The sequence below is a fragment of the Janthinobacterium foliorum genome, from assembly GCF_978021625.1.
The window spans coordinates 1-56,621 of record NZ_CDXDQE010000017.1; the positions used below are offsets into that span (position 1 = coordinate 1).

General features: G+C 64.7%; 49 protein-coding genes and 1 rRNA gene. 14 read left to right on the top strand and 36 right to left on the bottom strand.

What is annotated here, in order from left to right; genetic code table 11:
• The first annotated feature begins 4 nt into the window (after window positions 1–4).
• A 5S ribosomal RNA gene (gene rrf, locus ACZ92H_RS26275) occupies window positions 5–117 on the top strand.
• A 122-nt stretch (window positions 118–239) separates the two neighbouring features.
• Window positions 240–1,538: a protein kinase gene (locus ACZ92H_RS26280; RefSeq protein ID WP_465051682.1), complete on the top strand. Its 1,299-nt coding sequence runs from the start codon at window positions 240–242 to the stop codon at window positions 1,536–1,538.
• A 54-nt stretch (window positions 1,539–1,592) separates the two neighbouring features.
• On the opposite strand, the gene ACZ92H_RS26285 is transcribed toward ACZ92H_RS26280, so the two are convergent.
• Window positions 1,593–2,858, bottom strand: a complete 1,266-nt coding sequence (locus ACZ92H_RS26285; RefSeq protein ID WP_131378972.1) for a nitronate monooxygenase — start codon at window positions 2,856–2,858, stop codon at window positions 1,593–1,595.
• Between the two features lie 193 nt (window positions 2,859–3,051).
• On the bottom strand, window positions 3,052–3,537 hold the full coding sequence (locus ACZ92H_RS26290; protein WP_131378971.1) for a YajQ family cyclic di-GMP-binding protein: 486 nt from the start codon (window positions 3,535–3,537) through the stop codon (window positions 3,052–3,054).
• A 182-nt stretch (window positions 3,538–3,719) separates the two neighbouring features.
• On the opposite strand from ACZ92H_RS26290, the gene murB reads away from it, so the two are divergent.
• Window positions 3,720–4,748, top strand: a complete 1,029-nt coding sequence (gene murB / locus ACZ92H_RS26295; protein ID WP_465051673.1) for a UDP-N-acetylmuramate dehydrogenase — start codon at window positions 3,720–3,722, stop codon at window positions 4,746–4,748.
• A 115-nt stretch (window positions 4,749–4,863) separates the two neighbouring features.
• Here murB and ppnP read toward each other — a convergent pair whose 3' ends face one another.
• The 15 genes from ppnP to ACZ92H_RS26370 form a co-directional block, all read right to left on the bottom strand.
• On the bottom strand, window positions 4,864–5,178 hold the full coding sequence (gene ppnP, locus ACZ92H_RS26300) for a pyrimidine/purine nucleoside phosphorylase (RefSeq protein WP_131378969.1): 315 nt from the start codon (window positions 5,176–5,178) through the stop codon (window positions 4,864–4,866).
• 25 nt (window positions 5,179–5,203) lie between these two features.
• Window positions 5,204–6,229 carry a diguanylate cyclase gene (locus ACZ92H_RS26305; protein ID WP_131378968.1) on the bottom strand — a complete coding sequence of 342 codons (1,026 nt, stop codon included), beginning with the start codon at window positions 6,227–6,229 and terminating at the stop codon, window positions 5,204–5,206.
• 10 nt (window positions 6,230–6,239) lie between these two features.
• A complete protein-coding gene (cheB, locus tag ACZ92H_RS26310) occupies window positions 6,240–7,292 on the bottom strand; it encodes a chemotaxis-specific protein-glutamate methyltransferase CheB (protein ID WP_131378967.1) in 1,053 nt (350 codons plus the stop codon).
• 10 nt (window positions 7,293–7,302) lie between these two features.
• Window positions 7,303–9,606: a hybrid sensor histidine kinase/response regulator gene (locus ACZ92H_RS26315; RefSeq protein ID WP_465051672.1), complete on the bottom strand. Its 2,304-nt coding sequence runs from the start codon at window positions 9,604–9,606 to the stop codon at window positions 7,303–7,305.
• The gene (locus ACZ92H_RS26320) at window positions 9,603–10,289 is read right to left on the bottom strand and encodes a chemotaxis protein CheW (protein WP_465051671.1); all 687 of its coding nucleotides are present in this window, start codon (window positions 10,287–10,289) and stop codon (window positions 9,603–9,605) included. The genes ACZ92H_RS26315 and ACZ92H_RS26320 overlap by 4 nt, the downstream gene beginning before the upstream one ends.
• A gap of 9 nt (window positions 10,290–10,298) precedes the next feature.
• Window positions 10,299–11,540: a CheR family methyltransferase gene (locus ACZ92H_RS26325; RefSeq protein WP_465051669.1), complete on the bottom strand. Its 1,242-nt coding sequence runs from the start codon at window positions 11,538–11,540 to the stop codon at window positions 10,299–10,301.
• Window positions 11,537–11,992, bottom strand: coding sequence for a chemotaxis protein CheW (locus ACZ92H_RS26330; protein ID WP_465051667.1), 456 nt, complete (start codon window positions 11,990–11,992; stop codon window positions 11,537–11,539). Before ACZ92H_RS26330 ends, ACZ92H_RS26325 begins: the two co-directional genes overlap by 4 nt.
• Window positions 11,993–11,995: 3 nt before the next feature.
• A complete protein-coding gene (locus ACZ92H_RS26335) occupies window positions 11,996–13,807 on the bottom strand; it encodes a methyl-accepting chemotaxis protein (RefSeq protein ID WP_131378962.1) in 1,812 nt (603 codons plus the stop codon).
• 186 nt (window positions 13,808–13,993) lie between these two features.
• Window positions 13,994–15,229 (bottom strand): argininosuccinate synthase, encoded by a 1,236-nt coding sequence (locus ACZ92H_RS26340; protein ID WP_465051666.1) that lies wholly within the window; start codon window positions 15,227–15,229, stop codon window positions 13,994–13,996.
• 71 nt (window positions 15,230–15,300) lie between these two features.
• Window positions 15,301–16,221, bottom strand: a complete 921-nt coding sequence (argF, locus tag ACZ92H_RS26345; RefSeq protein WP_465051664.1) for an ornithine carbamoyltransferase — start codon at window positions 16,219–16,221, stop codon at window positions 15,301–15,303.
• A 286-nt stretch (window positions 16,222–16,507) separates the two neighbouring features.
• A complete protein-coding gene (locus tag ACZ92H_RS26350) occupies window positions 16,508–19,351 on the bottom strand; it encodes an ATP-binding protein (RefSeq protein WP_465051663.1) in 2,844 nt (947 codons plus the stop codon).
• 159 nt (window positions 19,352–19,510) lie between these two features.
• Window positions 19,511–19,960, bottom strand: coding sequence for a hypothetical protein (locus ACZ92H_RS26355; RefSeq protein WP_131378960.1), 450 nt, complete (start codon window positions 19,958–19,960; stop codon window positions 19,511–19,513).
• A gap of 275 nt (window positions 19,961–20,235) precedes the next feature.
• On the bottom strand, window positions 20,236–21,141 hold the full coding sequence (gene rsgA, locus ACZ92H_RS26360) for a ribosome small subunit-dependent GTPase A (RefSeq protein WP_131378959.1): 906 nt from the start codon (window positions 21,139–21,141) through the stop codon (window positions 20,236–20,238).
• Window positions 21,138–21,503: a 4a-hydroxytetrahydrobiopterin dehydratase gene (locus ACZ92H_RS26365; protein ID WP_131378958.1), complete on the bottom strand. Its 366-nt coding sequence runs from the start codon at window positions 21,501–21,503 to the stop codon at window positions 21,138–21,140. The genes rsgA and ACZ92H_RS26365 overlap by 4 nt, the downstream gene beginning before the upstream one ends.
• Window positions 21,500–22,780, bottom strand: a complete 1,281-nt coding sequence (locus tag ACZ92H_RS26370; RefSeq protein ID WP_465051662.1) for a M48 family metallopeptidase — start codon at window positions 22,778–22,780, stop codon at window positions 21,500–21,502. Before ACZ92H_RS26370 ends, ACZ92H_RS26365 begins: the two co-directional genes overlap by 4 nt.
• A 56-nt stretch (window positions 22,781–22,836) precedes the next feature.
• Between ACZ92H_RS26370 and orn the strand changes: the two genes are divergently transcribed.
• On the top strand, window positions 22,837–23,433 hold the full coding sequence (gene orn / locus ACZ92H_RS26375) for an oligoribonuclease (RefSeq protein WP_465051661.1): 597 nt from the start codon (window positions 22,837–22,839) through the stop codon (window positions 23,431–23,433).
• A 77-nt stretch (window positions 23,434–23,510) separates the two neighbouring features.
• Here the strand turns inward: orn and ACZ92H_RS26380 are convergent, their stop codons facing one another.
• Together ACZ92H_RS26380 and gcvA are read right to left on the bottom strand one after the other, a co-directional pair.
• The gene (locus tag ACZ92H_RS26380; protein WP_465051660.1) at window positions 23,511–23,876 is read right to left on the bottom strand and encodes a hypothetical protein; all 366 of its coding nucleotides are present in this window, start codon (window positions 23,874–23,876) and stop codon (window positions 23,511–23,513) included.
• Window positions 23,873–24,817, bottom strand: a complete 945-nt coding sequence (gene gcvA, locus ACZ92H_RS26385; protein ID WP_465051658.1) for a transcriptional regulator GcvA — start codon at window positions 24,815–24,817, stop codon at window positions 23,873–23,875. The genes ACZ92H_RS26380 and gcvA overlap by 4 nt, the downstream gene beginning before the upstream one ends.
• Before the next feature lie 303 nt (window positions 24,818–25,120).
• Here gcvA and ACZ92H_RS26390 point away from each other — a divergent pair, with 303 nt between their 5' ends.
• The 5 genes from ACZ92H_RS26390 to ACZ92H_RS26410 all read left to right on the top strand — a co-directional run bounded on the left by ACZ92H_RS26390 (window position 25,121) and on the right by ACZ92H_RS26410 (window position 30,125).
• Window positions 25,121–26,032 (top strand): DMT family transporter, encoded by a 912-nt coding sequence (locus ACZ92H_RS26390; RefSeq protein WP_131378955.1) that lies wholly within the window; start codon window positions 25,121–25,123, stop codon window positions 26,030–26,032.
• Window positions 26,033–26,243: 211 nt separating this feature from the next.
• On the top strand, window positions 26,244–27,341 hold the full coding sequence (locus ACZ92H_RS26395; protein ID WP_465051681.1) for a hemin-degrading factor: 1,098 nt from the start codon (window positions 26,244–26,246) through the stop codon (window positions 27,339–27,341).
• Complete coding sequence (locus ACZ92H_RS26400; protein WP_131378954.1) at window positions 27,329–28,264, top strand: heme/hemin ABC transporter substrate-binding protein; 936 nt, start codon at window positions 27,329–27,331, stop codon at window positions 28,262–28,264. The genes ACZ92H_RS26395 and ACZ92H_RS26400 overlap by 13 nt, the downstream gene beginning before the upstream one ends.
• 35 nt (window positions 28,265–28,299) lie before the next feature.
• Complete coding sequence (locus ACZ92H_RS26405; protein WP_465051657.1) at window positions 28,300–29,325, top strand: FecCD family ABC transporter permease; 1,026 nt, start codon at window positions 28,300–28,302, stop codon at window positions 29,323–29,325.
• An 11-nt stretch (window positions 29,326–29,336) separates the two neighbouring features.
• Complete coding sequence (locus ACZ92H_RS26410) at window positions 29,337–30,125, top strand: ATP-binding cassette domain-containing protein (protein ID WP_465051656.1); 789 nt, start codon at window positions 29,337–29,339, stop codon at window positions 30,123–30,125.
• A gap of 21 nt (window positions 30,126–30,146) precedes the next feature.
• Here ACZ92H_RS26410 and ACZ92H_RS26415 read toward each other — a convergent pair whose 3' ends face one another.
• From ACZ92H_RS26415 to ACZ92H_RS26440, 6 genes are all read right to left on the bottom strand, one after another.
• Window positions 30,147–30,581: a hypothetical protein gene (locus ACZ92H_RS26415; RefSeq protein WP_465051655.1), complete on the bottom strand. Its 435-nt coding sequence runs from the start codon at window positions 30,579–30,581 to the stop codon at window positions 30,147–30,149.
• Window positions 30,578–32,017 (bottom strand): efflux transporter outer membrane subunit, encoded by a 1,440-nt coding sequence (locus tag ACZ92H_RS26420; RefSeq protein WP_465051654.1) that lies wholly within the window; start codon window positions 32,015–32,017, stop codon window positions 30,578–30,580. The genes ACZ92H_RS26415 and ACZ92H_RS26420 overlap by 4 nt, the downstream gene beginning before the upstream one ends.
• Window positions 32,014–33,084 (bottom strand): HlyD family secretion protein, encoded by a 1,071-nt coding sequence (locus ACZ92H_RS26425; protein WP_465051653.1) that lies wholly within the window; start codon window positions 33,082–33,084, stop codon window positions 32,014–32,016. Before ACZ92H_RS26425 ends, ACZ92H_RS26420 begins: the two co-directional genes overlap by 4 nt.
• A gap of 27 nt (window positions 33,085–33,111) precedes the next feature.
• Window positions 33,112–34,656 (bottom strand): MFS transporter, encoded by a 1,545-nt coding sequence (locus ACZ92H_RS26430; protein WP_465051652.1) that lies wholly within the window; start codon window positions 34,654–34,656, stop codon window positions 33,112–33,114.
• Between the two features lie 180 nt (window positions 34,657–34,836).
• Window positions 34,837–35,772: a LysR family transcriptional regulator gene (locus tag ACZ92H_RS26435; RefSeq protein WP_152283732.1), complete on the bottom strand. Its 936-nt coding sequence runs from the start codon at window positions 35,770–35,772 to the stop codon at window positions 34,837–34,839.
• 78 nt (window positions 35,773–35,850) lie between these two features.
• Window positions 35,851–36,549, bottom strand: coding sequence for a UPF0149 family protein (locus tag ACZ92H_RS26440; protein ID WP_102294997.1), 699 nt, complete (start codon window positions 36,547–36,549; stop codon window positions 35,851–35,853).
• A gap of 103 nt (window positions 36,550–36,652) precedes the next feature.
• Between ACZ92H_RS26440 and ACZ92H_RS26445 the strand changes: the two genes are divergently transcribed.
• Both ACZ92H_RS26445 and ACZ92H_RS26450 read left to right on the top strand, forming a co-directional pair.
• Window positions 36,653–37,666, top strand: coding sequence for a serine/threonine protein kinase (locus tag ACZ92H_RS26445; RefSeq protein ID WP_465051651.1), 1,014 nt, complete (start codon window positions 36,653–36,655; stop codon window positions 37,664–37,666).
• A gap of 232 nt (window positions 37,667–37,898) precedes the next feature.
• A complete protein-coding gene (locus tag ACZ92H_RS26450; RefSeq protein WP_465051650.1) occupies window positions 37,899–40,331 on the top strand; it encodes a coiled-coil domain-containing protein in 2,433 nt (810 codons plus the stop codon).
• Window positions 40,332–40,454: 123 nt separating this feature from the next.
• Here ACZ92H_RS26450 and ACZ92H_RS26455 read toward each other — a convergent pair whose 3' ends face one another.
• The 11 genes from ACZ92H_RS26455 to ACZ92H_RS26505 form a co-directional block, all read right to left on the bottom strand.
• Window positions 40,455–41,408: a hypothetical protein gene (locus ACZ92H_RS26455; RefSeq protein WP_131378945.1), complete on the bottom strand. Its 954-nt coding sequence runs from the start codon at window positions 41,406–41,408 to the stop codon at window positions 40,455–40,457.
• A gap of 258 nt (window positions 41,409–41,666) precedes the next feature.
• Window positions 41,667–42,041, bottom strand: a complete 375-nt coding sequence (locus ACZ92H_RS26460; RefSeq protein WP_092804187.1) for a DUF8785 domain-containing protein — start codon at window positions 42,039–42,041, stop codon at window positions 41,667–41,669.
• Between the two features lie 113 nt (window positions 42,042–42,154).
• A complete protein-coding gene (locus ACZ92H_RS26465) occupies window positions 42,155–43,393 on the bottom strand; it encodes a TerD family protein (protein ID WP_465051647.1) in 1,239 nt (412 codons plus the stop codon).
• A complete protein-coding gene (locus ACZ92H_RS26470; RefSeq protein ID WP_465051646.1) occupies window positions 43,390–44,388 on the bottom strand; it encodes an HpcH/HpaI aldolase/citrate lyase family protein in 999 nt (332 codons plus the stop codon). Before ACZ92H_RS26470 ends, ACZ92H_RS26465 begins: the two co-directional genes overlap by 4 nt.
• Window positions 44,381–45,487, bottom strand: a complete 1,107-nt coding sequence (locus ACZ92H_RS26475; protein ID WP_465051644.1) for a cysteine protease StiP family protein — start codon at window positions 45,485–45,487, stop codon at window positions 44,381–44,383. Before ACZ92H_RS26475 ends, ACZ92H_RS26470 begins: the two co-directional genes overlap by 8 nt.
• Window positions 45,484–46,236 (bottom strand): HAD family hydrolase, encoded by a 753-nt coding sequence (locus ACZ92H_RS26480; RefSeq protein WP_131378941.1) that lies wholly within the window; start codon window positions 46,234–46,236, stop codon window positions 45,484–45,486. Before ACZ92H_RS26480 ends, ACZ92H_RS26475 begins: the two co-directional genes overlap by 4 nt.
• Window positions 46,214–47,371, bottom strand: coding sequence for a phosphoribosyltransferase domain-containing protein (locus ACZ92H_RS26485; RefSeq protein WP_465051643.1), 1,158 nt, complete (start codon window positions 47,369–47,371; stop codon window positions 46,214–46,216). Before ACZ92H_RS26485 ends, ACZ92H_RS26480 begins: the two co-directional genes overlap by 23 nt.
• Window positions 47,368–48,405: an ATP-grasp domain-containing protein gene (locus ACZ92H_RS26490; RefSeq protein WP_465051642.1), complete on the bottom strand. Its 1,038-nt coding sequence runs from the start codon at window positions 48,403–48,405 to the stop codon at window positions 47,368–47,370. The genes ACZ92H_RS26485 and ACZ92H_RS26490 overlap by 4 nt, the downstream gene beginning before the upstream one ends.
• A 255-nt stretch (window positions 48,406–48,660) precedes the next feature.
• Entirely contained in the window at window positions 48,661–49,377 is a 717-nt protein-coding gene (locus ACZ92H_RS26495; RefSeq protein ID WP_071078756.1) for a TIGR00266 family protein, read from the bottom strand.
• Window positions 49,378–49,508: 131 nt separating this feature from the next.
• Window positions 49,509–50,084, bottom strand: a complete 576-nt coding sequence (locus ACZ92H_RS26500) for a TerD family protein (protein WP_131378938.1) — start codon at window positions 50,082–50,084, stop codon at window positions 49,509–49,511.
• Between the two features lie 102 nt (window positions 50,085–50,186).
• Complete coding sequence (locus ACZ92H_RS26505; protein ID WP_465051640.1) at window positions 50,187–51,269, bottom strand: DUF475 domain-containing protein; 1,083 nt, start codon at window positions 51,267–51,269, stop codon at window positions 50,187–50,189.
• Between the two features lie 231 nt (window positions 51,270–51,500).
• Here ACZ92H_RS26505 and ACZ92H_RS26510 point away from each other — a divergent pair, with 231 nt between their 5' ends.
• The 3 genes from ACZ92H_RS26510 (at window position 51,501) to ACZ92H_RS26520 (ending at window position 56,563) form a co-directional block, all read left to right on the top strand.
• Complete coding sequence (locus tag ACZ92H_RS26510; protein ID WP_131378936.1) at window positions 51,501–51,926, top strand: divergent PAP2 family protein; 426 nt, start codon at window positions 51,501–51,503, stop codon at window positions 51,924–51,926.
• Between the two features lie 242 nt (window positions 51,927–52,168).
• A complete protein-coding gene (locus ACZ92H_RS26515; RefSeq protein ID WP_131378935.1) occupies window positions 52,169–53,338 on the top strand; it encodes an efflux RND transporter periplasmic adaptor subunit in 1,170 nt (389 codons plus the stop codon).
• Between the two features lie 3 nt (window positions 53,339–53,341).
• Window positions 53,342–56,563 (top strand): efflux RND transporter permease subunit, encoded by a 3,222-nt coding sequence (locus ACZ92H_RS26520; protein ID WP_131378934.1) that lies wholly within the window; start codon window positions 53,342–53,344, stop codon window positions 56,561–56,563.
• The last annotated feature ends 58 nt before the right edge of the window (window positions 56,564–56,621 follow it).

The following is a 56,621-nucleotide window of genomic DNA, read 5'->3' on the forward strand; positions in this document are numbered from 1 at the left end:
TATGCCTGATGACCATAGCAAGTTGGTCCCACCCCTTCCCATCCCGAACAGGACCGTGAAACAACTTTGCGCCGATGATAGTGCTGCAACCAGTGTGAAAGTAGGTTATCGTCAGGCTTGTTATTCGAAAAAACCCCCATCGGTGATCCGGTGGGGGTTTTTTTACGTCCGCTGGGTTTGTGATGCGTAACCCCAATGCCAGCGATTGCCGCGACTTTGAAAGGGATATCTTGTCTGCTTTGCATACGCTGGAACAACTCCGCGCGGGCCAATTGGCCGGCGTGCGCCGCCTGAAGCTGTCGTGTGGCTTGACTACCTTCCCTATAGAGATCTTCGACCTGGCCGACAGCCTGGAAATCCTCGACCTGTCCGGCAATGCCCTGTCATCGCTGCCCGATGATTTGCCGCGCCTGCACAAGCTGCGCATCATTTTCTGCTCGGATAATCTGTTTACCACCTTGCCCGCCGTGCTCGGCTCCTGCCCGGAGTTGAGCATGATCGGCTTCAAGGCGAACCGCATCCGCCACGTGCCAGCCGCCGCCTTGCCGCCCAAGCTGCGCTGGCTGACCTTGACCGACAATGCCATCGAAGTCTTGCCCGACGCGCTGGGCCAGTGCGGGCAGTTGCAGAAACTCATGTTGGCTGGAAACTGTCTGAGTCTCCTGCCCGCATCGCTGGCCCATTGTCACCGGCTGGAACTGGTGCGCATCGCCGCCAACCGTTTTACGGCGCTGCCCGCTTGCCTGTTATCCTTGCCGCGCCTGAGCTGGCTCGCGTATGCGGGCAATCCATTCACGGAAGCGCAGGAACTGGCGGCCCTGGCCGAGGCGGCAACGGCAAGCGTGGCCTGGCCGCGCCTGCAGCTGGCGCAGCAGCTGGGCGAAGGCGCGTCGGGTGTCATTTACCAGGCCCGTCTGGATGCCCGGGAGGATGTCGCGGTGAAAGTATTCAAGGGGGCGATGACCAGCGATGGCTTGCCGCGCAGCGAGATGGCGGCCTGCGTCAGCGCCGGTGCCCATGCGGGCCTGATCCCCATCCTCGGCACCCTGGAGGCGCATCCGGCGCGGGCGATGGGCCTGGTGATGCCGCTCATTGACGTGGCCTTCGGCAACCTCGCCGGGCCGCCCAGCCTGGATTCGTGCACGCGCGACGTGTATGCGGATGGCTTGCGCTTGTCGCCGCGGCAAGCGCTGGCCATTGCCCATGGCATCGCGTCTGCCGTCTGCCAGTTGCACGCGCGCGGCATCGTGCACGGTGACCTGTATGCGCACAATATCCTGCATGCGGACGCTGGCAATTGCCTGTTGGGCGACTTTGGCGCTGCTTCGATGTTCGTGCCCGGCTCTCCCGAAGCTGGCCTGCTGCAGGGGATCGAGGCGCGCGCCCTTGGCGTGCTGCTGGGGGAGTTGATCGCCCATGCCGATGCACCCTTGCCCGAACTGCAAGCGTTGATGAATGCCTGTCTGCAGGAAGAGGTGCTGCAGCGGCCCACCTTCGAGGCCATTGAACGGATGTTGCGGGACATGTTGCCCGCATAAAAAAATGGCGCAGCCTGCGAAGGCTGCGCCATTTTCATGTCAAGCTGCGCAGATTCAGACTGCTGCCTGGATTTCTTTTTCCGGCAAGGCGATCTGGTTGTCGACGCTGAACTGGTAGTCCTTGAAGACGTGTTCGGCCGTCAGGATCTGGTATTCGCCGTTGTCCAGCTTGTGCGTCGTGTCCTTCAGGCGATACGTGTAGTGGCCGCAGGTCCAGCAGTTGAAGTTGCGCATGTGCGTGCACAGACAGGTCTTGTCCATCACGACCACGGTCTTTTGCTCCGGATGGGCAGCGACTTCGCGGTTGTACGAGTTGATGTAGGCGCAGTTGCCCGTCGCATCGAGCAGATAGCCATACGATTCGCAGCCTGGACGGATGCCGGCGCCGATGGCGGGCGTGTTCTTCAGCATGCGCATCGGGTAGCCCGTCGGCGAGACGCCATTGACGATGATGTCTTCTTCCGAGGCCTTGTAGTATTCCTGCTTGACCTTGTGCGGCAGGCCGCATTCATTCGTGACCGTGAAGCGCGTCGCCACTTGCACGCCAGCCGCGCCCGCTTCCAGGAAGGAGACGGCGTCGCTGCCCGTGAAGATGCCGCCGGCGGCGATCAGCGGGATGTCCAGCTGTTCCGCCTTCAGGTAGGCCAGCAGTTCCGCCGTGATCGTGTGCAGGTCGTAATTGGCCCAGTCCATGCCGAAACCCAGGTGGCCGCCGGCCAATGGACCCTCGACGATGATGAAGTCGGGCAGGCGGTCCAGTTTGGCGTTCTTGCGCAGGAAGATTTGCAGGGCGCGCACGGACGAGACGATGATGCCCAGCTTGGCGTCACGGAAACGCGGATGGTCGGCCATCAGGGCAAACGAGCCGAAGTGCAAACCGGCCGACAGGGTGATGCCGTCGATGCCGGCATCGAGTGCCGCGTTCAGGCGCACGCGCAAGGTTTCGCGCGGGCCGTTCATGGTCAGCTTTTCCATGCAATTGACGAAGATCAAGCCATCGCCTTTTTTCGCTTCCATGGTGCGGCCGATATGCAGGCGCTGCGCTTCCGCCAGACGGCCCAGGTCGAACTGCACCACGGCCTTGTCGCTGTTATTGATGTTGAACTTGTACAGTTTCGTCTTGTCTTTGACGAAGGTGGTGTCGAAACGGCGATCCGACACGTCTTCCACCATGGCATCGGAGATATGGCCGATACCGTTCAGCCGGGCCGCTTCCAGGGCCAGCTCCGACGTGGAAATATCCACACCCATTCCGCCTATCATGATGGGCACATATTCTTTTTTGCCAAATCGCAGGCGGAAATCATCAACACGTTTCATTGCTATCCTTAGACTACCGTGGTTATCACTGAGCCAGATGTACGGTCATGCCCGCCGCCGGTGCGGCGCGCGGGCGCATGTAGCTGTGCGCAGCTTCAATTTTACCCCAAGCGGGCAGGCGCTCCGGGGCAACTTGCCACGGTGCCGGGGCAGGCGCGGGCCGGAGCGCGCTTCATCGGGCATTTAAGCGAGATTAATCGCGGAAATTGTTAAATTCCAGCGGCATGTCGGGCACGTCCTTGCGCAGCATGGCCATGGCCGCCTGCAGGTCGTCGCGCTTGGCACCCGTGACGCGCACGGCTTCGCCCTGGATGCTCGCTTGCACCTTCATCTTGCTGTCCTTGATGACGCGCACGATTTTCTTCGCATCATCCGATTCGATGCCATTCTTGATCTTGATGACTTGCTTGACCTTGTCGCCGCCGATCTTCTTGATGTCGCCTTCGTCGAGGAAGCGCACATCGACCTTGCGTTTGGTCAATTTGTTGGTCAGCACGTCGCGCACCTGGCTGAGCTGGAATTCCGAGTCCGCGAACGCGGTTAATTCGTTTTCCTTGTGTTCGACGCGGGCGTCGCTGCCCTTGAAGTCGAAGCGGGTCGTGATTTCCTTGTTGGATTGCTCGACTGCATTCTTGACTTCGATCATATCGGCTTCGGAGACTACATCAAATGACGGCATGGTCTGTTCCTTTCGTGTTAGAGCGAACGCGCTTGCAGCGCGCCGGGCGCGCGCATTCTTTGCAAAATGGCACAGCCTCGTTAAAGATGCGACATTTTAACGGACAACGGACGGCCTGCCCTTGTCTTGCGCTGGTTTTTTGTCGGTTTCACTCTATAATCGAGCAAAATAATCGCTATCCCATGTCTCCAGAGCTCACCATCGAACACAATTACTCCCTCCAGCGCCTGAATACCTTCGGCATCGCGGCCAATGCGGCTGCCTACGTACGCATCACTTCCACCGCCCAGTTGCAGGCGGCGCTGCAAGACCCGGCCCTGTCCGCCATGCCCCGGCTGGTACTGGGCGGCGGCAGCAACATCGTGCTCACCGGCGACTTTCCCGGCGCCGTGCTGCACATGGCCACGCGCGGCATGCGCCTGGCGCAGGCGGATTTCGAGACCATCCTCGTCACGGCCGCGGCCGGCGAAAACTGGCATGACTTCGTGCAATGGACCCTGGCGCAGGGCGTGGGCGGGCTGGAAAACCTGTCGCTGATTCCCGGCACGGTGGGCGCGGCGCCTATCCAGAATATTGGCGCGTATGGCGTCGAAATCAAGGATTATCTGCATAGCGTGAGCGTCATGCACAGCGCCAGCGGCATCGTCTTCGACATGGACCGCGACGCTTGCCGCTTTGCCTACCGCGACAGCATCTTCAAGCAGGAAGACGGGCGCGAACTGATCGTGCTGGAAGTGACGTTCGCCTTGCCGGCCCAATGGCAGCCGAACCTGCGCTATGGGGAACTGGCGCAGGCCGTGGCGGAGCGCAATATTGCCGAACCGACACCCCAACAGGTAGCCGAGACGGTGATGGCGATCCGCCGGCGCAAATTGCCCGATCCCGCCGTGATCGGCAATGCGGGCAGTTTTTTCAAGAATCCCGTCGTGTCAAAAGAACAGTGTGCGGCCCTGCTGGAACGTTTTCCCGCGCTGGTGCACCATGCACAGCCCGACGGCACGGAAAAGCTGGCGGCCGGCTGGCTGATCGACCAGTGTGGCTGGAAGGGAAAAAACCTGGGCCCCGCGGGAGTGTATTCCAAGCAGGCACTGGTTCTGGTGAATAACGGCGGCGCTCGTGGCGCAGACATTACCCGGCTGGCGGCAGCGATACAGGATGATGTGGAGGCGAAATACGGCGTGCGCCTGTCGCCCGAGCCTGTGTTTATCTAAATACCAGGACTAAATCCGCGCTTGAAAAAATGTTCAGGGCGAGGCGCATTGCCGAAGACGGTACGCATGGTACGGCGAGGCAGTGCAACGCAGCCAGGGCGGTTTTTTGCGTGGATCAGCCGAAATGGCAGACGTAATCCAGGGTTTCGACGGTCTCGATATCAAAATAGCTATTGCCCGGGATCTTGAATTGCGTGCCCGCGCCATAGCTGTCCCATTGCGTCGCATCCGCCAGGCGCACCTTGCACAGGCCGCTGACGACTTCCATGATTTCCGGCGCGCCCGTGTTGAAGCGCAACGATGACGGGAAAATCACGCCCACGCTTTTTTTCGTGCCATCGGCCAGGATGACGTTGTGCGAGACGCACTTGCCATCAAAGTAGATATTCGATTTCTTGACGACGCTGACATTGTCCAGTTGTGTGCTCATGCTTCACTTTCCTTGCGGTTAAAAATCAGTCCTGGACGTCGTCAGCGCTCAGCACGCTGTTGCGTCCGCCGCGCTTGGCCGCGTACAGGGCCTGGTCCGCGCGGTTGATCAGTTGGTCGATGGTCGATACGGGCGAGGGCACGACGGTGGCCACGCCGATCGAGATGGTGACGATGCCGGTGGCCGCTGCCGGGTTCTCGATCTGCAAGCCTTCCAGGTGGCGCCGGCACGCTTCCGCGATCATCAGCGCGCCTGCCGCTTCCGTTTCCGGCAGGATCAGGGCGAATTCCTCGCCACCGTAGCGGGCGGCAAGGTCGGCCGGGCGTTTCAAGTGTTCCGTCAGCACGGCGGCGACTTTCTTCAGGCCCAGGTCGCCTGCCAGGTGGCCAAAGTGGTCGTTATAGCTTTTAAAATGGTCGATATCGCAGAACAGCAGGCTCAGCGGCGCCTTGTCGCGCTGGCCCCGCTGCCATTCGAATTGCAGGGTTTCATCGAAGCGGCGGCGGTTGGCGATGCCCGTCAAGCCGTCGAGGGCGGCCAGCTTCTGCAATTCGATATTCGCGTCGGCCAGGTTTTTCTGGCTTTCGCGCAGGAAACGGAAGGCCTGGTCGCGCTGCAAGCGGCTGATGTGCGCCGCCGAGTGGTAGCGTATGCGCGCCAGCAGCTCCAGGCGGTCCGGCAGTTTCACCACGTAGTCGTTGGCGCCCACGGAAAAGCTGTGCGCCTTGAGTTTCGGGTCATCCTTGGCCGACAGCACGATCACGGGGACATGCGCCAGCGCCTCGTGTTCGCGGTACAGCTTGATCAAGGCGAAGCCATCGATGCCTGGCAGCACCAGGTCTTGCAGGATGACGGTGGGCTGCAGGCGCAGCGCCGTGTCCAGCGCCTGGCTGGCGTCGGTCACGTAATGAAATTCGATATCCTGCTGGTCGCTCAGCATGCGCCGGATTGCCTCAGCAATGATCAACTGGTCGTCCACCAGCAGGACGCTGACCTTGAATTCGGTCAGCGCAGGCTCGTGCTGGGTGAAACTGGAGGAAAATTCTGGCATTGCATTCTTTTCAGATGTTAGGGGAGGGCTCTCCCCCATTGTTGAGTTTGACGCCCAGGCGGTTGCGCAGGCTGGCGCCGATCTTATCCAGAGGCAAAATTTGCTGCGCCGCGTCGAGCTCGGCCGCCGCACGCGGCATGCCATATACGGCACTGCTGGCCTGGTCTTGCGCCATGGTCGTCTTGCCCGCGCGGCGCATGGCCAGCAAGCCATCGCCGCCGTCGCGGCCCATGCCGGTCAGCAAGACACCAATGGCGTCGCCGCGCCAGTGCTGCGCCACGCAATGGAAAAAGACGTCGACCGACGGACGGTAAACATACTCGCGTGGTGCTGCATCGTAACTCAAACGATAATTTTGATCTAGAAGCAAGTGATCATTTGTCTTGGCGACCAGCACCGTGCCGGCCACCAGCTCGTCGCCGTCGGCGATCACGCGCACGGGCATGTCCAGCTGGTCGTCGAGCCATTTGGCGAAGTGCGAGGCGAAGGTTTCATCGATATGCTGCACCACCACGATGGCGCAGCCGGGCGGAGCGCTCCAGCCGGACAGCACCCTGGCCACGGCCGAAGGACCGCCCGTCGACGCGCCGATGGCCACCAGCGACGTCGCCTGGCCATCGCCGCGTTCCGCGCCATTCAGGGGCGCCAGGCGTGCCGGCGGCGCTTCGGCGCTGTGGCGTATGAGCTTGCCGATGGTCTTGATCTTGGCCAGCAGTTCGCTGTCGCCGCCCACCTTGCCCTGCAAGACAGGAGTGGCGGTGACGTCCAGCGCGCCGGCGCCCAGGGCGCGGAAGACCTGGTTGACATTGTCCTGCGGGCGGCCCGTGACGACCAGGATGGCGCACGGGCTCTGTTCCATGATCAGGCGCGTCGCCTCGACGCCATCCATCTCCGGCATGTTCAGGTCCATCAGGATCAGGTCGGGACGGTTGTCCAGGCACATGCGCACCGCTTCCAGGCCCGTGCGGGCGATCCACAGCACCTGGTGTTCCTGCGTGCTGGCCACCACCCGGCGCAAGGCCTCGGCGGCCATCGCGACATCGTTGGCAATGGCAATTTTCATGAAACACAACTCATAGACGCGCATCTCCTATCAGGTCGGCCACCGCATCGAGCAAAGTCTCGTCGTGGAAGCTGCCCTTGGTCAGATAATAGTCGGCACCGGCGGACAGGCCGCGCGCGCGGTCCTCCGGGCGATCCTTGTACGACACGATCATCACCGGCAGCTTGTGCAGGTGCAGATCCTTCTTGATCAGTGAAACGAGTTCGATGCCATCCATGCGCGGCATGTCGACGTCGGTGATCACCAGGTCGTATTCCCCGCTGCGCACCACGTTCCAGCCGTCGATGCCGTCGATGGCCACGTCGACGTCGAAGCCGCGCCCCAGCAGCAGCTTGCGCTCCATCTCGCGCACGGTCAGCGAATCGTCGACCACCAGGATGCGCTTGGCGCGGCGCTGCTGCGCCTGGCCCGCCTGCGCCAGCTGGTGCAGGCCGCCTTCGTGCAGCAGCTTGTCGATCGACAGCAGCAGGTCGGGCACGTCGAGGATCAGTACCGGCTCGCCGTTGTCGAGCAGGGCGGCGGCGGAAATGTCGCGCATCTTGCCGAAGATCGGATCGATGGCCTGCACGGCCAGGCTTTGCTCGCCGCGGATGGCATCCACCACCAGCGCATAGCTTTGCTTGCCGCGCCCGATGACCACCACCGGCAAATCGTCGGCGCTGCTGGCGCTCTCGCCCAGCTCCAGCACCTGCGCCGCCGAGACGAGGCCCAGGTGCTCTCCCTTGAGTTCAAAGAACTGCTTGTTTTCCAGCGTATGGATGGCTGCCTGCGGCACGCGCACCACGCTTTCCACCTTGACGATGGGGATGGCGTAGGCTTCGCCCTGGATGTCGATCACCAGCGCGCGCACGATCGACTGCGTCAGGGGCAGGGTGATGAGGGCGCGGAAGCCCCGTCCCGGTTCCGACTCCAGGCGCACCGTGCCATTTTGCTGGCGGATCGTTTCATGCACGATGTCGAGGCCCACGCCGCGCCCTGACAACTGGTTTGCCGTCGCTTTCAGGCTGAAGGCGGGCAGGAACAGAAATTCCAGCAGTTCGCCCGGCGACAGCACGGCCGCCATGGCGGGGCTGGCCATCTTGCGGTCGATGACGGACTGGCGGATTTTTTCCAGGTCGACGCCGCGCCCGTCGTCGCTGATCTCGATGCTCAGCATGCCGGCGCGGTGGCGCGCCTCCATGCGGATGGTGCCCAGCGCCTCTTTCCCCGCCTCGATGCGTTCGTACGGGCCTTCCATGCCGTGGTCGATGGCATTGCGCAGCATGTGGTTCAGCGGGCTTTCGATCTTCGCCAGGATGTCGCGGTCGACCAGGGTGTCTTCGCCGTCGATCTCCAGCTGCACTTCCTTGCCCAGGCTGCGCGCCAGGTCGCGCACCATGCGCGGGAACGCATGGATGCCGTCGCGGAAAGGGCGCATGCGCAGGGCCAGCACTTCATCGACCATGCCTTGCGAGACGGCCAGCAGGCGCCGCTCGTAGGTCTCGATGTCGGCGATATGCTCGAGCATGAACTGCTTCAGCGGTTGCGTCTTTTGCAGCGCCAGCAGGGATTTTTCCATCAGGCCCGCGTCGCCCGAGCGAACAATGGCTTCGTGCAGGTGTTCGATGGCGGAAAACAGGCTGCTCTGGTTGCGCTTGAAGCGCTGCAGGGCACCGATGAACGGGTGCATCTGGTGCGCATTGATGCGCGATTCGCTGGCCAGCGACAGCAGCTTGTCGAAGTTTTGCGCCGGCGCCTTGGCCGCGCCGGTGCCTGCAGCCGCACCCGCGCGCGGCGCGGCCGCCGGTTCTTCGCCGGCCAGGCCGCTGGCCACGGGAGCTTGCGGCTCGGCCGCTTCCGGCGGCAATGGCGCTGCCGCAGGCGCCGCTGGCGTCGAGGGCAACGCCGGCAATTCGGGCAAGTCGGCGATGCCGGCAATGGCGTTCAGGGTCTGGTCGATCTGCGCCGCGTTGGCGGCCAGCCACGCTTCGGCGCCCGCGTCGTCCAGGCGCGACAGCTGCACGATCAGGTCGACGCCCGACAGCAGCACGTCGACCCGTTCCGGCGTGAGTTTCAGGCGGCCATGCTGGGCGGCGACAAAGCTGTCTTCCATGCCATGCGCCAGCTGCACCACCACTTGCAGGCCGACGATGGCGGCCGCGCCCTTGATCGAGTGCGCCGCGCGCATCATCGATTCGACGGCGGCGGCGTCGCCCGCGTGGCGCTCCATGGCCAGCAAGCCATCGGTCAGGATCTGCGTCTGGCTGTCCGCTTCCATGCGGAACAGGTCGAGCATGGAAAAGGCGCTCAGGTCGCCCTGCTGGTCCTGGCTCATCGTAGTAGTCTCGCAAGTTGAAAGCCGATCAGCGCCGTGTCCAGGCAGCCGATGCGCATGTCGCCCTCGGTGATCACGCCGGACAGGAAGCGCGACAGGCCCTTGTTGATGGTGGCGGCCGGCGCCTGCACCCTGGCCGAGGAAAAGCGCACGATGCCGTGCAGGTCGGCCACGGGCAGGGCGTATGCCTGCTCTTCCCAGCGCATCAGGAGCAGGCGCGCAAACGTGTGGCGGCCCTTGGCCACGGGCGCGCCCTGTTCATCGATGCCCAACAGCTGCGCCAGCGACATGCACGGATACAGCTTGCCGCCGATATTGACGATGCCGGCCAGGCCACGCCCGCTGCGGTGCGGCAGCGCATGCGGCGCGGCCTGCGGCGCCACCGAGTCGAACACGCGCGTGGGCAGCGCCAGCCATTCGCGCCCGATGCGGAACACCAGCACCGAGCTGTCGCGCACGTCGCCGTCCTCGCCGAGCTTGCGGAAGTGGCTGGCCCAGTCCTGCTGGTAGTGCGCATCGACGGGGCGCTGCAGGTTGCGCTGGGCGGCGCCCGCATACACGTCGCAGTTGCGGCAATGCACGTTGGCCGGCAGCTTGGGACAGCTCTGGTCGCCGACCACGCCGATATGGTTCCAGCAATCCTCGATGGTTTCCGGGGCGTCGCTGCCGATGATGGATGTCATGCGTTCCCCTTAGTTGGACGCCTGGCGGCGCTGGTAGATGCGCGCCGCGCGCGCCTTCAGGGTGGCGGCCGCCGTGTGGTTGCCATTGCGTTCGGCCAGCAGGGCCAGGTGGCACAACGCCTCGTAATGGTCGGGCTGCAGGTAGATGCAGCGGCGCCAGTAGTCGTCGGCCAGGTCCATCTTGCCGGCCAGTTCGTTGATAATGCCCAGCATGAAATATGCTTCCGCCGCCTCGGGTACCCGCGCCAGGTGGGCGTGGCATTTCTCCCCCGCCTCGCGCAGCAGTCCGCGGTCGGCCAGCAGGCGCGCCTCGGCCAGCAAGTCCGCTGGCGCGGACGGTGTCTGCACGGGCACGGGACGGGGGCGGGGCGGCGCCGGCAAAGGCGCTGGGGCGGCGCGGGCTGGCGCAGGACGTGCCGAGGGCGGCACGCTGCGCAGCGCGCGCGCCGGCGGCAGGGCGGCCACCTGGATCACGGCGGCCGGTGGCGTCGCTTCCTTCTTCAGCGCGAACGCCTGGCGGAACTGCAGCGGCGCGAAGCCGTTCTGGCAGAACGATGGCACTTCCGCGTAGCCGGCCAGCAGCATGCCGTCGTCCGCCAGCAGGGCGGACAGGTTGTGGATGGCCGCGCGGGTGGTCGGCTTGTCGAAATAAATCAGCAGGTTGCGGCAGAAGATGACGTCGTAGTGGCGGCTGTAGGTGGCCGTGTCGAACTGCAGCAGGTTGCCCTGCCTGAAGGTGATCTGCTCGCGCAGGGCGTCGATGATGCGGTAGGCGTCGTCGGCCACGTGCGTGAAATAGCGCTCGCGGAAGGCCACGTCCTGCGCGCGGAAGGCGTTGCGGCCATAGATGCCTGCCTGCGCCCGCTCGATGCAGCCGGGGCTCAGGTCATAGGCGTCGATGCTGAAGGCCTGTTTCGGCACGGCGCCGTCGCGCAGCGCCATGGCCATCGAATACGGCTCTTCGCCGCCCGCGCAGGGGATCGACAGGATGCGCGTGGCGCGCCCCCGCGCCCAGCGTTCCTGCACCAGTTCGACGGTGGCGTAAAACGCCTGCGGGTCGCGGAACAGCCACGATTCCGGCACCACCACCAGCTCGATCAGCTGCGTCATTTCCGCCGGCGTGATGGCTTGCAGGTAGGCTTCGCTGTCGGCAAATCCCGTCTGCTCCATGCGCTGGCCGACGGCCCGCTCGGCCACCGATTTCGAGACGGACAGGCCGGTGGCGCGGCGCAGCAAGGCTTGCGCCGTCATGCCGCGCTCCCGCTCTGGAACAGCAGCGCGCGCACGTCCGGCGGCAGCAGGTGCTCCAGCTCCACCAGCTGCACGATGCCGTCCGCGTCGCTGGCCACCTGGCCCAGGAAGGGCGCCGTGGCCACGCCGCTGTCATCGAGTTTTTGCGGATCGATGTCGGCGATGCCGCGCACCTGCGACGCCATCAGGCCCAGCGCATGCGTGGCGCCATCGGGCGCGCGGTAGTCGACGATGACGATGCGCGTGTCGAACTGCGCCGCCGCCGGCGCCAGGCCGGCCAGGCGCGACAGGTCGATCACGGGCACGGGCGCGCCGTGCAAGTCCATCAGGCCGGCCACGTAGTCTGGCGTGAGCGGCAACTGCTTCAGTTCCAGCAGCGGCAACACGCGCACGATGCCGGCCAGTGGCAAGCCATAGCGGTCGCGTCCGATGTGAAAAAGCAGTACTTTCATGGGTCAGATGGTCACGGCAAAGGTCGAGACGCTCGATTGCAGGTCGCCCGCCGCATATTGCAGCTGGTGCACCGCCTCGCTGGTGGCCTTCAGGGATTCCACCGTCTGCTGCGTGGCGTCGTTAAGCTGCATCATGGTGTCGGAAATCTGCGAGGCGCCGATGGCCTGCGACTGCATGCCCTGCAGCACGGCATCGAATTGCGGCGTGAGTTTTTGCACCTGGTCCATCACGGACGACAGTTGCTCGGCCACTTGCCGCACTTCGCCCACGCTGCGGCGGATTTCTTCCGAGAACTTATCCATGCCCATCACGCTGGCCGACACGGCCGACTGCATTTCCTTGAGCATTTGTTCGATATCCCAGGTGGAGACGGAGGTCTGGTCGGCCAGGCGGCGGATCTCGGTGGCCACCACGGAGAAGCCGCGGCCCGCCTCGCCCGCTTTTTCCGCCTCGATGGCGGCGTTCAGCGACAGGATGTTGGTCTGGTCGGCCACCTTGGTGATGGTGATCAGCACGCTGTTGATATTGCTGGCTTTTTCCGACAGGGCGGCCAGCTTGGCGTTGATGGAATCGGTGGCCGAGACCATGTGCTGCATGGTCGAATCCATGCGCTTGAGGTTGTTCTGCGCTTCGGCCGTGGCATTCGTCGTGTAGTCGGCCACGGCGGTGGCGTCTTCCATGGTTTTCAGCAGCTGGCTCGTGTTGGCCGAGATTTCCTTGGTGGTGCTGAGGATTTCCACGCTCGTTTGCGCCTGCTCGATGCCCGTGGCTTCCTGCTGGCGCGCCGAGGCGGCGATTTCCGTGGCGGACGTGGTGACCTGGATGCCGGCCTTTTGCACGTTGTTGAGCAGGCTGCGCAGGTTCTCGAACATCTTCGCCAGGCCATTGCCCAGCTGGCCGATGGCGTCGCTGCCCGTGATGCTGACCTTGCCCGTCAGGTCGCCCGAGGCGGCTTTCGACACCACTTCCAGCAGGGAATCGACCTTGGCGCGCAAGGTATTCGTGGCGGCCAGCTCATTGGCCTGGTTATCCTGGATGGTTTGCGCCATGCGGTTGAATTCTTCCGTCACCTTGCCCAGTTCGTCCCCTGAAACGATGGCGGCGCGCGCGCCCTGCTCGCCGCCGGCAATGCGGCCCACGGCATCGGTCAGGTTGTTCAGCGGGCCGAGGATGGCCTTGGCCAGGATGTAGGAAATGCCCAGCGCCAGCACGATGCACAGCACGCCGCCCAGCGCCAGGGTCAGCATCATGGTTTCCTGCAGCCGCGCCGAGGTGGCCGTGCGTTCGGCCAGCAGACGGTTTTCCTCGGCGGCCGCTTCATCGAGCAGCTTGTTCGCCTGCAGGATGCCGGGCGAGCCGGCGGCGGGCACGAGGCGCGCCACCGCTTCCGTGGCGCCAGGCGTATTGCCCAGTGCGCGGCGTTTCTCGATCAGCGGGTTGATCCATTCCTTGACCCAGCCCGTGGTCAGCTGGTCGATCTTGCGGAAGCGTTCCGATTGCGTCTTGTTGTCGACCGTCATGGCCATGGCTTTTTGCGTGTGCTGCGTGAGCACGGCCGTCTCGTCCGTTTCCGGATTCAGCGACACTTCGTTGCCGCTCAGGATGTAGCCGCGCGTTTCCACCTGGATTTGCAGGATGGAATTATGAATCTTGTCGATCTCGACCAGCACTTCCATCGTGTGCCGGTCCCATGCATTGGCTTCCGACAGGCGCGTGAAACTGTTGTAGGCGACACCCAGCAGTATCAGGATGATGGCCACGATCGAGCCGAAGCCCAGGTACAGTTTATTCTTGATACTCAGGTCTTTGAACATGGGAGGGCTCCGGAAGCGGGAAGGTCAGCATGATTGCACTGTAGCATTTTGCCATGCGTACAGCAAAATGGGGACAATCTGCGGGCGTGCAGGGGCGTAAATCGCGGACGAGTGCGCTTCAAATGTAAAAAAGCCGCCCAAAGGCGGCTTTTGGCAGGCAAGGGAGGCGTGCCTCCCGGCCGGGGATTACTTCTGGCCGCGCTTTTCGCGGGCGATGGCGGCGATGCGCATGCGCAGGGCGTTCAGCTTGATGAAGCCGCCGGCATCGGCCTGGTTGTAGGCGCCGCCGTCTTCGTCGAAGGTGGCGATGTTCATGTCGAACAGCGAATCGGTCTTCGAATCGCGCGAGACGACGATCACATTGCCCTTGTACAGCTTGATGCGTACCCAGCCGTTCACGGCCTGCTGCGTGTGGTCGATCAGGGTTTGCAGGGCAACGCGCTCGGGCGCCCACCAGTAGCCGTTGTAGATCATCGATGCGTAGCGCGGCATCAGGTCATCCTTCAGGTGGGCCACTTCGCGGTCCAGGGTGATCGATTCGATGGCGCGGTGGGCCTTGAGCATGATGGTGCCGCCCGGGGTTTCATAGCAGCCGCGCGATTTCATGCCGACGTAGCGGTTTTCCACCAGGTCCAGGCGGCCCACGCCATGCTTGCCGCCAACCTTGTTCAGTTCGGCCAGCACGGTGGCGGGCGACATGCGCACGCCGTTGATGGCGACGATATCGCCTTTTTCGTATTCGATGTCCAGGTATTCCGCTTCGTCCGGCGCCTTTTCAGGGCTGACGGTCCAGCGCCACATGGTTTCTTCCGCTTCGGCGCTCGGGTTTTCCAGGTGGCGGCCTTCAAAGCTGATGTGCAGCAAGTTGGCATCCATGGAGTACGGCGCGCCGCCGTTCTTGTGCTTCATGTCGATCTCGATGCCGGCATCTTCCGCGTACTTCAGCAGTTTTTCGCGCGACAGCAGATCCCATTCGCGCCATGGGGCGATGATCTTCACGCCCGGTTTCAGCGCATAGGCGCCCAGCTCGAAACGCACCTGGTCGTTGCCCTTGCCGGTGGCGCCGTGCGAGATGGCGTCGGCGCCGGTGGCGTTGGCGATTTCGATCAGGCGCTTGGCGATCAGCGGACGGGCGATCGAGGTGCCCAGCAGGTATTCGCCTTCATACACGGTGTTGGCGCGGAACATCGGGAAGACGAAATCGCGCACGAATTCTTCACGCACGTCTTCGATATGGATGTTTTCCGGCTTGATGCCGAACTTGATGGCCTTGGCGCGCGCCGGTTCCAGTTCTTCGCCCTGGCCCAGGTCGGCCGTGAAGGTGACGATTTCGCACTGGTAGTTATCTTGCAGCCATTTCAGGATGACGGAGGTGTCGAGTCCGCCCGAATAGGCCAGGACTACTTTTTTAATGTCGCTCATATTGCTTCCAGTTGTCGTTGTCTATGTATGTGTTGCGATGCTGCCAGGGTGTTGGCTATTTTCCTGGCGAATCAGTTGATTTTACCGAGTAACAGGTATTCGATCAGCGCTTTTTGCACGTGCAGGCGGTTTTCCGCCTCGTCCCACACCACCGATTGCGGGCCGTCGATGACTTCGGTCGCCACTTCCTCGCCGCGGTGGGCGGGCAGGCAGTGCATGAACAGGGCGTCGGGCGCGGCGCGGGCCATTTTCGCGCCATCGACGATCCAGCCGTCGAAGGCGGCGATGCGGGCCGCGTTTTCCGCTTCGTAGCCCATGCTGGTCCACACGTCCGTGTTGACCAGGTGCGCGCCTTCGCAGGCGTCCGACGGGTTGGCGAAGAAGGTGTAGCGTTCGGTCTTCACTTGCGACAGGTCGATGTCATAGCCCTTCGGCGTCGACACGTTGACGTGGAAGCCGAATACTTCGGCCGCCTGCAGCCACGAGTACAGCATGTTGTTGGCGTCGCCGATCCAGGCGACGACCTTGCCGGCGATCGAGCCGCGGTGTTCGATGTAGGTGAAGATGTCGGCAAAGACCTGGCACGGGTGGTGTTCATTGGTCAGGCCATTGATCACGGGCACGCGCGAATTGGCGGCGAAGCGCTCGATGATTTCCTGGCCGAAGGTACGCACCATGATGATGTCGCACATGCGCGACATGACCTGGCCCGCGTCTTCCACCGGTTCGCCGCGGCCCAGCTGCGAGTCGCGCGTGTTCAGGTAGATGGCGGCGCCGCCCAGCTGGTGCATGCCGGCCTCGAACGAGAGGCGGGTGCGGGTCGAGTTCTTTTCAAAGACCATCACCAGGGTGCGGTCGATCAGTGGATGGTAGATTTCGTAATTCTTGAACTTGCGCTTGATCAGATGGGCGCGTTCGATCACATATTCGTACTCTTCCAACGTGAAATCGGAGAACTGGAGGTAGTGCTTGATCGGTTTTTTTGTCGACATAATGACCACTTGAAGATGCGCAGGCCGCCGGCGGCGTGCCTTTCCCGCCGGGTTGCATCCGCCGAACAATGTCGTGCAGATGGTTGCCTCGCCCGGCGCGCTGCTGTGTTGATCGGTGCCCGTGCCGGATTGTCGCGCGGGTCGATGCGGTTTGCCAAGTTGTAAATCATGCAATGGCAGGGACTTCAGCCATTCAATTATAAGGGTTTTGCTTTTAGATTGGAAAGACTGGCCGGACGGGGACTTGTGTAGACAAGTTCCCGCGTCCAGCCTGGCTCTGGCCGGCTTAATAGATGCTGGCCGGCGTGGCCGCGTCGATCTGCGGCGCCACCAGTGGCAGGTCCAGGGTAAAGCGCGTGCCGGCGGGGCTGCTGGCCACCTGGATGCTGCCACCGAGCAGGGCAGTGACGATGTTGTAGCTGATCGACAAACCGAGGCCGCTGCCGCCCTGGCCCAGCTTGGTGGTAAAGAAGGGATCGAAGATGCGCGACAAATGCTGTTCCGCGATGCCGCCGCCATTGTCTTCGAAGGCGATCAGCACGCGCGCCGCATCCACCGTGGCGGACAGGCGCATGCAGCCCGTGCCGGCGCTGCCGTCGTTGTGCGGCTGCCCGAAGGCGTGCAGCAGGGCATTGTTGATGAGATTGGTGATCACCTGGCCGAAGGGGCCCGGATAGCTGTCCATGGCGATGCCGAAATCGATGTCCGTCTCGATGCGGTGGCCCGAGCTGCGGATGCGGTTCATCACCGTGGCGATGATTTCATTGCTCACTTGCTGCAGGTCAAACTGGCGCCGCTGTTCGGTGGTGCGGTCGACGGCCACCTGCTTGAAGCTGTTGACCAGGTCGGCGGCGCTGTGCAGGCCGCGCATCACCAGCGCCGACGCCTTGCCCGCATCCTCGATATAGGCGGCCAGGTCGGAACGGCGCAGGCCGGGGCCGTTCATCAGGCGCTCCACGTCTTCCGTCTTTTGCTGCATGGTGCTGGCGATCAATAAACTGTTGCCGATCGGGGTATTCAGTTCATGCGCCACGCCCGCCATCAGCGAGCCGAGGGCGGCCAGTTTTTCCTGCGACACCAGTTGCGCCTGGGCATCCTGCAATTGGCGGTAGGCGCTGGCGTTGTCGAGCGCGATGGCGCCATACGCGCACAGGGTGCGGAAGATCAGCCGCTCGCGCTCGCCATACGCGCCGGCGTGGCAGGCCTGTACCGTCATCACCCCCAGCACGCGCTCGCCTACCATCAGCGGCACGTACAGCACGCTCTGGTTATGCAGGGTGCCTGGCACGGTGTAGGCGTGGCGGCGCGGCGGGACTTGGGCGATGTACACTTCGCGCCGGCCCAGCAGGCAGCGCACGGAATAGGCGCGTGGATTACTCAGTGGAATGGCATTGTCGGGCAGGGGACGGCCCGCTTCCTTGCCGTGCGCGCGCCGCAGCGCCGTGCCGGCCGGGTCGAGCATGTAGACGGCGAAGGTGTTGACGGGCAGCAGGGCGTGCACGTGGCGGTCCAGCACCTGGAACACGGCGCTGGCGTCGAGGTGGGTGGTGATTTCCTGGCCGATGGCCGACAGGCGCTCCAGGGTGTCGCTGGTTTGCTGCAGCACTTCGGCGCGGCGCGCCTCGGAGGCGGCCAGTTCGCGGTGATGATAGCCTTCCGAGCGCGCATGTTCCGTCTGGTGATGCACCTGCATGGCGATGGCGCGGTTGGTGGCTTGCTGCGTATGGCTCTTTTCGCGCGCCACGCCCGCGTCGAGGGCGATATCGTAGGCGCGCGCATAGTCGCCCGCATGCGCGTACTCGCGCGCCAGCGCGTCGAGCAATTCGCCCGGCGGCACATAGCCGTCGATGGAGGCGGCCACCTGCAGCGCCTGGTGCAGGAAGTGCAGGGCGGGATTGCGTTCCTGCATGCTCGCCGGCGGCGGCAGTTCGTGGCGCGCGTGCAACATCGCCAGCACGCGCAGCGCCGCCACCTGGTGCATGGCATCGCCCTGGGCGGCGGCCAGCTGGCGCGCCCGCTGCGCCGCCTGATGCGCCTCGTCCGGACGGTCCAGGTAGGACAGCGCATGCGCGCTGCCGCGCTGGGCCATGCTGCGGAAATCGGCCTGGCCCAGGGCCTCGGCCCGCTGCGCCAGGCGGCTGAAGGCGTCGAGCGCCGTGTCGTAATCGCCCTTGTCCAGGCTCAGCTCGCCCAGGTGGAACAGCGCGTTCGCATAGGTGCGCGCACCGGAGACGGGCGCCAGGATGTGCAGCGCTTCGCGCAGCAATTCCTCGGCGGCGCCGAGGCGGCCCAGCTTGCGCATGGTCTCGGCCGTGTGCGTCTGGCAGGCGCCGATGCTGCGCGGCCAGCCCGTCGGGCGCGCCAGGTCCAGCGCGCACTGCATCCATTCGAGTGCCGATTCATGGTCATTGAGGCTGGAGAAACAGTCGCCGATATTGATGGCGGCCGTGATGGCGCCGCGCATCTGGCCGCTTTCCAGCGCCGCTTCATAGCTTTGCATGTAGTGGCCGGCGGCCGTGCCCAGGTCGCGCGAGGTATGCGCCAGCAAGCCGCGAAAGTCGTGCACCCAGGCGGCCAGCGGTGCGGGCCGCTTTGCGCTGTCGTCCATGAACTGGCTGCCCCAGCGGGCCTGGGCGGCCGGCGCATCGCGCAAGACGGCCCAGCGTGCCGTGGCCGCATCGGCCAGGCTGGCGCGCATGCTGTCGCCGGCGCTGCGTGCCTGTTCGCTTGCGGCATGCAATTCGGCATCGCAGCGCGCATGGTCGCCGCGGTCGACGGCAATCGAGGACAGCAGCCAGTGCACGTCGGCACAGCCGGCGCCGTCCCCGTGCGCGCACAGGGTGGCGCGGGCCTCGAGCGCCAGGCTTTCTGCCGCATCGAGTGCGCCTTGCAGCCATGCCACTTCCGCCTGTACCAGCTGCAGGCGCGCGCGCATCAGTTCCTGCCCGGCGGGCGCCACATCGGCCAGCGGCAGCAGCAGGCGCGTTTCTTCGCCCAGTCTGATGGCCCGCGCACAATCACGTTGCCGCAAGTGCCAGGACAGCGACAGCAGCAGCGGGATGCGCTCGGTGCCGCGCAAGGGCTGCAGCTCATTTTCCCACTGCGTTATTTCGTGTTCGAGCGCGAACATTTCCATTCGACAAATCTCCCCGCGGCGCCAGCCTGCAAGGGATCAGGCTGTACTCCATTGCATTGTAAGCTGCAAACGGGGGAATTGTTCAGTGCGCCGGACAGATTTCACGTGCTGGCGCAGCGCAGCTGCTCCCTGCGCATGCGCATGCTGCGGCGATCAGCGCGAGACGAGGCGGATCGAGGTCGAGCCGTCCATGCGCATGGCGCTGCGGCTGTCGGCGGGCATGCGCAAGCCGGGCAAGACCTGGGCATCGTCGATGACCACGCGCTCGCCGGCGTCGCTGAAGGCGAAGGCGGCGCCGCGCCGGGTCAGGAACTTGCCGGACGCCTGCGGGAACAGTTCCACTTCCGCCTTGTCGCGGCGTTCCAGCTTGTCGCTGAGGCGGCCAAAGAAATGCTGGTTCTGTTCGCGGACGATGAGCATCTGTTCGTTCGACAGTAAATACACTTGCTCGATCTGCTGTGCTTCCTCGGCGGTAACGCGATAGGGCGAGTTGACAGTGACTCTCACGCTGTCGGGAGCATTCGGGGCGCTTTGCGCCAGGGCGCCAGCGCTGGCAAGGGACAACAGGATGGCGGCAATCGGGAAGAGACGTACGCTTGACATGACATTCACCTTCAATCAGGGTTGAGGATAGGGGATTAGACCGTGGTGTCACTGCGAGGTTTCCTGCAGGGACTGATGCCAAGGTAGCAAGCGCCCCGTGTCATCGCCACCGCCAGGCGATGAACGGCCGGTTTCATGCGCTGGAATGCATAAAACCGGTGTTGAATGGTTTTGGGATTAAACGTGGAAAGCGGGCTCGACTACAAAATTAAATTTTGCCAGCTTGTCGATGATCGTCGTGAAGTTCGATTGCCGGCTCGCTTCCCGGTGCGGCATCAGTACAGGGTCTGCGCCGATTCGTGCAGCAGCTGGCCATACAGGGTATGACGCATCTTGCTGATCTTGCCTTCAGATAAGGCTTGCAGGATGGCGCACTGCGGCTCGATCAGGTGGCGGCAGTTGTAGAACTTGCAGCCGCCCAGATAGGGCTGGAATTCGCGGAAGGCCCGCTCCAGCATGCCTTCGGACAGGTGGTACAGGCCGAATTCCTGGAAGCCGGGCGAATCGATGATGGAGCTGTTCTCGCCCAGCCCGTCGAGCTTGTACAGGCGCGTAAAGGTGGTCGTGTGCTTGCCCGTGTCCAGTGCGGCCGAGATTTCGCGCACGGCGATGTCGGCGTCCGGCACCAGCAGGTTGATCAGGGACGACTTGCCCATGCCCGACTGGCCGATCAAGATCGACGACTGGCCGGCCAGCAGCGGCGACAGCGTTGCCACGGCGTGTTCCGGTTCAGCGCGCGCCGACACTTCATCGACCGGGTAGCCCATCGATGAATATGGCAGCAGGCGCTCGCGGGCCCGCTCCAGCGAGGCCGTCACGTCCGTTTTGTTCAGGATGATGCGCGCCTCGATGCCGGCCGCGTCGGCCGCCACCAGCGAGCGCGAGATCAGGTCGTCGGCAAAGCCCGGTTCGGTGGCCACGACGATGAACAGCTGCGTCAGGTTGGCCGCCAGCAGCTTGGACTTATATTGGTCCGAGCGGTACAGCAGGGTCTTGCGTTCCTCGATGCGGTCAATGACGGCCTGGTCGTTGGAAGTGCGCGTCAGGTGCACGATGTCGCCCACGGCCACATTGGTTTTCTTGCCGCGCGTCACGCACTGCAGCTTGGCGCCGTCCACGTCGGCCAGGTAGTGGCGGCCGTGGGCGGCGATGATGACGCCGGTCAGCTTGTTCTCGCTCATGGCGCCACCTGGCTGCTTTGGTAGATAAGGTCTGCCTTGGCGGCGCAGATGAAGTCGTTTTCGGACAGGCCGCCGGCGCCCTGGTTGACCGAGTGCGTGTCGTAGCGCACGGCGCAGGTTTTGTAAGTAATGATGAGCTCCGGATGGTGATCTTGGGTATGGGTCATCCAGGCCAGGGCGTTGACGAACGCCAGGGTCTGGTAATAATTCTTGAAGCCGAAGTCGCGGCACAGCTTGCCGTTTTGCACGCTCCACCGGGGCAGCAGGGCCAGCCAGGCGGCGATCTCGGCGTTGCCCAGGGCCAGCTGGCGCGGCGCGCAGCGCAGTTGCGCCAGGTCTTGCACGGTCGATGGAGTCGTCATGCGGCAGCCCCTTTCAGGTGGCGGATGCGTACGCTGGCCGGCGGGTGCGAGTCATAGAAGGCCGAGTGCAGCGGATCGGGGGTCAGGGTCGAGGCATTGTCTTCGTACATTTTCACCAAGGCCGAAACCAGGTCGTCCGCCTGCGTGTGCTTGGCGGCAAAGGCATCGGCCTCGAACTCGTGCTTGCGCGAGCTGAGCGACGTCAATGGTCCCAGCAGGAAAGTAAAGACGGGCAAGGCCAGCATGAACAGCAGCAAGGCCAGCGCATCCGTCGGCTGGCCCGTCAAGGCCAGCGCCACGGGATCGACGCCCAGGCCCGCATAGAACCACGGCTGCGTCTTCAGAAAGCCCAGCAGGGCGAGGAAGCCCAGCGAGATGAGGAACATCATGGCGATGCGTTTGACGATGTGCTTGAGCTTGAAGTGCCCCAGTTCATGCGCCAGCACGGCTTCGATTTCCTGCGGTGCCAGGCGTGACAGCAGGGTGTCGAAAAAGACGATGCGCTTGTTGGCGCCGAAGCCGGAGAAATACGCGTTGCCGTGGGCGCTGCGCTTCGAGCCATCCATGACGAACAGGCCCTTCGAGGCGAAGCCCACGCGCTGCATCAAGCCTTCGATGCGGCTTTTCAGGGCGTCGTCGGCCAGCGGCGTGAATTTGTTGAACAGGGGGGCGATGACGGTCGGGAACAGCACCATCATCAGCAGCTGGAAGCCGCTCCAGACGAACCAGGCGTACAGCCACCACAGGCCGCCCGACTTGGCCATCAGGGTCAACACGACCCAGATCAGCGGCAAGCCGATGGCCGCGCCCAGGCCCACGCCCTTGAGCATGTCCGTGAAGAACAGCTTGCGCGGCATGGTGTTGAAGCCGAAACGCTGCTCCAGCACGAACTGGCGGTAGTAATCGAAGGGCAGGTCGATCAGGCCGGAAATGGCGGCGAAGGCGGCGATCAGGCCGATCTGGTACAGCATCGGCGAGCCATGCCCCACCCATTCGTGCAGATGCAGCGCCAGCCATTGCAGGCCGCCCAGCAGGGTAAAGCCGATCAGGACGGCATAGTTGACCAGCAGGGTCAGCAGGCCAAACTTGGTCTTCGCCACCGTGTAGTCGGCCGCCTTCTGGTGCGCGGCCAAGGGGATCTTTTCCGCGAACTCGGCGGGCACGGCAGCGCGGTGCGCCAGCACGTGGCGGATCTGCCGCGACGCGAGCCAGAAGCGCACGGCCAGGGTCAAAACGAGGACGGATACAAACAAAATCGAAAACGCGAGTGAATACATTCTGTGCCTGTGAGAAAATGGCTGATTATTTAGTTTGATTAGGCCAAGAGAGAATTATGTCACAAGCGACCGACTTAACCGCATCCACCTCCGCACCCATTGTTCCGGCACGTCCCAATGAGATGAACCTGGTCTGGGTCGACATGGAAATGACGGGCCTGGAGCCCGACACCGACCGCATCATCGAAGTGGCGGTGGTGGTGACGGACATGCATTTGAACCTGCTGGCCGAAGGCCCCGTGTTCGTGATCCACCAGTCGGATGAGACCCTGAACAAGATGGATGCCTGGAACAAGGGCACGCACGGCCGCTCGGGCCTGATCGACAAGGTCAAGGCATCGACCGTGACGGAAGCGCAGGCGGAAGCGGAACTGATCGCCTTCCTGAAGAAATACGTACCGGCAGGCAAGTCGCCCATGTGCGGCAACACCATCGGCCAGGACCGCCGCTTCATGGTGCGCGGCATGCCGAAGCTGGAAGCGTTCTTCCACTATCGCAACGTTGACGTCTCGACACTGAAAGAGCTGTGCAAGCGCTGGAAGCCGGAAATCGCCACCGGTTTCAAGAAACACCAGAAGCACACGGCCCTGGCCGACATCCTGGAATCGATCGAAGAGCTGAAGTATTACCGCGAGCATTTTATTAAACTCTGATGCGGTGGCGTTGTCGGGTTACGCGCCCAGGCGCTAACCCGACCTACGAGCCATTACCGCCGCTGGCGCAGGTCGGCTCAGCGCCCTGGCGCGTAAGCCGACACATCCGCCGCCTCAAAGACGAGGCTGTGCCAATCCCCCTCCTCATCCTGCCATTCCAGCGCAAACGGTCCCGTTTGCCGTAAAGCCGTGATCCAGCGCACTTCGCCCGGCTGACGGAAATATGCCGCGCACTGCCCGAACGGCTGCGTGAGCCGGCACAGCACCAATCCTTCGCCCGCCACGGCGCACCATTGTTCATTGACATCGATCAAGGCCACGGCCGGGTCGCCATAGAACTCGCCCACGCTGGCTTGCCGGCCATCGGCCGCCGTCATCCTGGCATGTTCGTAGTCGTGCGTGACGACGTAATGCGCGCTGCGCGCCAATTCCTTGCTTGTCATGTGGTCTCCACGGTGGGCCAGACGGTTTCCTGGTCGGCGCGCGCCTCGGCGATCAGCCATTCGCAGAAGGCATGCACGAGGGGCCGGGTTTCCGCCTGGGGCGAACGCAGCAGATAGTAGCAGTGGGGGCCGCGCACGGCGTGTTCGAAGACGCGCACCAGGCGGCCCGAGCGCAGGTCGTCGCCGATCAGGGGGCTGGCGGCAATGGCCACGCCCTGGCCGCTGGCGGCCGCGTCCAGGCACAGATAGGTATGCGAGAAGCGCGCGCCGCTGTTGCCGCTATTGCCGCTGTAATGCACGCCGCAGCTGTGCAGCCAGCGCGTCCAGTCGATTTCACCGGGCAGGTGCACTTCCGGCTCGTCGTGCAGCAGCGGGTAGCGCAGCAGGTCGGCGGGCTGGCGCAGGCTGGCCGCGTTGGCGCGGAAGTCGGGACTGCAGACGGCGGAAAACCATTCTTCCATCAATAAATCCACTTTCAGGCCGGGATAGCGGCCCGGCCCCAGGCGGATGGCCACGTCCACGCCATCGCGCGCCAGGTCGACCGGGTGCATCGACGCCAGCACGCGCAGCTCGATCTGCGGGTAGCGGTCGCGCAGGCGGCCCAGGCGCGGCATCAGCCAGCGCGAAACGAGCGAGCTGGTGGCCGTCACCGTCACCACCTTGTCGTCGCCCTGGCGCCGCGCCTGCTCGGAGACGTCGGCCAGCTGGTTCAGGATCGGCCCCAGGGATGCCGCATAGCGCTGGCCGGCGCTGGTGAGCACGACGCCGCGCGGCAGGCGCTGGAACAGCACGATGCCCAGCCACGCTTCCAGCTGTTTCACATGGTGGCCGATGGCGCCGGCCGAGACGTGCAATTCCTCGCCCGCGCGCTGGAAGCCTTCATGGCGGGCGGCCGCTTCGAAGGCGTGCAGGGCGGCAAGGGGTGGCAAGGGACGTGACATGGCACTCTTCAAGAGATTGAGCCTCAGTAATATTCGGCCTATCCGTGAAGAATATTGGTTTGTTTCATTTTGCGCAAGCGAATATGATGCCGGCTATGCGTGAAATGACCCGCAATATGATTCACACATAAGTCGTCTCCCCTGGCATTTATATTTACAACGTTACAGCGCCTGGGAAAACCGTCGCGAGCGGCAGTGATTTGTGGCTGAGAAGCGCAGCCGTACTTCAGTACGGTGAGCATCGCAGGCCGCAAAGCGCGACGCGCAGCAGGTTTGCCCTGGCGTACTCAAAGAGGTTTAGTCATGTCTGATCGCCGCGCCGTTGCGCTGGTGTTGCTGTCGGCCGCCGGTTTCGGCAGTTCCGCAGTGTTTGCCAAGGCGGCCTATGCGTCCGGGGTCAACCCGTCGACCATGCTGGCCTTGCGTTTCGTTATCGCCGCCATGCTGCTGCTGCCTCTCGTGTGGCTGGGCGGCTGGCGCTTGCCGCGCGGCCGCCTGCTGGCCGGCTACATGCTGATGGGCCTGATGTACACGGCCCAGTCGCAGGGTTATTTCAATGCGCTGATGTATGCCAGCAGCGGCCTGTGCGGCATGCTGCTGTATGTGTATCCCGTGCTGGTGACGATATTGGCGCTGGCGCTGGGCTGGGAAAAGCTGGACCGGCGCATGCTGGTGCTGCTGGCGCTGGCCATCGCCGGCATGGCCACCACCCTGGGCGGCAAGCTGCAGGGCCAGCCGATCGGCATCGCCCTGGCCTTGATGGCCGCCGGCGTGTATGCCGTGTATATCCTGTTTGGCAACAGCCTGGCGAAAAGCCCCGAGAATATTCACCCGCTGGCCGCCTGCGTGGTAATCCTGGGCACGGCCGGCCTGGCGAACAGCGCGATTGCCACGTGGCAAGGTGTGTCCTTGCCCGGCACGGCCACGGGCTGGCTGGCCGTCAGCGCCATCGCCCTGTTCTCGACGGCGATCGCGATTGCCGCCTTCTTTGCCGGCGTGGCGCAAATCGGCGCGGCCAAGGCCTCCATTATTTCCACCTTCGAGCCCGTCATCACGATGGCCTTCGGCGTCACCTTGCTGAAGGAAAGCGTCAGCGGCACGCAATTGCTCGGCGGCGCCATGGTGCTGACGGCCGTGATCCTGCTGGCCCAGCGGTCTACGCCGAAGCAGGCGGCGCAGCCTGCCGCCATGCCAGGCGCGCAAGCGAGCGCCTGATCCCTGTTTTTCCTGAACTGATCGGCTGCGTCGATCGGTCTCCTTTGCGCCGCGCCAGGTTTCCTGCCGCGGCGCTTTTTTTGGGGCGCGCACAAATAACACTTGATTGCGAATGATTCTCATTTATAATCGATGTCAAGATTCCCCCACCACCAGCCAGCCGTCCGCATGCCAGCCAGTGTTCGCCTTGAAAGGAGACACCGTGACGAGCATGCCCCCTATTTGCAATACCGAGATGATCGCCGGCGAATTCGCCCGCCTGCGCCGCGAAAGGAAAGCGCGCCACCGCGATATCGCCGAGGAACTGGCCATCTCCGAAGGCGAGCTGATCGCCGCGCACGCGGGCCTGTCGCTGGCCGATGGCGCCTTGCTGGGCGCGCAACGCCTGCAGGCCGACTGGCCGGCCATCATTGCCGCCCTCGAGCCGCTGGGCGAGGTCATGGCGCTGACGCGCAACGCTTCCTGCGTGCATGAAAAGACGGGCGTCTATCGACAAGCAAGCCACAACAACCACGTGGGCCTGGTGCTGGGCGGCGAGATCGACCTGCGCGTGTTTTACCGCCAGTGGGCGCATGGCTTTGCCGTGCGCGAGGTAAACGACAAAGGGGGCGAGCAGGAAGTGCAGCGCAGCCTGCAGTTCTTCGACGCGGCCGGCCATGCCGTGCACAAGATTTTCATGAAGCCGCAAAGCGACCTGGCCGCCTATGATGCGCTGGTCGCGCGCTTTGCCGCCGCCGATCAAACGGCCGGCATGGGCGTGACGCCGCCGGCGCCGGCGCCGGCGGAACTGCCCGACGCGCAGATCGACGTGGCCGGCTTTCGCGCCGCCTGGGCCGACCTGCGCGACACGCACGAGTTTTTCACCTTGCTGAAAAAATACTCGGTCTCGCGCCTGCAGGGCCTGCGCCTGGCCGAATCGCGCTTCGTGCAGCCGCTGGACAAATCCTGCGTGCTCGACCTGCTCAATGACGCCGCGCTGGAAAAAGTCGCCATCATGGCCTTCGTCGGCAATGCCGGCATGATCCAGATCCATTCGGGACCCGTGCACAAGATCGCCGTGATGGGGCCGTGGATCAATATCCTCGATGCGCGCTTCAACCTGCATTTGCGCGAAGACCATGTCGCCAGCGCCTGGGTGGTGAAAAAGCCCACCGTCGACGGCCTGGTGACGTCCGTCGAACTGTTCGACGCCAAGGGCGACACCATCGTCATGTTCTTCGGCGAGCGCAAGCCGGGCATGCATGAACTGTGCGAATGGCGCAATATCGTCGAGCGCGTGGCGCAGGAGGGCGAATTATGCGCCGCATGATCGCCGCCAGCGTGGCGCGCCGCATCGCGCTGAAAAAAATGGGCGCGGGTGCGCTGGCCCTGGCCGCGCCGATGCAGGTGCTGGCCGCCGTCGCCGACGCGGGCAAGCCGCTGGCGCAAGCGCGGCGCATCGTCAGCGTGGGCGGAGCCCTGACGGAAATCGTCTACGCGCTCGATGCGCAGGCGGAGCTGGTGGGCGTCGATACGACGTCGCTGTATCCGGCCACGGCGCAAAAGCTGCCGCAGGTGGGTTATGCGCGCACCCTGTCTGCCGAAGGCGTGCTGTCGCTGGCGCCCACGCAGCTGATCGCCACCGAGGAAGCGGGGCCGCAAACGGTGCTGCGCCAGGTGCGCGACGCTGGCGTGCCGGTGGCGGTGCTCAACGCGAATAACAGGTTTGAAGGCTTGCTCGAACGGGTGAAGCAGGTGGGCCAGATCACGGGCCGCCCCGACCCCGCCGCGCGCCTGGCGCAAAGCCTGCAACAGCAGTGGAGCGGCGCCCTGGCGAAAGTCCGGCAGCGCCAGCATGCGCCCGTGCGCGTGCTGTTCATCCTCGCGCATGCGCCGAATCAGGTGATGGTGGGCGGACGCGAGACGGGCGCCGACGCCATGCTGGCGTATGCGGGCGCCGTCAACGTGATGGGCGGGCAGGGAGGCCAGGGTGGATTCGCCGGCTACAAGCCGCTCACGCCGGAAGCGGTGATCGCCGCGCGGCCCGACGTCGTGCTCGTCACGGACCAGGGCTTGAAAGCGTCGGGTGGCGTGGATGGCATCCTGAAACTGCCGGGCCTGGCGCAGACGCCGGCCGGCAAGCAGCACCGCATCGTGTCGCAGGAAGCCATGCTGCTGCTGGGCTTTGGCCCGCGCATGCCGCAGGCGCTGGCGGAACTCGACGCCGCCTTTGCCAAAGCCATGGCCGCATGACTGTGCGCGCGATGACGCCGGCTGTGTCCTGGCGCATGTCCTGGCGCATTCGCCGCTGGGGCGCCGCCGGCCTGCTGGCCGCCGCATTGGCTTGCGGCCTGGTCATCGCCGTGCAGGCGGGCGCCGTGCCCGTGACCTGGACCGACTGGCTGGCGCCGTTGCGGGCGGGCGACGAAGCGCTGTCCGGCGGTGCCTACGTGCTGTGGCATATCCGCCTGCCGCGCGCCCTGTTTGCCGTGCTGGTCGGCGCCGCGCTGGCGCTGGCCGGCGGCCTGACGCAGGGCCTGTTCCGCAATCCGCTGGCCGACCCTGGCTTGCTGGGCATCAGCAGCGGCGCCGCCTGCGCGGGCGCGGCCACCATCGTTTTCGCGGCCAGCCTGCGCGTGGCGCCCGAGCTGCGCGTGTGGCTGCTGCCCGCCGCCGCCTTTGCCGGCGCCATGCTCATCTGCCTGCTGCTCGACCGGGTGGCCCGCTGGGCCACTCCCGGTTCCATCGTCGGCCTGCTGCTGACGGGCGTGGCGCTGAATGCCATCACGGTGGCCGTCATGGGCCTGTGCATCTACCTGGCCAGCGACGACCAGTTGCGCACCCTGACGTTCTGGACCCTCGGCTCGCTGTCGGCCGGCAGCTGGCGCCAGGTGGCGGCCTTGCTGCTGGTGCTGGCGGGCGCGCTGTGGGCCACGCGCTTCTTGATGCGCTCACTCAACGCGCTGGCGCTGGGCGAGGCGCAAGCCCTGCACGTGGGCGTGGACGTGGGCCGCCTGCGCACGCAGGTGATCGTGCTGGTGGCCGCGCTGACGGGGTTTGCCGTCGCCTGGTGCGGCGGCATCGGTTTCATCGGCCTGATCGCGCCGCACCTGGTGCGCACCTGGCTGGGGGCCGACCAGCGCAAGGTACTGCCCCTGGGGATGCTGATGGGGGGCTTGCTGCTGCTGTCGGCCGACACCCTGGCGCGCACGGTGGCCATCCCGGCGGAAGTCCCCGTCGGCATCTTCACGGCCCTGCTGGGCGGGCCATTCTTCCTGATGCTGTTGCGGCGCTTCCGCCACGGCACCGCCTAGCAGTGACGACCATGACGCCTTTACTAGAACTGAGCTTCGCCACCACAAAATTGGGCCAGCAGTATTTTGGCCCTTTCAACGTGCAGGTGGCGGCGGGCGAACGCATCGCCATCCTCGGTCCCAGCGGCGCGGGCAAATCGACCCTGCTCAAACTGATGGCGCGCGAACTGCGCCCGCAGGCGGGCAAGGCAGTCTTTGCCGGCCGCCCGCTGGCGCAATGGCCGCTGGCGGAACTGGCCCTGCGCCGCGCCGTGCTGCCGCAAGGCGCGAACGTGGCGTTCGGCCTGCTGTCGGACCTGGTGATCGGCCTGGGCCGGGTGGCGCGCCTCGTCGACCCGCAGCTGGAGCGCATCGTGCAGGAGGCGGCCGCCCTGGCGCACGCCACGCATTTGCTGGGCCGGCGCCTCGATACCATGTCCGGCGGCGAACAGGCGCGGGTGCAGCTGGCGCGCATCTTCGCGCAGATGTGGGATGTGGAAGGCGGCCTGATACTTGTCGACGAACCGCTGGCCGCGCTCGATCCGGGCCTGCAGTTCGACCTGCTGGAGAGCCTGGAGCAGTTTTGCGCCGCGCGCGGCCACGCCGTCATCGCCATCCTGCACGACATCAACCACGCCTTGCTGGGCTTCGAGCGCTTGCTGCTGGTGCGTTCGGGCCAGCTGGTCGCCGACATCGCGAGCGGTGCCAGCGCCGTGCCGGCGCTCGCTGCGCTGTACGGCATCGCCCTGACGACGGCGACCAACGGCGATGGCGACGTGTGCGTCATCCCTGCCAGAAGCGCCGTGCGCAGGGCCGCCTGAGCGACTCACTCACTTACTCACTCACCACACGTCGGCCGCGCGCGGCCGCGCCATCTGGCCGCTGCCCAGCAGCCACACCATCAGGGCGTCGGCTTGTTCGCGCGTGGCCGCCACCTCCTGCAGGATGCCGAACGCTTTCATGGCGCCGGCCGCCATGGCCTGCATCTGCACGCGTTTCTGCGCATCCCTCTCGACCGATACGAGGCCCCGGCAGATGGCGGCCAGCGCCACTTTGTTGTGCTTGAGCCACAGGCCGCGCCGCTTGCGGTCCACGTGCGCTTCATCGCTGCGCTCTTCTTCGAACAGCAGGACGAACGGCTCGCCGTGGCGCAGCAGCGCATCCATGTCGTTTTCCCACAGCGGGGCATAGCCGGTGACGGCCGTTTCAGGGCGAAAGCGCACGATGGGAAAGTCGCTGACGTCGTGGATGGAAAAATGGGCGGGATGCGGTTTCATGGCGTGCTTCCTTGCGATGGGGTTGAAAATGCCTGCCAGCCGCCGCCCAGCGCCTTGTAGACCTGGACCAGCGACAGCGAGGCGGTGGCGCGGCTGTCGACCAGCGCCGCCTCGTTGTTCAAGAGCGTGTTTTGCACATGCAGCACGTTGATCAGGTCCGTGCCGCCCTGGCGGTACTGCAGTTCCGCGCTGCCCAGCGCCCGCCGTCCCTGCTTGACGGCTTCATCGAGGCTGGCATGGCGGCGGGCGTTGGCCTGGTAGCCCGAGAGCGCATCTTCCACCTCGTGCCAGGCGGCCAGCACCGTCCGGCGGTAGGCGATGGCCGCTTCCTGCTGCTGTGCCTCGCGCAATTGCAGCTTGCCGCGCAGGCGGCCGCCATCGAACAGGGGCACGCTGAAGCCGGGGCCGAAGGCGAAGCGCTTGGCGTCCCAGCCGATGTCGGACAGCTGCATCGCTTGCAGGCCGACGCTGCCCGACAAGGTGATGCGCGGATAAAAATCGCCGTGCGCCACGCCGGCATCGGCCGTGGCCGCGTGCAGCTGCGCTTCGGCGCGGCGGATGTCGGGACGGCGTTCGGCCAGGCCGCTCGGCACGCCCAGCTGCACCTGCATGGTCACGGCGGGGATGGCCATGCCGGCCCCCAGTTCCGCCTGCAAGGCGCGCGGCGGCAGCGCCAGCAGGAGGCACAGGGCATTGCCCAGGCGCGCTTCGCGCTGCTGCAATGGGGGCAGGCGCGCTTCGATGGTGGCCACGTGGGCCGCTGCCTCGGCCTCGTCGAGCTGCGTCGCCACGCCTTCGCGCAGGCGGATGCGGGTCAGGTCCAGGGTATGGCGGGCGGTCGCCAGCAATTGCTCCGTGATGGCCAGGGTCTGCTGCGCGCCGCGCAGCTCGATGTAGTCGCGCGCCGTCTCGGCCAGCACGGCCAGCAGCACGCCGCGCTGCGTTTCCAGCGCCACTTCGACGCGCGCGTCGGCCGCCTCCACTTCGCGCCGCACGCGGCCCCACAGGTCCAGTTCCCAGGCCGCATCGAGGTTGCCTTGCCACAGGCTGTAGGCGGATTGGCCGTCGTGGCGCGACGGGTCGCTCAAGCCTTGTTCGCTGTTGCGCGCGCGGCTGACACCGCCATTTGCACCGAGGGACGGGCCTTGCGCGGCGCCGGCCACGCCCCGCGCGGCGCGGCTTTGTTCCAGCCGGCTGGTTGCCGTCAGCACGTCGAGGTTGGCGCCGGCGGCGCGCTGCAGCAGGGAGGACAGGGTGGCGTCGCCAAAGCCGTCCCACCAGCGCTGCTCGATGGCGGCATCCTCGCTTGCGGCGAAGCGGGCATGCTCCGCCTGGCGCCATTGCTGTCCCAGGTCGTTGTGCGGACGCTGGAAGTCGCTGCCGACGCTGGCGCAGCCGGCCAGGCCCAGGGCTGTGAAGAATATCAGTGCTTTCATCGCGCGCTCACCTGCTGGATGTCCTGACGGCGCATGGCCGTATCGATGCGCACTTCGGCCGACATGCCCACGCGCAGGCGGCTGTCGCCATCCTGGCCGGGATCGAGCGCGATTCTGACGGGGATGCGCTGCACCACCTTGGTGAAGTTGCCGGTGGCGTTTTCCGGCGCGATGGCGGCAAACGTCACGCCCGTGGCGGGCGCGATGCTGTGCACCGTGCCGCGCAGGAGCACGCCCGGATAGGCGTCGACGGCGATGCTGGCGCGCTGGCCCTGGCGCACGAGGGTCAGCTGGGTTTCCTGCAGGTTGGCCACGACGAACGTGCGGTTCAGGGGCACCACGGCCAGCAGGCTGGCGCCGGGAGCCGCCAGGGCGCCGACGCGCACGGCGCGGCGTCCCACGGTGCCGTCGATGGGGGAGCGCAGCTGCGTGTGCGACAGGTCGAGTTCGGCCCGCTGCAGGCCGGCACGGGCGCGCAGCAGGGCCGCCTCGGCCGCGCCTTGCTGCGCCTGCAGAATTTCCGTCTGCTTGCGAGTGGCGACGAGGGCGGCACGGTTTTGCGCCAGGCGCGCGCGGCTCACGTCGAAGCGCGACTGCGCCTGCTGCGCGCTTTGCACGCTGCCCGCGCCCTGGCCGGCCAGGTGCGTCGAGCGGGCCAGCTCCTGCTGCGCCAGTGTGTCTTCCGCCTGGTTGGCGTCAACCAGGGTGGCGGCTTGCTCGATCACCGATTGCTGGCGCTGCACCGTGGCGCGGGTCGTGGCCAACTGGGCCTCGGCGCTTGCCACGTCGGCGCGCGCCGAGGCGACGGCCGCCTGGTAGTCGCGGTCGTCGATGCGCACCAGCAGCTGGCCCGCCGTCACGCCCTGGTTGTCCGCCACCAGCACTTCCCGCACGATGCCGCCCACCTTGGGCGAGAGCACGGTGTAGTCGGCGCTGACGAAGGCGTCATCGGTGGCTTGCTCTTCGCCGGGAGAAAACAGCAGCCGCCAGGCAGTGAAGGCGAGGGCGCAGGCCAGCAGGGCCAGGCCGAGAAGAAATGCGCGTGAGCGCAGTATGGGTTTTTGCATGGTGAAGCTCTTTCTAAAAAATGGAAATCAGGCTGCGCGCGGCGGAAAGACGCGCGTCGGCAGGATGGGGATGATCAGAATCATGGCCAGCGCGATGGCGGCCACGGTGAGGTACAGGTCGGACGAGGTCAGGGTGACGACTTGCGCATGCATGCGCTGCGCCAGGCCCGGTACGTCCACGGCGCCGGGCAGGTTGCCCAGGCGTTCGCTGAGCACCGTCGAATGAAAATGGTTGCGGCGCGTGATCAGCGCATCGAGCACGCCGGTGGCGACGACGGCCGACATGCCCTTGATGGTGTTGAACCAGGCGGAGGCGAACGGGCCGTCCTGTGGCGCCAGTCCCGTGGTGGCCAGCAGCAGCAAGGGAATCACGGCCATGGGCTGGGCGAAGATCTGCACGGCTTGCAGCAGGTAGAAATGCGTGCGTATCCAGTCCGGCGACATGCGCGCGCCCAGCACGCAGGACAGGGCCAGCAGAGCCAGGCCGATGGCCAGCACCCAGCGGCAGTCGACGGCGCGGATATTGCACAGGGCGGCCACCAGCGGCAGGGCGACCAGCTGCGGCAGCGCCACCATCAGCATCACGGGCGCCGTCTGCAGCGGACGGTAGGCGTGCACCTGCGCCAGGTAGGACGAGGGAATCAGGATCACGGCCAGCAGCACGAACAGCACGCCGCCCAGGGTCAGCAGGGCGTGGCTCAGGTTGCGCCGCGACAGCAGCTGCAGCTTGAAGAAGGGCAGCGGATGCGACCATTCGTTGAGGAAAAACAGCACGAGCAACAGCAGGCCGCCGCCCAGCAGCACGCCGATCAGCGGCGAAGCGAACCACGCCAGGCGCTCGCCCTGCAGCAATCCCACCACCAGCATGCTGATGGCTGGCAGGCCCAGCAGCAGGCCGCGCCAGTCGAACTGGCGCAGGCGTTCCAGGCGCAGCGGGTCTTGCGGCAAGCCCCAGGACACCATCAGCAGGGCGACGATACTGCCCGGGACGACTTGCCAGAACGCCCATTGCCAGCCCAGGTATTCCGTCCAGAAGGCAGCCAGCGGCGTGCCAAGGCTGGGGCCGAAAGTGGCACTCAGCGCGTAGCCGCCCAGGCCATACAGCTTGATGTTGGGCGGCAGGAAGCGCAGCGCCACCGTCATCAGCATGGGCGGCAGGGCGCCGCCGGCCGCGCCCTGCACCACGCGCAGGACGACCAGCACGGACAGGTTCGGCGCGAACGGACACAGGACGCCGGCGGCCATGCAGACGATGATGGCGGTGGCCGTCAGGCGGCGCAGCGAAAAGGTGACGGAGCACCATGGCGCAAACGCCATGGCCGATACCGAGGCGGCCGCATACAGTGCGACGAGCCAGCTGGCGTCGTCGCGCGCGATGCCCATGGCGCCGCGGATGTCGGCCAGTGCGACCTTGGTGATGTTTTCATTCAGGCCGGACACCAGCACGGCCAGCAGCACGCCGGCCAGGCCCGTGGCCAGGCGTAGGCCGAAGACAGCCGGCACGGGCGGCGCGGGTGGCGGGGACGACGGCGCGGCCGCGGGGACGGCGCCGGAAATGGGGACAGCAGACACAGGGAACTCCGTGGATGAGTATCAGTCCACGCAGTATAGGTAGCGGTTACTCTTGTGAAAATTGATAGTTGATGAAGTCTGGATTGCGTCTGGCGCAATGATGGGTGGGGGCCCTATGGGGCTGACCCCGGTCTTTGTCGTTGGGCTTGTTGTCTGGCTGGTGGGTTCACATCCCCCCAGTCAAATGCCGGGGTCAGACCCGGAAGGGTCCGACCCCATGCACAAGTCTTTGATCATGCGGCGCAGCCAGCGGTGCGCATGGTCGTGGTCCAGGCGCGGGTGCCAGGCCTGGAACACGTCGACCTTGTCGACGGGGATGGGCAGCTGGAACTGGCGCAGGCGCAAGCCCAGGCGCTCGACGATGGGCAGCAGGGGCGTGGGCATCAGGGGCAGCAGCAGGCGCGAATCGGCGACGGCGAAGATGGCCGACTGAAAATTGGGCGTGATCAGCGAGACCCTGCGCATGTAGCCCCGCTCGGCCAGGACAGTATCGAAGGGGCCGCGCGCCAGGCCGCGCCGCGACACGCTGATATGTTCGTATTCGGTAAAGCTGTCCAGGTTGATGGGGCTGTCGAAGATCGGGTGGTCGCTGCGGGCGATGCCGACAAAACCGGTGGAAAACAGATGCTGCAGCTTGATGTCGGGTGCAAAGGCGCGCCGCGCGCTGATGTACAGGTCGATGCGGCCGGAGTGCAGGGCGTCGTTTTCCGTGGCGCCGTCGCCTTCGGGCACGAAGCGCAGCACCGTGTTCGGCGCATGGCTGGCCAGCAGGTCGCGCAGCTTGCCGCCATACGCGCCGACAAACACGTCGTTGGCGCACAGGCTGAAGGTGCGCTCCAGGGTGCGCAGGTCGATTTCGCGGCCGGACGTGAAGACGGCGTGCGCCTGCTCCACCACGCCGCGCACCTGCTCGCGCAATTCCAGCGCGCGCGGGGTGGGCGCCAGGCCGCGCCCGGAGCGCACGAAGACGGGGTCGCCGATGGCATCGCGGATGCGCGCCAGGGTGCGGCTCATGGCCGGCGCGCTCAAATTCATGCGCCGCGCGGCAGCCACGGCGCTGCCTTCCTCGAGCAGGATATCGAGGGCAACGAGCAGGTTCAGGTCGGGGAGTTTCATGCGGCGATTATAGCCCGGGGGCCAATGCCAGCGCTGCGCCGGCAGGACGCCGGCGCAGAGGGGAGCGTTACTGCGCGATTACTCGGCTGCCGGCTCGGCGCCGCAGCATTTCTTGTACTTCTTGCCGCTGCCGCAAGGGCAGTCGTCGTTGCGGCCCACTTTCGGCTCTTCGCGCTTCAGGGTTTGCACGGGAGCCTTGCGGCGCGGTACCCAGAAACGGTGGATGGCCGGCAGGTTCGCTTCCAGTTCCTGCGCCAGCTTGTGCGCCTTGACCGGGTCTTCCACCAGTTTCAGCTCTTCTTCCTTGATTTCGTCGGCGCCCAGCAGGTAGATCGGCTGCATCAGCTCGGCCACTTCGGAGTCCCAGATTTCGTTCCACGAGCCCGGACGCAGCTCCATGCCGTCCCAGAAGCCCCAGCACCAGGCTTCGGCGTCGATCAGGGTCTGGCCTTCGTAGTCGTGTTCGACGAACAGGGCTTCGAATTCTTTCGGCGCCACTTCAAACGTTACCAGCACTTCGTTCATGAAGCGCATGATCAGGTTGACGATGCGTTCTTCTTCCTTGCTGTTCTTGAATTTCGGCGCATCTTCGGCATCTTCGCCCCAGACGCGCGGCAACCATTCTGCCGGCATGATCGGTTCCGGGCCGATGGCCACGGCCGTCAGATAGCCGTGCAGCATATCCATGGTCATGGCGTCTTCGGAGCACCGGTCCGACAACAGGAATTGGTCTAATTCGTCAAATTCTTTTTCTGATAATGGCTGTTCGAGTTGCATGGCTTGCTCTTTTCTTGAATGTAAGCCGCCAGTATACGCTTTGCCGCGGCTTGCCGCCGAAGTGTTTGCACCGGCGGCCCGCGCGCGCCTTACAATGTCGCTCATGCACAATGAAAACCAGCCGCACGAGGACGACCGGCCCGTCCATCCCTTTTCCGCCTTGAGCCCCGATTGCGTGCTCGACGCGCTCGACAGCGTGGGCTTGCGCGGCGATGGCCGCCTGCTGGCCTTGAACAGCTATGAAAACCGCGTCTACCAGGTGGGCATCGAGGACAGCGCGCCGCTGGTGGCGAAGTTTTACCGCCCCGGGCGCTGGAGCGACGCGGCCATCCTGGAAGAACACGCGTTCGTGTCGGAGCTCGTCGAGCGCGAAATCCAGGTGGTGCCCGCGCTGGAAATCAAGGGCAGCAGCCTGCACCAGTTCCAGGGCTTCCGCTTCGCCGTCTTCCCGCGCCACGGCGGCCGCGCGCCGGAGCTGGACGACCCGCACACGCTGGAATGGATAGGCCGCTTCATCGGCCGCATCCACGCCGTCGGCGCACTTTCCGCCTACAAGGAGCGCCCGGCGCTCGATCCGGCCACCTTCGGCGTCGAGCCGCGCGACTTCCTGCTGGCGAACGACTTCATTCCGACCGAGCTGCTGGCTGCGTATGCCAGCGTGGCGCAGCAGGCGCTCGATGGCGTGCGGCGCTGCTACGACCGCGCCGGCGATGTGGCCGTGCTGCGCCTGCACGGCGACTGCCATGGCGGCAACGTGCTGTGGACGGACGCCGGCCCGCACTTCGTCGATTTCGACGACAGCCGCATGGGGCCGGCCATCCAGGACCTGTGGATGATGCTGTCGGGCGAGCGGGGCGACATGGTGCGCCAGATGAGCGACATCCTGGCCGGCTACGAAGACTTTTGCGACTTCGACCCGCGCCAGCTGTACCTGGTCGAAGCGCTGCGCACCCTGCGCCTGATCCATTATTCGGCCTGGCTGGCGCGCCGCTGGGACGATCCCGCCTTCCCCGTCGCCTTCCCGTGGTTTAACACGCAGCGCTACTGGCAGGACCGCATCCTCGAGTTGCGCGAACAGGTGGCCTTGATGGATGAAGCGCCCCTCTGGCCCATTTAAGCGCGCGATAACACGCCCATGGCGGCGTTGCATTGCCTCGGCGTACTATTCGTGCTGTCTGCGGCAATGCGCCTTGCCCTGCGCATTTTCGCGGGCGCTTAAATTTTTGGCAACTCTTGAAAAGAGCGGTAAAACAGGCTCTTCTTGCCGCGCTGTTTTGTGCGTGACTCCTCGATAATGGTGGTAATAAATTCCTATAAGCAACGGAATTCACCCGAATAAGCGAGAAATCATGCAAGCACAGCAAAACCAGCGCCAGGCCGCCTCCCTCACCGTCGCGTATTCGGCCGACGACGAGTTCGACCAGGACAGCATCGTCTCGCTGCATGATTTCAAGGACCTGGAGCGCAAGGCGGAAGCGCCGGCGCCAGTCGCCATCACGGCGCCGCAGCCGCAGGAAGAGCCCGAGGCGCAAGCCGACGCCAAGCCGCCCGCCGCCGACCGTCAGAAAATGGAATTGAAAGCCATCCACGAGGCCATCGCCCGCGTGGAAGCGGAAGCGAAAGCCACCTGCGCCGCCGAAAGCCGGGCCCTGGCCGAAGCGCGCGTGCGCTCGCTGGCCGAGGACCGCGCCGCCATCGACGCCGCCGCGGCAGCAGCAGCGCAGCAAAATGCGCAGGCCGCCGAAGAAGCCATTGCCGCCAACCGCGAACGCCTCGACACCATGCGCGCCGCCGCGCAAGCCAGCGTGGCGCGCCTGGAAGCCGTCAAGCAGGAGACGGCCGAGTTGCGCGCCCGCGTGGAATCGGACAACGAAATCCGCCTGGCCGCCGAACAGCGCGCCCGCGCCGAGCAGGAAAGCCGCTTGCGCGCCAGCGAGCAGGTGGCCGTGCAGTCGGAACTGGCCGAGCAGGCCGCCCGCGCCGCCGAAGAATTGCAGGTGCAGACGGAGCAGGCGCGCCTGCAGGCCGTCGAGCGCGTCGCCGCCGTGCAGGCGGCCAAGGAAGAAATGGTGGGCATCGCTTCGGCGGACGCCCGCGTCGCCGTGCTGGCCCGCGAACGCGAGCGGCATGCCCACGGCGCGCGCCAGACGGCGCAAATGCTGGCCGAAGCGGAAAGCGAAGCGCTGGAATTGACGGTGCAGCGCGAGCGCGCCGACCAGATCGCATTGGAATCGGCCTTCAACCGCGCCGCCGCCGAAGTGCGCGCCCTGGAAGAGGCGCGCGCGCTGGCGCACCTGGAGCAGGAACGCGAAGCCATCGCCCTGGCGCAGGCCGAGTCGGAACGCCATGCGGCGCAATCCTTGCACCTGCGCCTGCAGACGGAAAAGGAGTTGCGCGACGCGGCCATCCACCGCGAACGCCTGGAAATGGTGGCCGCCGCCAGCGCGCAGGCGCGCCGCGACGCCGACGTGCGCATCCTGGCCGCCACGGAAGCGCGCATCGAAGTGGACCGCCAGCTGCGCGCCGTGGCGCTGGCCCGCGTGACGGCCGAACAGGATGCGGAAATTGCCGGCCACGCCAAGCTGGAAGCGGAAACGGCGGCACTGGAACAAACCAAGGCGCGCGAAGCGGCCGAGCAGGCGGCAGCCATTGCCGCCGCGCTGGAACTGGACGAGCAGCGCCGCGCCGCCAGCCTGGCGCATGCCCGCGCCGAGCAGGCACGCCAAGCGGCGCAATTGGCCGCCAGCGTGAATGATGCCGAACAGGCCGCGGTCGATGCCGGCACGGCGCAGTTGGCTGCGCAGGAACAGGCGTCGCAGCTGGCGCAGGAAAAAGCACGCGAGGCGGCACGCCTGGCACAGGCGGAACAGGAACGCGTGGCCGCCGAACAGACGGCCATCGCGGCCCTGAAAGACAAGCTGGAAGCCGAAGCGCTGGCCTTCAACGCGGCGCAGGAACGCATCGCCGCCGAGGCGGCGCAAGCGGAACTGCTGCGCGCCCAGCAGGCGGCGGAACAGGCCTTGCAGCAGGCAGCTGACAAGGAAGCCAACGCCATGCGCATCCTGATGGACCAGGCGCTGGTCGAAGGCGAACAGAAAGCGGCGGCAGCGCAGGCCGTGCAGGCGCAGGCGCGCCTGGCCGTGGAGCTGGGCCAGGTGCACAGCGAACGGGCCCGCGTGGAAGAGGAAAAAGCCCGGGCCGCCGATGCGCTGCTGGCATCCGAACGCGATTTCGTCGCCGCCGAGCGCGAGTCGCTGGCGCTGATCGCGCAAAAGCTGGTGCAGCAGCGCCAGACGACGGCCGCCGAGGAGCGCGCATCGAACGCCATCGCCGGCCGCCTGGAAGCGGAAAAGCAGGCGACGGCGGCCGCCGAAGCGCGCGCGCTCATGGAGCAGCAGGCGCTCGATGCCATGCGCCAGCGCGAGCAGCTGGAAGCGGCGGCGCAGCAGGCCGCGAGCGACAAGCTGGAAGCCCAGCATGCCCTGCTGGCCAGCGCCCAGGCCCACGCCGCCTTGCAGCGCAAGGCCGCCGAGACGACGCGCGCCATGGCCGAGGCCAAGCAGCAGTTGCTGGAACTGGATATGCTCCGCGCCCAGCAGCAGGAACGCGAACTGGTCGCCATGCGCGCCAGCCTGGAGCAGCAGCCAAGCGCGTTTTCCAGCTCCCTGGCCGCCGCCCGCGCCAAGGCGGAGCAGGTCAGTTCGGCCAGCCTGACGCGCGAAGTGATCGAGCGCCTGACGCAGCCGAATGAATCGGCGGGCGCCGTCTGGCGTTCGCGCTAGGCGCAATGCCAGCCCGGTGGCAGCCGGGGGCGGACCTTACAGGGGAACCCGGTCCAATGGGCTGCGCTCCCATCGCGCAGCGACCGGCCCCGGTCCCTGCCCAGGGTTGGCCATTTGCTCCCCTTAAAACTTCCGTCCCACCCCCACTAAAATCACATCCGCATCGCGGTGGTAATCCGTGATGACCCGGTTCCATGCCACTTGCGCCACCCAGCGGCGGTTGACGTGGTAGCGGGCCACGGCCGACAGCAGGCCGGCCATGCGCGCGCGGTGTTCTTCATTGTTTTCCGGATCGAAGGCCAGGTAAGGGCCAAGGCCCATGCCGAATTCCACTTTTTCCGTGAGCGAGCGGATCAGCCATAGCTGGCTGGCCACGCCGCGCCGGCGCGTGATGTCGGTGCTGCCTTCATTCAGGCCCGTCACCGTCCAGTCCACGTATTTGCCGATGGCGCGGCGGTATTCCAGCGTGACGGGCGTCGAGGTCTCCGAGCGGAAGCTGTTGACGATGGTGTGGCCCGTGGAGACGGTGAAAGTGTCGTCGTGCGACCAGTTTTGCAAATGCAGCTTGGCGCCCGGCACGCCGTCATAGCGGTAGCCGGCGCCGAGCAGGAAATGCGTGGTGTTGTCCTTGCCATCGGGCTTGATGCGGTTGATCTGCGCCTGCGCATACCAGCGGTTGTCGAACAGCCAGCGCGCCTGCAGGCTGACGATGGAACCCCAGCCATGGTCATTGTCAAAATTGTGCGGCGCGTCGTCCGTCTTGGCCGTGTCGAAGAAAAAATAGCGGCCCACGCCGGCGCCCAGCATCAGGCCCTGGTCCACGTTTTTCGTGCGCAGCCAGAACTGGCCCGCCATGCCGTCGCGGTGATGGTCTTCCGGGTGGCCTTCATTGATGTACGACAGGCTGACGGCATTGTAATTGCCCACCGGCTGCGTGTAGCTGATGGCGGCGACGAAGGTGCGCTCATTGGTCGAGTTGACTTTCAGGGCGCCGGCCATGCCGGACAGATCCTGTGCCTGGGCGGACAGGGGAGATATGGCGGCCAGCAGGGCCAGGACGGAGAGGCGTAGGCGCATGGTGTTTCCCAATGGTGGTGAGGCACGCGGAAGGTGGGCTGGGCGTCATGCGATAACGCAAGAATCCTGCACATTGACTACATTCGTAAATTATTCCATCTAGAAATAATCTCTGCAGTGTATAAGAAAGTGAGAATGTGTGAGGCACGCAACAAATTTCTTATTGGAAATTTATTGTGCAGGGAGGGACCGGGGCAAAAGGCGGTAGCGGAGGAGAGCGCCGGCCTGGAATGGCCGGCCGGCGCGGTATGGCGGGTATTATTGGCTCAACACGACCTTGTCGGCATAGTATTCCGTCTCGCCGAAGCATTGCGTCGGCACGCCCTTGTGCTGGCTGTAGGTGACGAGGATGCGCTTGCCGGCGGCCGCCGTCAGCTGCTTTGCCACTTCCTCGTCGCGCACGCTGAACTGGAATTTTTCCGGGATGGTGCCCGGCAGCGCCGTCAGCAGCAGTTCACCTTCCCAGGTCTTGCAAATCCAGCCCCGCTTGGAGAACTTTTGCAGGTAGCCCGCCCGTTCGCCTTCCGAGTACGAGAAGCTGAGGGCCATCCACGTGTAGGCCGCCAGCAGCAGGAAGCCGGCCACGAGGAAGATGACGAAGGCGAAGGTGACTTTTTTGGTCGTAGGGGTCATGTTGACTTTTATCGTTAAATTGAAGAAAACCCGGGGGCAGACGGGGGGCCGAGTCCCGGCGGATCTCGGCGTCCCCATCCGACCCCAGCCTTCCGCTAGTGGTGCACGGACACTCAGTCTTTCCGTCCGGCTTTCCAGTTCAAGCCAAAGCTGTAGCGCTCGTCCATGGCCTGGTGCGCCGTGATTTTACCTTGGCCGCCGAAGTATTCCACCAATTTTGTCACCTGCAGGTTGCCGCCGTGGTTTTCCAGCATGGCGATGGCGCACATGGCGTGCGGGCTGTCGCTGTCGAGGCGCACTTCCACGGTAGGCTGGCCGGGAATCTCGATCGTCACGACGCCGTCCGTGGCAGCCCAGTTCGGCACGCCCTCGTAGATGAAGGCATACACGAGCACGCGCTTGATCTGGTCGAAATGGGTACCGTTGATGAAGATGTTTTCACCGCTGCTGACGCTGCCCGTGCGGTCGTCGCCTTCCAGGTGGATGTACGGCGGCCGGTCATACGCGCCCCAGCTGTTGCCCAGCGCCTGCACGGCGCTCTTGGCGCCATTGCTCATCTCGAACAGGCAGCCGATATCGAGGTCGATGCCGCCGGAACGGCCGGCCGGCTTGTTGAACAGCTTGCCGAGGAAGCCCGTGTCCAGTTTCGATGCGGGCGCCTGGCCTTGCGATGCGTTCTGGTTCCAGTTCAGGTTGACGCGGATGCGGCCATAGCCGCCGCTGTCGCGCTTGTCGAGCGAAATCTTGTCGCCGCGCTTTTCCAGGCGGATTTTCGACAGCGAGATTTTATTCGCCGGCGGCGGCGCCGCTGGCGTGGACACGGGAACGGGCGCCGGCGCCGATTGCGCCGCCTCGCTGCCACCGAAGTGCTTCAACAATGCCGCCAGGCCGCCGGCGAAGCCCTGGCCCACGGCGCCGAAGCGCCAGCTGCCGTCGCGGCGATACAGTTCGCCGATGATGACGGCCTTCTCGTCCTGGAAGTCATTGCCCGTGAAGTTGAAGGTGGCCGCCTGGCCCAGCGCCATGCTGGAGTTGCCCAGCGCGCGCATGCTGCCCTGTTCCGTCGCCGCCGTGAATACCAGCTTGTCGATGGCGGCGGGCAGGCGGGAAAGATCCACCTGGAAGGTGGAGCGGGGGCCGTTCAGCTCCACCGTGACGGCGTTGTCCGGCGCGCTTTTCTGGTTGTAGAACACCATGTAGCGGTCGTCCGACAGCTTGCCTGCCGCATCGACGCCGAAGCAGCTGACGTCCACTTCCATCGAGCCGGAAGCGATATCGAGCGTGACGGCAAACGGGCCGTTCAAGCCCAGGTCCGCCAGTTTGCCTTTTTGTCCGCGTGTGAAATTGGTCATGGTCGTGCAATCCCTTCGTCGCTTGAGAGTTGAGTCAATGAGGTATTCGGTGCGTGATTTACAGTGGATGCCGCGGCGTTGTCGGCCGCATGGCGGATGCCGAACAGGCGCGCCTGTTCGATGATGCGCAGCGCCCAGCTGCTATGCGTGGCCACTTCGCACATCGATTCCTGCATGCGGAACACGGCCGGGCTGTCCGGGTCGATGATGCGCAGCGCCAGTTCGATGTCCGACTGCGCCACCTGGTAGTGGCGCTCGATCTGCGGCACCTGGTCCGGGTGGATGGCCGTCTTGGCGATCATGCCGTGCGCCATGTCCTGCGCCACTTCCGCATCGAGCCAGCTGCCCTGCGACAGATGCTCGAAGACGGGCGCCGTCAGCTGGAAGCCGTGCGGCTTGAAGATGGTGACCAGGCGGCCGATGACCTGGCCCAGCGGCGTTGAGTAAATGGTGCCGCTGGTGGGCCGGCGCAGGCCCAGCAACGCCAGCAGATCGTTGCCGCCGATGCGCAGGGCCAGGATGCGGCGCCGCACGTCCGGCGCGGACAGCACGATGCGGAACTGCTTCATTTCCTCGTCGTCGAACACTTCCGCCGTTTCCAGGGTCGGCATCAGCAGATGGTGGGTGTGGCGCACCTGGTCGAAGTAGGCTTCAAAATTGTGGCGCGTGGACTTGGGCAGCACGAAGCCGCTCAGTTTGTCGGCGCCGGGCATGGCCAGCACGCGCGCCAGCACGTCGAGATTGCGCACGCGCACGAAGCGCAGGGTATCCGATGCGGCGCCCATGTTTTGCAGCGCCAGCGATAAATTGAACAGTGCATAACTGAGGTCGCGTTCGGCGATGGCGTCTTCCGTGCACAGGATCACCGAGCGCAAGTGACTGAATTTGTCGCCATTGGCGATCGCCAGCAGATCCTTGTGCGTGGTCGGCACATACATGGAGGCGCCCAGTGCCGCCTTGTGTTCGCTTTGCGGGTGTAGGGAGTTGTTATCCATCGACTGCGCTCCTGATAAGGGCGACCGCCTGGTAAGGCAGCGCCGGTTCTACGGTGACTGGAATGGCTTTTTCCTGCGCCAGAAGCAGTAAATGTGCCACGTCCGGGGCATTCATGTCGCGCACGATCAGGCGTTCCGGCACGCGGCGCAGCAGCACGCGCGTCGCTTCGCCGATGCCCGGCTTGATCAGATTGATGTCGCTGATGCCGTACGCTTGCTGCGCTTGCGCCATGTAGGCTTGCGAGCGGGCCGCCATGGCCGGCGCATCGCTTGCCTCGGCCAGCGGGACGCCGCTGCTGGCGGCGATCGCCACGGCGTCGGCCACCAGGCCGTCGGCGAAGGCGCGCGACTGGTCGTGCGCTTCGAACTGCGCGTAGTACACGCAGCCATGGAAGTCGCCAGGGCCGATGGCTTCATTCAGCACGGAGCGGCTCACCAGGCCCGACACGGTGGCGTTCAGAATGCTCGACGGGATCAGATAGTCGCCCGCCGAGGCGGCGCAGGCGGCCGTGCCGGCCAGGTCGGACAGCACGAACAGGCCGCCGTCGATGGCCGTGCCATGCGCGGCGTTGAAATCGTTGACGGTCTGGCGCAATTCGCGCGAGATCACGCCCTTGCCCGTCCAGCCGTCGACGAAGACGATGGAGTCGGCGCCATGGCCTTGCGCCAGGATGTGGCGCAGGGCGTTCGCGTCGATACCGCGGTCGCGGATGATGGAGACGGAATAATGGCTGCATTCGCGCTGGAAGACCTGGCGCAGCAAATGGCCGAGGATGACGCCCACGGGCGTGCCGGCGCGCGCCAGCGACACCAGGGTGATGCGGCCGCTGCGGCGCGCCGCGATCAGGGCTGCCAGGCGCAGGCAGTCGCGCGCCATCTGCAGGCGGTTGGCCGCGAACGCGCTCTGGAACAGCGCCAGGTAGGCGGGCGAAGGCAGCGACTCGGGCGATAGCATTTCGCTGTAATGGCGCTGGCCCGACTGGATCAATCGCTCTTTTTCAGCCAGGTCGAGGATGGGTTCCAGTGCCATGGGCGTGAGGAGAAAAAGGACGTCTTCCTGGCGGTAGCTGCCGCTGAAATGCGCTGTCATGTCCGTCATAGCGCCGCCACGGTGAGGGCCGCCAGCTGGGTGCCGTTGGGAACGATGGCGTAGTCGCAGGCGGCCATGAAGCGCGCATCCGAGCGGCTGTCGCCCATGCCGAAACTGAGGATGGGGCCATGCTCGGCTTCCAGTTCCGCGCGCAGGTAGGCCACGGCGCGCGCCTTGTTCAAGGTCTTGGGCAGCACGGCCAGGTTGTTGCCGTTGCGGTGGATGAAGTAGTCGGAACCTTCGCCATCGATCCACTGCTGCAGCACCTGCTCCTCGATGTCGGCCAGGCGCTCGCCGCGCGCTTCATGGTCCTTGACGACGATGTAGAACGGCGTGTTGTAGTCTTCGATCAGGCGCGCGCGCGACGGCATGCCGGCCTTGGCCTGGAAATCGTCGATGATGCGCATGGCGTCCCGCAGGCCGGGCAGGGCAGTCTGCATGTCGTTTTGCATCAGCGCCAGCCAGCCCGCGTCGAGCGCGCCGCCCGGCTGCAGCACGATGCCGCCGTAATCGAGCACGCTGTAGCTGGTAAACGGCAGGTCGACGCGGCGGAAGGCGTCGCCGTTCCTGGCCGTGGCGGGGATCAGGGTCATGCCGCTTTGCGCAAACTCGAAGAAGGCGCGCTGGCGCGCCGTCGTAAACGAGCAGGCGTCGCCATTCTTCAGGTAGGCGGCCGGCTGCAAATCGGTCTCGCCGGGGCATTTCTTCGGGGTCTGGAACAGTGTGTCGTCCAGATCAACAAACAGGAATTTCTTCAATTTTGGTCTCTGACTGAAAGTGGAACAGGCGGCCGTTCAACTGGCCGGCGAGTTGCATGAGGGCCGGGCTGGCCGGGGTTTCATGGCAGATGAAGACGTGCTGGTACTGGCCAGGCGCCACGTTGTACAGGTAGTTGGCGATGCCTTCGCCGTAGTTGTCGTCGCAGCGGACGATATGGCCGACGGAGCCCCACGATAAAATCGGCGAGCGCGTGGTCGACTGCACCACCACGTTCTTGCCCAGGCTTTCCAGCTCGCGCGCCAGCAGGAAGGACGGGTGCATGAATTCGCCCGTGCCCAGCACCAGCACGGAGTCGCCGGCGCCGATTTCCTGCGCCAGCTGCACGGCCAGGCCCTGCGGCGGGCTCAATGCGCGGCCCACGCCAATGCGGCCAAAAGCCGGGCTGGCGCCCCGTTCCGCGTTCGCCTCGAAGCGCTGCGCGCTGGCCGCCACGGGAGCCGGCGCAGCGCCGGCCTGGAAGGCGTAGTGGCCGGAGAGCGCCGCGCCGATGCTGGTGGGCAGGCCGAAACGCTGCGTCAAGCCGGCGTTGGCGGCCTGGCCCATGAAATTGGTGATCACGCCCAGGTGCAGCTTTTCCAGCTGCGGATAGCGCGCGCGGCACACTTGCACCAGGTTGGCAAAGGTGTTGCCGGTCGACGCTTCATCGTCGATCAGCACCAGGCTGCGGGCCGTGGAAAACAGCGCGCTGGCCGCGTCGGACAGATGCAGGAACTGGCGCGGCGCGTGGCTGTGCGATTCCTCGAATTCGAAGAAGGGCACGCTGCCGACGCGGTAGCGCGAGCTGTGCAGGAACAGGGCCTTGCCATTCGGGTTGGCGCGCAGCCATGCTTCGAACACGCCCTGGCCCAGGCCGACCGCCGTTTCCGCCATGGCGATGAAGACGACGGGGCCGGGCAGGCTGGGCGGAATCTGCGCGGCCAGGTCGTCGTGGATGGTTTGCATGGCGCGCGGCGTGACGGGCCAGTGCTTGCCCAGCACCTTGGACAGGAATAAAAAGCCCCGCTTGGCGTTGGCGCGCGCGGCAAAGCCGATCAGCCAGTCCAGCGGAAAGCGCGCCTCGTCCACTTTCAGGGTCAGTTCGCCCGTGGGCATCTGTTTTTTGACGAGGTTCATGGCAGCTCCACGGCGTAGGCGGCTTCGGCCACGCGCATGCCCTCGCGGATGGCAGGCACGGCGAGCTTGTCGAAACCCTGGTCGAAACCGGCCAGCGCCAGGTAGGGCAGGTTCGGGCCGGCCGCGCAGGCCATGCCGATGCCGCCCGACATGCGCGGATTGATTTCCAGCAGCGCCAGGCCGTTCGCGCCTTCGCGGAACTGGATGTTGAACACGCCGTTCAGGCGGTAGTCGCGCGCCAGTTTGGCGCAGGCGGCCAGCAGGTCGTCGCGCAGCTCGATCAGCTGCCCGCTGCCGCCCGTGTGCAGTTTCTTGCGCGGCACGGCGCACACCAGCGCGCCCTGGTCGGCGACGCAGTCGGCGCTGTATTCGTGGCCATCGAGGTATTCCATCAGCAGCAGGGTTTTAAACGTTCTCATCTGCGCCAGGCCGCTGCGCAATTCCTGCGCGTTGACCTGGTAGGCGGCGCCGGCCAGCAGCAGCTGGGCGCTGGAGCGCTCTTCATCGAGCACGGCAAAGCCCAGGCCATACACGGATTCCGACGGCTTGATGCACAGCTTGCGGTGCAAGGGGCGCAGTTCGGCGTAGGCGGCGTCGTATTCTTCGATGCTGGTGACGGCGCGGTACTCGGCCGGTCGCGCCATGGGCAGGTCGAGGCCGTCGCAGAAGCGCGCCTTGTCGTGCATCAGGGCCAGGGTCTCTTCACTGGCCACGCTGAGCACGCGCGTGCCGATGGCGGCGAAGCGCGCGCTGGCGCTGCCGATCAGGCCTGCTTCCTTGCCGGGCCAGAAAATCGTGATTGCGCGGTCGCGGCAAAACTCCAGGCACCATTCCACATAATTGAGGCCCGTGAGGCCGGATGGTTCGACGGCGTATTCGTGGGCCGACAAAAAGGCGGCCGCGTGCGCATTCGTATTGCTGCACACGATATGGTAGCGGGGCTGGCCGCCCGTGGCGGCGCTATCGGCCTCGCGGATCAGGCGCATGGCCGTGCCGACGGAGGAAAATGTTTTGTTGAACCAGACTCTTTGCATGTACGGGGACCGGGTAAAGAAAGGGAAGCCGCGCGCAGGTGCGCGCGCGGGGAGTCTAACCAGCCAGACTTAACCTGGCCTTAGAATTTTTTTGAACTACAACGTTGAGCAACAAACTCACAGCGCCTGACAAAACCGTAGCGAGCGGAAGGAAGAGGTGGCCGGGAAGCGCAACCGTACTAAGTACGGGGGCGCCGAGCCGGTGAGCATCGCAGGCCGCCTATGCCGACGCGCAGTAGGTTTGGTCAGGTGCCTCTAGCCGGCCTTGCCGGAGGCTGTCCATTTGAGGAAGGCGTCGCGGTTGCGCGAGCAGATGAACACCTTGCCCGAGCCGGAAAAGCGCAGCACGATGCCTTCGCCGCTGGTGACGCTGTTGACGATATTGCCCAGGAAGCCACCGATGCCGCCGCCGCCCGAACCGCCGCCCGTGGTCACGGAAATCTCGTATTTCAGGCTATTGTCCCAGCACACCACGTGGGAATTGTCGATCACGACGTCCTTGCCCGGCTCGACGTCGAGCTGGAACATGGAGCCGAAGCCCGATACCACCACTTGCCCCGTGCCGGCCGTCTCCATGACGAAGAAGCCGCCCGACTGGGCGAACAGCGCATTGCCCAGGCTTTGCGTGCGCACCTTCATTTCCGTGCCCGAGGTGGCGGCGACAAAGGCGCCGTCGTTGAGCAGGTACTGGCGCGCGCCCACGTCGACCACTTCGATGGCGCCCGGCAGAGTGGGCGAGAGCAGGCAGTCGCCGCTGCCGCGCACCGCTTCGATGTGCTGCTGGAAGAACGATTCGCCATTGGCGAAGCGGCGCATGATGGCGCTGCCAAGGCCACCCGTCATCTTGCCCTTCAAATCCAGCGCCGTTTCCATCATCACCATCGCATCGGATTCGCAATAGATGGTTTCGCCCTGTTTCATGCTGACGTGGAGGAAAGGATCGACGTCGCCGGTGACACTAAATACTGGCATGATAAATCTCCAAAAAAAAGCCGCCTGAACTGTGCAGGCGGCAGTGATGATATGACATAAATACAATTCACCTCGGAAAACCGTTGCGGGCAAGCCCGGTGGGCGGCCCGCAGGGTTAGCGAGCGTGAATGTCAGGCATTGACGCCGAACGAGCGGGCGAGGGGGCCCAGGCCGCCATTGAAGCCCTGGCCGATGGCCTTGAACTTCCATTCGCCGTTGTAGCGGTAGATCTCGCCAAAGATCATCGCCGTTTCCGTCGAGCTGTCTTCGGACAGGTCGTAGCGGGCGATTTCGCGTTCGCCTTCCGCGTTCAGGCAGCGGATGAAGGCTTTCGAGACCATGCCGAAGTTCTGGCGGCGCGCGTCGGCGTCGTGGATGGTGACGGTGATGCTGATGCGGTCGATGTCGTTTGGTACGCGGGTCAGGTCGATTTCGATGCGCTCATCGTCGCCTTCGCCTTCGCCGGTCTGGTTGTCGCCCGTGTGGACGACGGAACCGTCCGTCGATTTCAGGTTGTTGTAGAAGATGAAGTCAGAGTCGCCACGGACTTTGCCGTCGCTTTTCAGGAGGAAGGCGCTGCCGTCAAGGTCGAAGGTGGCGCCGTCGGTCGAACGAGGATCCCAGCCGAGGCCGACGATGATCTTCTTCAGGTTCGGTGCTTCCTTGCTCAGGTTGACGTTGCCGCCTTTTTGCAAACTGATTGCCATGTGGTGCTCCTTTTCAGTAATTTACTTAAACATGCCTGCATGGGATGAGCGCGTAAGGCGCTCGTGCCATCACTCTCTCAATTGGGGACGAAATCCCCGATTTCAAGCTTGTGCCGCGTGCCGTTTGCGGTAACGCAGCGACGACCACAGCGAGACCAGGATGAAGGCCACGCCCGACAGGCCCGTGAACCACTCCGGAATATGGTACTTGACCGAGCCCAGCATGATCAAGGCCAGAATGCCGATCGCATAGTGGGCGCCGTGTTCCAGGTAGACGAATTCGTCCAGGGTACCCTTGTGCACCAGGAACACCGTCATGGAACGCACGAACATGGCGCCGATGGCCAGGCCCAGCATGATGATGACGACGTCGTTGGTGATGGCAAAGGCGCCGATCACGCCGTCAAAGCTGAACGAGGCGTCCAGCACTTCCAGGTACAGGAAGCCGCCGATGCTGCCGCGCGCCACGGTTTTCACCAGGTCGCCATTGCCGTTTTTCGCGGGGGCGGCGCCGTCTTCCTCGTCGTCCTGCAGGTCCGGTTCGCCTTCTTCCAGCAAGCCGCTGATCCAGTTCACGCCGATGTAGACGGCGATGCCGACGATGCCCGACGCCAGCACGCTGTATTTTTGTTCCGCAGGGCCCATGGCCACGCAGGCGGCCACGGCGCCCATGGTGATCAGCACGGCCAGACTTTCGGTGCCCAGCGCGTTGACTTTTTCCTCGGCCCAGCCCAGCCAGTGCAATTCTTTCTCGTCGTCGAACAGGAAGTTCAGGAACACCAGCAGCAGGAAGGCGCCGCCGAAGGCCGCCACCTGCGCGTGGTTGTCCGTCAGGTGCTTGGCGTATACGTCCGGCGTGGTGGTGGCCATGGTCCACACGTCGACCAGGCCCAGGCCCGTGGCGACGGAGACGATGACCAGCGGGAACAGCAGCCGCATGCCGAAGACGGCCACGAGGATACCGACCGTCAGGAACAGTTTTTGCCAGAATTCATTCCAGTGTCGCAAGACCGAGGCGTTGACCACGGCATTGTCGAACGACAGCGACACTTCCATGATGCCCAGCACGCCCGTGATCCACAGCGCCTGGATCATGCCTGCCGTGCCGCCGTGGCTGTAGCCCCACCAGCCGGACACCGCCATGAGGATGAAGGTGACGAAGAAGGAAATTCTGAAATGCCGCATGGATACCCCGTTGTGTGGAAAGACGTTTGCCTGTCGGCGCCGCGCTGCGCGCTGCGCCAGTGTTGATATACGTCAATTGTTGTATATGCCATGATTTTATATTAGTTGCCGCCGGGAGCGGCGTTTTGTATGGTGATGGCAGACAGTTCTGCTGGCGCGGTTGATCTGCGATAATTGCGGCGCAGCTGTCTCCCCAGACAGACATACCCTAATATAAAGAAGGAATACCCCGTGGATATCGCTTACCTCGTCACTCCCCTGATCACCTGGATCCTGGTCGGACCGATCAAATTCCTGATCAACAGCGCCCGCACGCGCCAATGGGCGTTTGGCCTGGTCGGCAATGGCGGCTTTCCCAGCAACCATAGCGCCGTCGTGTCCAGCATGGCGACCCTGATCGCCTTGCGCGAAGGCATCGGCCATCCCGCCTTCGGCGTGGCCGTGACCCTGGCCTTCATCGTCATCATCGATGCCAACAGCCTGCGCCAGCATGTCGGCAAGCAGGCGGCCGCCATCAACCGCCTGGCCAAGGAGGGCAGCAGCTCCGCGCATGCCTGGCTGCGCGAGCGCATGGGCCATACCCTGGTGGAAATCGCGGGCGGCCTGTGCACGGGCGTGGCGATCGGCTTCCTCGTAAACTACGTTTTCGCCCGCTGAACTTTCCTGTTCCCCCGTGTCATAAACCCCGCCTGAAGGCGGGGTTTTGCGTTTCAGGGCGTAAAAACTACGTTTCATCCACTGATTAAAGCATTACAGGAAACCGCCGATTGACATGGCCGGAGGCGCTCATGGATACTTTGGCGCTTGTGGTTTTAATAAAAATAATGACTTGCCGTTGCCTGACTGCCCTATCCGGGCGGCCGGGCTGGTGGCGGTGCTATCTATCCGGAGAATTACCCATGTTGCGCAAAACCCTGTTCGTTCTGGCAATCGCTTCTGCCTTGGCCGCTTGTGGCAAAGAGTCCAAAGATCCTGGCAAGGGCGGAGGCAAGGATGAAAAGGCCAGCGCCGCCGTCAATTTGCTGGTGTCGCCGGAAGACGTGCTGACCATCCAGAGCAATGCGCTGGCATCGGGTCCCGTCATCACCGGTTCCGTGCAGCCTGAACGCAATGCCGACCTGCGCGCCGAAGTGTCGGCCGTGGTGATCCAGGTCATGAAGGAAAATGGCGAAGCCGTGAAACGCGGCGACGTGCTCGTGCGTCTGGACGAAACGGCCATCCGCGACAGCCTCAATTCGGCCGAGGAGGCGAGCCGCGCCTCGGGCCAGGTGCTGGAACAGTCCGAACGCATGTTCCAGCGCATGAAAACCCTGCGCGCCTCGGGCATGACGTCGACGCAGGCGCTGGAAGACGCGGAAATCCGCCGCAACAATGCGCAGAGCGACCTGTCCGCCGCCAAGAGCCGCGCCGCCCAGGCCCGCCAGCAGCTGCAGCGCACGCTCGTGCGCGCGCCGTTCGACGGCATCGTGAGCGAGCGCAAGGTATCGAATGGCGATACGGCGCAAATCGGCAAGGAATTGATCAAGGTCATCGATCCGACCAGCATGCGCCTGGAAGGCCTGGTGTCGGCCGACAAGATCGGCGTCGTCAAGGTGGGCCAGCCCGTGCTGTTCCGCATTAATGGTTACCCAGGACAGGATTTCGCGGGCAAGGTGCGCCGCGTCGATCCGGCCGCCAATGCCGTCACGCGCCAGGTGGCCGTGCTGGTCGATTTCGTCGAGAAGGAACAGCCGCGCGTGGCCGGCCTGTATGCGGAAGGACGCATCGAGACGGAAACCGTCAGCGCGCTGATGATCCCGGACTCGGCCCTGGTGAAGGCGGGCGACGTGACGTACACGTGGAAGGTCAAGGACAAGGCCCTGCATAAGGCCACGCTGCGCATCGGCGCGCGCGACGTGCGCACGGGCCAGTGGGAAGTGCAAAGCGGCCTGGCCAGTGGCGACACCGTGCTGCGCACGCCCGGCTCGACCTTCAAGGATGGGCAGAAAGTGGAGCTGACGGCAGCCAAGGCCGTGCCGGCCGCCGCCGTGGCCAGCAGCAGCGCCGCCGTTGCCGGTAAAGGAAACTAAGCCATGTTCCTGTCCGATTTCAGTATCAAGCGGCCCACCGCCACCATCGTCCTGATCCTGGCGATGATGTGCGTCGGCTTGCTGGCGCTCAAGAAACTGCGCGTCAACCAGAATCCCGACGTCGAAGTGCCATTCATCGTCGTCAGCATTCCCTACCCTGGCGCCTCGCCCGACACGGTCGAGCGCGAAGTGGTGAACCGCCTGGAAAAGTCGCTGCAAAGCATCTCCGGCGTGACGGAAATCAATAGCGATTCCAACGAAGGTTCGGCCAGCATTTTCCTGAAGTTTTCCTTCAAGACGAATCTGATCGAAGCGTCCGACGATATCCGCAACGCCATTGCCGCCGTGCGCTACAAGCTGCCGCTGGAAATGCGCGAACCGATCCTGCAGCGCATCGACCCGGCTGCCGAACCGATCATGCAGCTGGCGCTGTCGTCGAATACGCAAAGCCATGCGGAAATTTCGCGCCTGGCCGAAGACGTGCTGTCGGACCGCTTCCGCGCCGTCGATGGCGTGGCGCTGGTCAACGTGGGCGGCTCGCTGAAGCGCGAACTGTCCGTGCTGCTGCGCGCCGAAAAGCTGCGTGAGTACAACGTGTCCGTCAGCGACGTCGTCACCGCCTTGCGCAACCAGAACACCAACGCGCCCGTCGGCAAGGTGCGCGGCATCCTGGACGAGAAAAGCATCCGCCTGGTGGGCCGCATCGAATCGCCGTCCGACTTCGAGCAAGTGGTGATCAAGCGCCGCGGCGAGGAAATCGTGCGCCTGGCGCAAGTGGCGACCATCGAGGACGGTTTCGCCGAAGTCAACAGCCTGAGCGTGCGCAGCGGCAAGCCGAACGTGGGCATTTCCATTACCCGCGTGCGCGATGCGTCCACCGTCAGCGTGGCCAACAAGATCCGCGACATGGTCGAGGAAATCAACAAGACCCTGCCGAAAGGCACGATCCTGCAAGTGACGCGCGACGGCGGCGAAAATGCCCAGCATAGCCTGAACAACGTGATCGAATCGCTGGTGCTGGGCGCCGTGCTGACCATCTTCGTCGTGTATGCGTTCCTGAACTCATGGCGCTCGACACTGATTACGGCGCTGAGCTTGCCAACCTCCGTCATCGCCGCCTTCATCGCCGTGTGGCTGTGCGGCTTTACCCTGAACTTCATGACCCTGCTGGGCTTGTCGCTGGCCATTGGCGTGCTGATCGATGACGCCATCGTGGTGCGTGAAAACATCGTGCGCCACATGCAGATGGGCAAGGACCGCCGCACGGCGGCGCTGGAAGGCACGGCCGAGATCGGCATGGCCGTGGCCGCCACCACCTTCTCCATCATCGCCGTGTTCATTCCCGTGGCCTTCATGCCGGGCATCTCCGGTGAATGGTTCCGTCCGTTCGCCCTCACCGTGACTTGCTCCGTACTGGTCAGCCTGGGCATTTCGTTTACGCTCGACCCGATGCTGTCGGCCTACTGGGGCGACCCGGTCGAGGAACACTCGGCGCCGAAAAAAGGCATCGGCCGCGTGCTGGAAAAATTCAACCACTGGTTCGACCACCAGGCCGACCGCTACGGCAGGGTCATCGCCTGGGCCTTGCACCACCGCCGCTGGATGGCCTTCATTGCCGTCATCAGCCTGGCCGGCGCCATCGCCCTGCATATCACGCATGGCGGCACCAGCTTCCTGCCGGCATCGGATTCGGGCAACCTGATGATCAACGTGCGCACGCCTTCGTCGAGCAGCATCGAGTATTCGCGCCTGAAACTGGAAGCGGCGGCCGTCCTGGCGCGCACCTTGCCTGAAACCAAGGACACCAACAGTTCCATCAACGCGGGCGGCGGCAGAGTCTATGTCGACATCGGCAAGCGCAACACGCGCAAGCGCTCGGCCAAGGAAATCGCCACGGAACTGCGCGAGAAGATGTCGCGCCTGGTGGGGGCCGAATACGTGGTGCTCGATGACCTCAGCAATGGCGCGCAAAAGCCCATCCAGGTGGAATTCACGGGGCCGGATTCACGCAAGCTGATGGAAATCACCAACGCCTACATGGACAAGCTGCGCGCCATTCCCGGCGCCGTCGACGTGGGCCTGTCCGAACAGGACCCGAAGAACGAGCTGCAGATTGAGCTCAACCGTGGCCTGGCCAACTCGATGGGCATTTCCGTCAATGACGCGGCGCAATCGCTGCGCGTGGCGTTTGCCGGCGTGGAAGTGGGCGACTGGGTCGATCCGACGGGCGAAACGCGCGACGTGGCCGTGCGCCTGCATCCCGATGACCGCGTGGCGTCCGAGAATATCGAGCGCCTGCCGATCAGCGTGACGGGCACGTCGCAAATGGTGCCGCTGGATCAGATCGCCAACATCACCATGGGCAAGGGGCCATCCGGTATCGAGCACAAGAACGGCAAGCGCACGATCACGGTGTCGGCCAATGCGCAGGGCCGCTCGAACGGCGAAGTGACCACCGACGCCATGAAACTGGCCAACTCCATCGACTTCCCGCCCGGCTATGGCCTGGCGCTGGGCGGTGCGGGCCAGGATCAGCAGGAACTGTTCACGGAAATGCTGATTGCGCTGGTGATGGGTATCGGCCTGATGTATTTGATCCTGGTGATGCAGTTTGGTTCCTTCACGGCGCCCGTGGCCGTGATGATGTCCTTGCCGTTGAGCCTGATCGGCGTGGTGGTGGCGCTGGTGATCACCAACAATACCCTGAATCTGATGAGCTTTATCGGCATCATCATGCTGATGGGACTGGTCGCCAAGAACGCCATCCTGCTGCTGGACGCGGCGCGCAAGCGCGAGGAAGAGGGCCATGGCCGCGAGGATGCGCTGATGTATGCGGGCCGCATGCGCCTGCGTCCCATCCTGATGACGACGTTCGCGCTGATCGCCGGCATGTTCCCCGTTGCGCTGGGCCTGGGCGAGGGTGGCGAGTTCTACCGTCCGCTGGCGATCGCCATCATCGGCGGCACCATCACCTCGACCATCCTGACCCTGCTGGTGGTGCCAACCTTCTATGACAGCATCGAGATCGCCCGCGATGCCGCCGTGGCCAAGTTCCACCGCCGCGCCGTGCGCATGCCCGTGGCCGTGGCCATGATCCTGACCCTGATCGAATGCGTGCTGACCTTGCTGATGGTGCGCTTCGTCTACCGCATGCTGAAGAAGGCCGTGCTGTTCCTGATGGGCCGCCGCGCGCCGAAGGCCACGTCCGTCAGCCTGCAAAAATAAGTCAGGCAGCCTCAGCTGCGCAATCCTTGTGCCAAGTCAAAGAGCCTTCTTCGGAAGG

Coding starts and splice junctions, on each gene's coding strand:
- ACZ92H_RS26285 (WP_131378972.1), bottom strand. CDS start 2,858: ATGAAACGTGTTGATGATTTCCGCCTGCGATTTGGCAAAAAAGAATAT.
- ACZ92H_RS26290 (WP_131378971.1), bottom strand. CDS start 3,537: ATGCCGTCATTTGATGTAGTCTCCGAAGCCGATATGATCGAAGTCAAG.
- murB (WP_465051673.1), top strand. CDS start 3,720: ATGTCTCCAGAGCTCACCATCGAACACAATTACTCCCTCCAGCGCCTG.
- ppnP (WP_131378969.1), bottom strand. CDS start 5,178: ATGAGCACACAACTGGACAATGTCAGCGTCGTCAAGAAATCGAATATC.
- ACZ92H_RS26305 (WP_131378968.1), bottom strand. CDS start 6,229: ATGCCAGAATTTTCCTCCAGTTTCACCCAGCACGAGCCTGCGCTGACC.
- cheB (WP_131378967.1), bottom strand. CDS start 7,292: ATGAAAATTGCCATTGCCAACGATGTCGCGATGGCCGCCGAGGCCTTG.
- ACZ92H_RS26315 (WP_465051672.1), bottom strand. CDS start 9,606: ATGAGCCAGGACCAGCAGGGCGACCTGAGCGCCTTTTCCATGCTCGAC.
- ACZ92H_RS26320 (WP_465051671.1), bottom strand. CDS start 10,289: ATGACATCCATCATCGGCAGCGACGCCCCGGAAACCATCGAGGATTGC.
- ACZ92H_RS26325 (WP_465051669.1), bottom strand. CDS start 11,540: ATGACGGCGCAAGCCTTGCTGCGCCGCGCCACCGGCCTGTCCGTCTCG.
- ACZ92H_RS26330 (WP_465051667.1), bottom strand. CDS start 11,992: ATGAAAGTACTGCTTTTTCACATCGGACGCGACCGCTATGGCTTGCCA.
- ACZ92H_RS26335 (WP_131378962.1), bottom strand. CDS start 13,807: ATGTTCAAAGACCTGAGTATCAAGAATAAACTGTACCTGGGCTTCGGC.
- ACZ92H_RS26340 (WP_465051666.1), bottom strand. CDS start 15,229: ATGAGCGACATTAAAAAAGTAGTCCTGGCCTATTCGGGCGGACTCGAC.
- argF (WP_465051664.1), bottom strand. CDS start 16,221: ATGTCGACAAAAAAACCGATCAAGCACTACCTCCAGTTCTCCGATTTC.
- ACZ92H_RS26350 (WP_465051663.1), bottom strand. CDS start 19,351: ATGTTCGCGCTCGAACACGAAATAACGCAGTGGGAAAATGAGCTGCAG.
- ACZ92H_RS26355 (WP_131378960.1), bottom strand. CDS start 19,960: ATGTCAAGCGTACGTCTCTTCCCGATTGCCGCCATCCTGTTGTCCCTT.
- rsgA (WP_131378959.1), bottom strand. CDS start 21,141: ATGAGCGAGAACAAGCTGACCGGCGTCATCATCGCCGCCCACGGCCGC.
- ACZ92H_RS26365 (WP_131378958.1), bottom strand. CDS start 21,503: ATGACGACTCCATCGACCGTGCAAGACCTGGCGCAACTGCGCTGCGCG.
- ACZ92H_RS26370 (WP_465051662.1), bottom strand. CDS start 22,780: ATGTATTCACTCGCGTTTTCGATTTTGTTTGTATCCGTCCTCGTTTTG.
- orn (WP_465051661.1), top strand. CDS start 22,837: ATGTCACAAGCGACCGACTTAACCGCATCCACCTCCGCACCCATTGTT.
- ACZ92H_RS26380 (WP_465051660.1), bottom strand. CDS start 23,876: ATGACAAGCAAGGAATTGGCGCGCAGCGCGCATTACGTCGTCACGCAC.
- gcvA (WP_465051658.1), bottom strand. CDS start 24,817: ATGTCACGTCCCTTGCCACCCCTTGCCGCCCTGCACGCCTTCGAAGCG.
- ACZ92H_RS26390 (WP_131378955.1), top strand. CDS start 25,121: ATGTCTGATCGCCGCGCCGTTGCGCTGGTGTTGCTGTCGGCCGCCGGT.
- ACZ92H_RS26395 (WP_465051681.1), top strand. CDS start 26,244: ATGCCCCCTATTTGCAATACCGAGATGATCGCCGGCGAATTCGCCCGC.
- ACZ92H_RS26400 (WP_131378954.1), top strand. CDS start 27,329: ATGCGCCGCATGATCGCCGCCAGCGTGGCGCGCCGCATCGCGCTGAAA.
- ACZ92H_RS26405 (WP_465051657.1), top strand. CDS start 28,300: ATGTCCTGGCGCATTCGCCGCTGGGGCGCCGCCGGCCTGCTGGCCGCC.
- ACZ92H_RS26410 (WP_465051656.1), top strand. CDS start 29,337: ATGACGCCTTTACTAGAACTGAGCTTCGCCACCACAAAATTGGGCCAG.
- ACZ92H_RS26415 (WP_465051655.1), bottom strand. CDS start 30,581: ATGAAACCGCATCCCGCCCATTTTTCCATCCACGACGTCAGCGACTTT.
- ACZ92H_RS26420 (WP_465051654.1), bottom strand. CDS start 32,017: ATGAAAGCACTGATATTCTTCACAGCCCTGGGCCTGGCCGGCTGCGCC.
- ACZ92H_RS26425 (WP_465051653.1), bottom strand. CDS start 33,084: ATGCAAAAACCCATACTGCGCTCACGCGCATTTCTTCTCGGCCTGGCC.
- ACZ92H_RS26435 (WP_152283732.1), bottom strand. CDS start 35,772: ATGAAACTCCCCGACCTGAACCTGCTCGTTGCCCTCGATATCCTGCTC.
- ACZ92H_RS26440 (WP_102294997.1), bottom strand. CDS start 36,549: ATGCAACTCGAACAGCCATTATCAGAAAAAGAATTTGACGAATTAGAC.
- ACZ92H_RS26445 (WP_465051651.1), top strand. CDS start 36,653: ATGCACAATGAAAACCAGCCGCACGAGGACGACCGGCCCGTCCATCCC.
- ACZ92H_RS26450 (WP_465051650.1), top strand. CDS start 37,899: ATGCAAGCACAGCAAAACCAGCGCCAGGCCGCCTCCCTCACCGTCGCG.
- ACZ92H_RS26455 (WP_131378945.1), bottom strand. CDS start 41,408: ATGCGCCTACGCCTCTCCGTCCTGGCCCTGCTGGCCGCCATATCTCCC.
- ACZ92H_RS26460 (WP_092804187.1), bottom strand. CDS start 42,041: ATGACCCCTACGACCAAAAAAGTCACCTTCGCCTTCGTCATCTTCCTC.
- ACZ92H_RS26465 (WP_465051647.1), bottom strand. CDS start 43,393: ATGACCAATTTCACACGCGGACAAAAAGGCAAACTGGCGGACCTGGGC.
- ACZ92H_RS26470 (WP_465051646.1), bottom strand. CDS start 44,388: ATGGATAACAACTCCCTACACCCGCAAAGCGAACACAAGGCGGCACTG.
- ACZ92H_RS26475 (WP_465051644.1), bottom strand. CDS start 45,487: ATGACGGACATGACAGCGCATTTCAGCGGCAGCTACCGCCAGGAAGAC.
- ACZ92H_RS26485 (WP_465051643.1), bottom strand. CDS start 47,371: ATGAACCTCGTCAAAAAACAGATGCCCACGGGCGAACTGACCCTGAAA.
- ACZ92H_RS26490 (WP_465051642.1), bottom strand. CDS start 48,405: ATGCAAAGAGTCTGGTTCAACAAAACATTTTCCTCCGTCGGCACGGCC.
- ACZ92H_RS26495 (WP_071078756.1), bottom strand. CDS start 49,377: ATGCCAGTATTTAGTGTCACCGGCGACGTCGATCCTTTCCTCCACGTC.
- ACZ92H_RS26500 (WP_131378938.1), bottom strand. CDS start 50,084: ATGGCAATCAGTTTGCAAAAAGGCGGCAACGTCAACCTGAGCAAGGAA.
- ACZ92H_RS26505 (WP_465051640.1), bottom strand. CDS start 51,269: ATGCGGCATTTCAGAATTTCCTTCTTCGTCACCTTCATCCTCATGGCG.
- ACZ92H_RS26515 (WP_131378935.1), top strand. CDS start 52,169: ATGTTGCGCAAAACCCTGTTCGTTCTGGCAATCGCTTCTGCCTTGGCC.
- ACZ92H_RS26520 (WP_131378934.1), top strand. CDS start 53,342: ATGTTCCTGTCCGATTTCAGTATCAAGCGGCCCACCGCCACCATCGTC.